Source organism: Aquabacterium sp. A3, from assembly GCF_038069945.1.
Lineage (GTDB): Bacteria > Pseudomonadota > Gammaproteobacteria > Burkholderiales > Burkholderiaceae_C > Aquabacterium.
This window is the reverse complement of record NZ_JBBPEV010000002.1, coordinates 337,369-392,960: the sequence shown is the minus strand read 5'-3', so window position 1 is coordinate 392,960 and position 55,592 is coordinate 337,369. Positions and strand designations below refer to the sequence as shown.

Here is a 55,592-nt window from a genome sequence, read left to right as displayed (position 1 = left end):
CTGGCCACCATCGGCGTGGGCCCCTACGCCAGCCGCTTGGTCAGCGACATGCCGGCCCGCACCCAATGGGGGCTGGAGTGGGGCAAGTCGATGGCGCAAACCACCGCGCGTCTGGGCCTGAAGGTGCTGAGCAAAACCGCCCCCTGGACACCCGACCCGAGCAAGATCCCGCTGGGCGACTATGGACAGCAGTACCTGGTGCGTTACGTGGTGGCCCAGGTGGGCTTCGGCGCCAACCGCAACGACCTGGCGGTCTACCAGAACGCCGTGCAGGACGGACATCGCCTGCCACTGGACGGCACGCACAAGTCCTACACCATCACCTTCCCGGCCGGGCAGCTGCCCCCGGTGGACGCATTCTGGTCCGTGACCGTGTACAACCAGGACGGTTATCTGGTGGCCAACGACCTGGGGCGCCACGCGCTCAACAGCTTCAATGCCTTGCAGCCCAACGCCGATGGCTCGCTGACGCTGCACCTGTCGCACCAGGCGCCGGCGCAGGCGCCCACCGCCAACTGGCTGCCCGTGCCGGCGGGGCCCTTCGAGGTGACGGTGCGCCTGTATGGGCCGCAGCCACAGGTTCTGGATGGTTCGTGGAAAATGCCAGCCATACAAGCTGACTGAAACACCGCCATGAACCTGCTCATCGTCCACGCCCACCACGAGCCTCAGTCCTTTGTCACGTCGATGAAGGACCTCACTGTCCAGCACTTCGAACACGCCGGATGGAGCGTGCAGGTCTCCGACCTGTACGCCATGGGCTTCAACCCCGTGGCCAGCGCCGACGACTTCAGCGCGCGCAAGAACCCCGACTACCTGACCTACGCGCTGGAGCAGCGCCATGGCTGGCAAACCGGCACGCTGGCCCCGGACATCGTGGCCGAGGTCGAGAAGGTGCAGTGGGCCGACCTGATCATCTTCAGCTTCCCCGTGTACTGGTACAGCCTGCCGGCCATCCTCAAGGGCTGGGTGGACCGCGTGTTCATCTCGGGCGTTTGCTATGGCGGCACGCGCATCTATGACCGCGGCGGCCTCAAGGGCAAGCGCGCCATGCTGGCCACTTCGCTGGGCGGGCAGACCCACATGTTCGGCCCGGGGGCCGTGCATGGCGAGCTGGAGACCCTGCTCAAGCCCATCCACCAGGGCATGCTGGGTTACGTGGGGCTGACGGTGCTGCCGCCCTTCGTGGCCTACCACGTGCCCTACCTGCCCCAGCCTGAGCGCGAGGCCATCATGCAGGCCTACCAGGCCCACCTGAACCAGTTGGACCAACTGGAGCCCTTGGTGATGCCGTCGCTGAATGATTACGACGCCACCATGCACCCGCTGGTCAAACCCGACTGAGGCGCCTCAGTCGTGCGCGCCTGCGCGCCGCAGCAACTGCTTGCACCGCTCTGACAAGTGCACCACGCGCAGGTGCTTGCCCGCGCGTTGGTAGCGCTTTCGCAGGGTGTGCAGGGCCTCGATGGCCGAGTAGTCCACAAAGCTCAGATGGCGGCAGTCCAGCGTGACGCGGCCAGGGTCGCCCGCCGCATCGAACAGCTTCAGGAAGTCGGTGGTCGACGCAAAAAACAGGGTGCCGTGCACGCGGTACAGCTTGCTGCCATCGGCCTCGTCGTGCGCATCGGCGTACAGCTCGCGGGCATGCTGCCAGGCAAAGTTCAGCGCGGCGATGATCACGCCGCACAGCACGGCCAGGGCCAGATCGGTCAGCACCGTGATCACCGTGACCAGCACGATGACGATGGCATCGTTGCGCGGCACCTTGTTGAACACCCGCAGCGAGCCCCAGGCGAAGGTTTGCTGGGCCACCACGAACATCACGCCCACCAGGGCCGCCAGCGGAATCTGCTCGATCAGTGGTGACAGCACCAGCACGAACAGCAAGATCATCACCCCGGCCACCACACCCGAGACACGCCCACGGCCACCCGAGTTCAGGTTGATCATGGTCTGCCCGATCATGGCGCAGCCCCCCATGCCACCGGCCAGGCCCGAGCTGACATTGGCCACGCCCAGGGCCAGGCACTCGCGGTTGGTGCGCCCCCGGGTCTGCGTGATCTCATCCGTCAGGTTCAGCGTCAGCAAGGTTTCCAGCAGGCCCACCATGGCCATCAGCACTGCATAGGGCGCGATGATCTGCAAGGTCTCCAGCGTCAGGGGCACCTCAGGCCAGGCCAGCGTGGGCCAGCCCCCGGCGATGTGGGCCATGTCGCCCAGGGTGCGCGTGGGCAACTGCAATCCCCAGGTCAACAGGCCCACCCCCAGGATGGCCACCAGCGCGGGCGGCACGGCTTTGGTGAGGCGTGGCAGCCCATACACCACGACCATGGTCAGGGCCACCAGGCCCGCCATCCACAGCAGCGGCTCACCCTGCAACCAGCCCCCATCGGCCTTGAAGTGCTCCAGCTGCGACATCGCGATCACGATGGCCAGGCCATTCACAAAGCCCAGCATCACCGGGTGCGGCACCATGCGCACCAGCTTGCCCAGGCGCAGCGTGGCAAACAACATCATCAGCAGGCCACTGAGCACCACCGTGGCCAGCAAATACTGGGCACCATGCTGCACCACCAGGGCCACGATGACCACGGCCATCGAACCCGCGGCGCCCGACACCATGCCGGGCCGCCCACCCATCAGGGCCGTGATGGTGCAAATGATGAAGGCCCCATACAGGCCCATCAGCGGGTTGAGTTGCGCCACCAGGGCGAAGGCGATGCACTCGGGCACCAGGGCAAAGGACGTGGTGATGCCGGCCAGAACGTCGGCGCGCAGGGATACAGCTTTCATGCGCCCGGAGTGTCACACATTCCAGGCCGATGCCGACAACAGCACTTGACCCTTGATGCCGGGTGCCTGGCCCGAGCTGGCAAAGTCCACCTTCAGCTCGAACAGGCCCTGGCCCAGCGCGCGGTAGTCGGTGGCCTCGGTGGCCTGCCCCACACCTTTCGAGGCCCAGCCATGGGCCACCGACCACACGCCCCCAGGCTGCGCAGGTGGCACCATCTTCACCACCAACTGGTCGCGAAACAGGTAGGCGCCCTCAAAGTGGCTGTTGGGCCAGAAGCGGCGGTTGACCTCGTAATCAGGCACGCGCACGCCCAGGTCCATGTGGTACGCCAGCGATGGATCCTGGTCATTCACCCGGGCCCGGTTGGCCAGGAACACGGTGGACAGGTACACCAGGCGCGCGCCCTTGGTCTTGGGGTCGGTGAGGTGCCGGTGCGTGCGGCAGGCGGGCGAGTCCTCTTCGGCCATGCGCCGTGTGAGCTGCCATCGCTTGCCACGCGGTGAGGCGGCCAGCTCGAACTGGTAGAGGGCCTCCACGTCTTTGCCTTGCAGGTCTTTGGGCAGGCTCACCTCGTCGATCTTCAGCCAGATGTCCACGCGCACATCACCAAACAGAAAGCGCACCAGGTTCTGGTAGGCCTCTTCGCTGTTGACCAGGCCGAAGACGCCCGAGTGGGCCCGGTAGGTGTAGCCCGTGGCCGCCGATTGGGTCACCTGCAAGCGGTCATCGAGCCCCCACAAGGAGGCGTTCTCGATCTTGACCAGGCCATCGCTGCCATGGCCCACGAAGGTGCGCGACAGCCCGGCGCCTGCGTCGTAATCGTTGCGGTTGGTGCCCACCATGCAGAACACGTTCTGAATGGGCAGGGCCGAGGCGGGCATGAAGTCCACGCGGCCATACTTTTTGTAGATGGCCTTCATGTCGAGGAACTCGGCAATGCGCTCACGATTGAAGGTGTTGATCTCGTTGAGCCCCAGCCAGCTGGGCACGTTGATGCCCGCCACATCGATGCCGTTGTGTGGCGTGCCATACGTGAACAGCTTGGCCACCGCCTGACGGGCCGCCGCCGTGCCCAGCTTGCGGTTCTGCAGCAGGCCACGGCACACCAGGCCACCCATGGAATGGGCCACCAGGTAGCACTTGAAGTCTTCCGGCTTGATGCCCTCTTGCGCCACCACCAGATCGCGCACCCGCAAGATCAGCGCGCTCAGCTCGCGCGAGTAGTCTTCGATCTCTTTGGGCTTGCCATTGCCCAGCAGGCGCGAGCCATCGTCGTAGTAGCGGTGGATGATGACCGAGCGGGCGCTGATGCCCTGCTGGCCTTCGCGCGGCTGCCATTCAGGGGCCAGGATGTCGTAGCCGTTTTCATAGACCTCCTGATAGCCAAAATCGCTGATCAGGCGCAACAGGGGGGACTCGAAGATGAACTTGTGAGGCGGGGCCTTGCGGTCCACGGACGCCCGGTAAACGGTCGAGCCCAGGTTGAAGCCGCAGAACGGGTCGGCCGCCGTGTCGTCTCGCTCGCCCGCCGTCATGGCGTAGCCGCGCACGTAAATGATGGGGTGAAAGGGGGTGGACATGGCAATCTCCCAGTGCGTGGTGGGGCGGCCAGCCGGCCGCACATGAAGTCGGTGATTATTGCGGCTTGATGACGCGCGCGATCACCTGCGCGAACTTGAAACTAGGGGGCTGCGCCCAACTCACGCCGCCACCAGCGCCTGCAGGCGCTGCAGGCACGCGGGCCCGATCCGGTCCAGACGGTGCCGCTGCGCCAGGGCCCTCGCCCGCGCAGAGGCCTGCCGCCACCGGGCTTCATCGTCCAGGTAGGGTGCAATGCCCTGGGCCCAGGTGTCTGTCACCGATGGCGGAACCGCCGCCGGTTGCCTCCAGGACATGCCGCACGGCAGCGGCAACACCCAATCGGCATGCTGCACCGTTTCGGGCAACGCGCCGCGGTTGGACACCAGCGGCACCACGCCATGGCCCATGGCTTCCAGGGCCACGCGGCCGGCCGCCTCGTCCACCAGGGAGGGCATGAGCACCACCTTGCTGGCCGCCCAGATGGCCGACAGGTCATCCTGCACCGGCGCCACAAACACCTGCGGGCAAGACCGTGGCGCCACCCCCGCCCGCGCCAGGGCTGCCTGCCATTGCATGGCGCCCGCACGCCCTTCGACAATCAGAACTGGCTGCCCAGGCCGCTCGGTCTGCCAGCGGGCCACCAGGTGGGCCACCACATCGGCGCCCTTGGCCACCTCGGGGTTGATGAAGGTGACGAATGCACGAGGTGGCGCAGACGGCTCAAACACATCGGCCGCGTCAGGCTCGGGCAGAGCGGAGACCGCCGTGGAGCACACCCACACCGGGCGTGACCACGCCTGTTCATAGCGCCCCGCCAGGTCATGACTGGGGGCCCACACTTCGTCGACCTCATTCGCCCCGGACTCGGCGATGGCGCTCTGGTTGTGCATCACACGCACCACACGGCAGCCACGCTGACGCGCCCATGCCCACCGCCGCATGTCGGCGGCGTCCTGGCCAAAGGTGATCACCACGTCGATGGAGGCTTCTTCCAGCACCGCGAGGTAGCGGGCATCGAATCGGTCGCCCCAGTCATCGCACCAGTGGTGGCGACGCGCAGGAACGGTCACGAGCAGATCGGTGCTGACGCCCCGGTCCGTCCAGTGCAGCCAGGTGCCAGGCGCCGAAGCGTGGTTCAAGGGCTGCCCCGCACGCGCCAACGTGGTCGCGAGGTGGCTCAGTGGATCGGCGTTTTCACACCCCGAGGTGCACAAGGCATGCACCTGTGCCCCCGCCAGCGCAAGGGCCTCGGCCAGTTGGCGCATGCTCTGCGCCGCGCCACTGGATCGGTCGTGAACCGACTGCCCTTGCAGCAGCAGAACGCGCAAACGATTCAATGGCCCTGACGTCGACGGCGCCAAACCATGGCGCCTGCCACACCCAGCCCGGCCAGCGCCATGGCCACCGAACCGGCTTCAGGCACGGCAGTGGGGATGGCATTGATGCCCACGTCGATCGACTGGTTGGGCACCATCACACGCAGATAGTCGCCATTGATGCTGGCCGGCGCCGGGTCACCAGGCCATGTCCATCTGACACCCGCCTCGTCAAAATCCACCGTCAGTTGCGCAAACCAGTGCCAGCCGCCCTCCGGGGTGTAGTCAGGCGTGGGCAACCAGGCCTCGATCTCGCCCGTGATCCACGAGCTGCCAGGCGTGTCCAGGTAACCGCTGGCGCTGCCGGTGTAGCCACCCATGTTGCCGGGCAAAGACTGGTACTGCTCGGGCACATAGGGCGAGCCATCCCAGCTGCCTTCGTTGACGCCGATCACCAGGTTCCAGCTCACCGAGGCATAGTCGTACAGACCATCGGCCACGGGCGTGTGCGTCCAGTCCAGCAAAAACTCGTAGCCGGCCATCAGGCGATCATCCTGACCAAACTCGCCCGTCACTCGACCACCCCACACCATGGCGATGCCCGTGGTGTCGCCACGGCTGTACACCACGCTACCGGCATCGCAGCCTGAGTCGTCACATGAATAATAGGACTTGGTGTAGCGTTGCGCATCTTCAAACCGGTTGTCACCACTGAGCTTGAAGCCCAGACCCAGCGTGCTGACGCTGGTCTTGGTGGTGTCAATCTCGCCAGTGAACCAGCCCGAATTCGAATAGGTGGCCGTGGCCGAATAACCGGCCTCCAGCTCGGCCGTGGAGGGGGCCGCCGGCGTTTCATCGACTTCGACCACGGCCATGGCGCTCATGGGCATGGCTGCGATCAATCCGGCTTGCACCCATTGGCGGGCATGATCCAACAAAGGGCTGTGAGACATGTGTCGGCTCCTGATGCGTCATCAAATTGCAAGCCAATGTAGCAAGGATGCATGCGAGCGTGGGCACCCGACGGCCTCGTCTCCCCCCTGAAGTGCAGGAGGCGTGGAGGCATGCAGGGACGAGCACGCGACAATCTGGCGCCACAGCGACGTGGCAACGTCCTGTAACATTCTGTGCAGACACTGCCTGGTATTGCCTGGAGCCGTGATGGATGCACTCAGAGGCCCTTTGATGGCCGCCCTGGACACCGAAGAAGAGCTGGCCGCTTTCGTGTCGGACGCCCTGATGCGGGGCGACAGCGTCTTGCTGCTGGAGGCGCTGAAAGCCCTCGCGTGGTCCCGCTTCATCGCTCAGATGGTGGCCGCCACCGGGGTCTCGCGTGGGCAGCTTGCACCCATGCTGCAGGGCCAGACGCCCTTGACCCTGGACGTGGCCATGCGGCTGCTCAGCGAGCTCAAGCTGACGGTGTCGGTGAGCCCGAGCGCACGCAAAGACGTGCCCGCCCCACCACTGCCGGCCGAGGGCGGGGCGGTGTATGTGCGGCGCTTCTGAGCCGGCTCAGAAGCTGGAGCCGGGCTCACGCAGAAACGCCAGCTCCTCATCGGATGACGCTCGTCCCAGCACCTGATTGCGGTGCGGGTAGCGTCCAAACCGGTCGATGATGGCCTTGTGCCGCAGCTCGTAATCGTGATTGGTGGCCGGTGCCCACTGCTTGAACAGCGGCTCGGCGTGGCGGTGGATGAGTGCCGACTCGCTGTGCATGTAGGGCATCAGCAAGAAGGTGCGCTCCATGGGTTCGCTCAGCGCGGACAGCGCCCCCCGGGCCACGGCCTCCTGCGCCAGGGCCAGGGCCATCGGGTCTTGCGCAAAGGCGCCTGGCGTGCCGCGGTGGATGTTGCGCGAGAACTGGTCCAGCACGATCACCTCGGCCAGGCGGCCGCGCGGCGTCTCGCGCCAGTCCACCAATTCGCCCCGGGCGGCGCGGGTCAGCAGGCCGCCAAAGCGCGCTGCCAAGGCCTCGTCAAAGCCCGCGTCCACCGTCCACCACTGACTGGGCTGGATCTCGTCAAACCAGAAGGTCAGCACGGCTTCGGGCGCAGCGTTGGTGGTGGTCATTTTTTGGGCTCGGTGGTGGACTGTTCGCGCTGCTGCAGGATCTGGGGCACGAAGCGCTCGGAAAACCCGGCCACGAAGGTCCAGAACAAGAGTTTGGCAAGGTCGGGGCCGGTGGCGGGATAGGTGCTGCGCAGGAAGTTGATCAGGTCATCGGCCGTGGGCAAGGGCTCGCTGAATGGCGGGACGGCAAAGCGCGGAAACAAGGGGCCACTGACGATGTCGCTGAGAAAGCCCACATACAGCACGAGCGAGAAGATGCCGCCGTACACCGGCACCAGCAGGATCTGAAACCACGACTCGGACAAAAGCTCGAGCTCCTCGTCAGGCAGGTTCTTGAGCCGCTGCTGGATGCTGACGAAGCCGCCCAGCAGACCACAGCCGAAACACAGCCAGGACACCATGAGGCGCTGCTGAAAAATGAACGAGGAGGCGAAGATGGCCACCACCACGGCCAGGGCCAGCGAGGTCATGAGGATGAGCCGCTTGGTGATGGTGTGGAGCTTCTGGGTGCGACTGGACATGGCGTGTGGCCTGTTCAATGAGCGAGCGGATCACGCAGCATACCGTCTTGCCCGGCTGCGCCCCCTTGAAGATGCGCAACATGGCGCACCACGGCCTGAAGGGCTGAAGGCGCCAGGATCATGGGAATGTGACCAAGGCCGGGCAATATCTCGACGGGCCAGGCTTGGCCCGCATCGCGCACCATGCCTTGCAGCGCAGCGCTCACGAAGGCCTCATCCTCGGCACCGGCCAACACCGACAGCGGACGCCGCACCCGCTGCATCGTGGCCAGGTAGTTGGCTGGGGGCCTGAAATTGCTGGCCAGGTTGAAGTCATACGTGGACGTCAGGTGACTGCGTGCTTCCGCGTTCAGTGCAAACGCCGTCACCGGCAAATGATTGAACCAGCGAATGCCCACCGCGTTGAGGGCGGTGAGCGCCACGATGCGCGGCACGCCCACATGCACCCACCCGCCGCTGCCTGGGCGTTGGTTGGGAGCATCCTGGCTGATGAATGGAGACACCAGGAGGTAACTGTCAAAATCGCCTTGCTGAAGGCTGCCCGCCACGCGCAACACAAACCCACCCCCTGATGAGAAGCCCAGCAGGGTTGATGGCCTGGGCACCTGAACAGCCTTCACAAAGGCATGCAGATCCGATTCAAGCTGGCCGACGTGGTCGATGTGCCCTTTGGGCCCCGATGCGCCATGGCCTCGCATGTCCAACGCATACACCACGTGGCCGGCCGTCACCAACGCACGGGCCACCGCATGCATGCTCACACTGGTGGCCGACGATCCGTGCACCAGGACCACGCAGCCCTTGGCCGTTCCCGCTGGCACGTACGCACGGTAGGCCAGTGACTGCCCATCTTCAGCTTGAACGTACTGCAGATCGGGCAGCCCCTCGCGACTCAAGGCCTTGAACGGCTCGTTGATGCTGACCATGGGCGCTGGATGACGGGGCCCACCCAGCCACAACGCCATGCACAAGGCCGTGCACAACAGCAGCCACCCGAACACCATCGACCACAGCCACGACGGGACCGATTTCAAAAGCATGGCGACCTCCTCGCTCACGGCCGCACCCTGGTCCGCGACGCCTTGATGTCTCCACGCTGCGACTTCGCCTCGAGGCGGCGCTGTCGGGCTGCCCGCGTAGGCTGGGTGGGGCGACGCACAGGTGCCACGCGTGAGGCTTGCAAGATCAGCGCCTCCAGTCGGGCCAGGGCCTCGGCTTTGTTTTGCTCGCGGCTGCGTGAAGTCTGCGCCTTGATCACGATGACGCCTTCCGTGGTGATGCGCTGATCACGGGACTGCAGCAGGCGCTCTTTCACCGCGTCCGGCAGCGTCGACCGCCTGATGTCAAAACGCAGGTGCACCGCGCTGGAGACCTTGTTGACGTTCTGACCGCCTGGCCCTTGCGCGCGCACGGCGGTGAACTCGACCTCGCGCAAATGGATGACATGGCTCATCAGCAGCCCATCCATTCGTGCCATCGGGCATCGGGCGCCAGCACGGCGCGAAGCCCACGCCCTGAAACCTCGCACGATGCGCCGTTGACCAGCCACAGGCTCATGGTGACATCCCCATCCAGCTCGATGGGCCAGGTCAGTTGCCTCACACGGCGATCAGCCTGCACGAGCTCAGCCTGGGCCACCGTGCCCAGGAGGTCGTCAGCACACCGGACTTGACGAACCTGGGGGCACACGAGGGTCACGCCGGTCAGAAAGCCTGGGGCATGGCCGCCTTCGATGGCCGCCACCGCCAGACGCACCCACCAGGCGCCGTCGGCCTGCCCAACACCAGACACTTCGGACGAGGGCAGCACCAGCCGGGTGCCAGGCGATGGCGTGAACTCAGAGCTCATGATGGGCACTCAGGACTTGATCAACGGGCTGCTCAGCCCTCAATCCTTGCTCTCAAAACCAAACCAACCGAACAGGCGCTTTCGGAGCAGAAACAGCAACAGCGCAAAAACGATCACCAGCGCCTGCTCCCAGAACCCGAGGAAAGCCTTCCAGGCTCGCACCAGCAACTCCAGCAGCGAATCACTGGCCACGCGCTGGCTGTCGACACCCACGCGCACGGTGACGGATTCGGCCGATTTGGGAATGGCCGCCCCCGTGCAATCGGCGCTACTGTACAACTCCACGTCCGCCCCCACTGAAAAATCACCGGTCTTGCTGGGCAGCAGCTTGAACCTCAGCTCGGAGCCGGAAGGATCGATCCGCGCGCAGATGCTTTCGCGGGGCTCGACCTCCAGGCCCAACGCAAAGGGCTTGACACGCGCCGTCTGCCCCGAGGTGCCAAGGGACTTGGCTTGTGTGGCCATGCCGACCGGCGCCTGCGGCATGCGGCTGGTCACCCCGATCCACACGCGCAGCTCGCCTGGGGGCCCAGGGATGCTGAGCCGCTCGGTGGCTGAAGCGCGCACGCTGTAATCCTGCGGCTCAGGCGCCACCTTGTCTGCGCCTGGTGGTTCAGGTGCCGCTTCAACCACCAGTTCCACCACCGGGGCGGCCACGTCCGGCTGATCGACCGCCCCACCCGGCCGATGCATCGGCCCGACAAAGTTGGAGGACCAGGGACGGGCCGTGCCAGCCGCTGCCCCAGCCGCTGCACCGTGGCCCATCAAAGCCTCCAGCGCCGCCATCGCCGCCAGGTGGGCTTGCTCGGCCGCGAGGCGTTCGGCTGCCAGGCGTTGAGCCGCTCGACGCGCCGCCTCTCGACGCTCTGATTCTTCGCGCTCGATCTGCATGGCATCGGGCACCTGAACGTGCACAGGCGCTGGAGGCTCTGGCGGTTGAGGCTCGCTGACGGTGCTGCATGCCGCCAGGCAGACCGCTGACCCGGCGAGCAGCCAGCGCTGCGCGCGACGCACAAGAGCCACCAGCACGTCCGCGCGCCTCACGAAAGGGCCTTGCTCACGATGAACTGGTCGAGGCACCAGCGACGTTCAGCCGCTGGTGAAACAGCCTCGGCATCGCCCGCCGGATGCCACGCAAACACGGCCTCGACCAGGGGCTCCCAGTATGGGGCGGCATGGCGCATCAGCAGTTCATGATCAAGGTCTTCGGATTCCACAATGCCCGCCATCGGATGCAGGAGCAGCCATTCGATGGCACCCATCACGCCACCGACCACCTGCAGACTGGTGGCATTATTGTGCGGCGCCAGCGCTCTGGCGCGCCCAATGGACAATTGCGACCCAAACCACAACGCAGGGTAGCGGTCACTGAGCAAGAGCACCCCCAACTCGTCCATGCCGTCCACGATCTCGTCTTTCAAAACCCTGGCTGCCTGCACGTCGGCGCGGTGACCGGCCTCCAGCAAGGCCAGGCTGTCGGCCGCTTCGTCACATGGGTGGTAGGCGTAATAAACGGTCGGCCGATACACCACACGATCACCGTCGCGCAGCGTCAACCAAGACGCCATCGAGAACGCCTCGTTGTGACTGATCAGCCAGCCGGTCACCTCGCCCGCAGCCGGAGTGCGTGTCTTCACTCGGGTGTGAACCCCCAGTTGTGGCGCGTACACGCCGCAACGATCGCCGATGTCGTGCTGGCACACGCTCGCGTGCCACGGCCCCTGAGTCTCGTGGCTGCCCCACCCCATTTCCACGGGCTGCAGCGCCTCGGCGATGAAGCCATCCACCGACCAGGTGTTCACGAACTCGCCCGGCGCTCGCGGCATGGCGCCCGACTGAGTGTCTCGCTCAGAAACCTGGATGACACGCACACCCAAAGCCTGTGCCAGTTGAGCCCATTCGATGCGCCCCACCGGCGCCACAGGCTGCGGCCGCCAGCGGCGGGCCATGCGCAGTAACGCCTCTTTGGCAAAGATGGACACCATGCCCGGGTTGGCGCCATGGGCGACAACGGCGGTGGGCAAGGGCACCCCCGACCGGCGCTGCGCAGTCTGGCACTCGATGACCGCCTGGCGCATGCGGTAGTTGGTGTTGTCGCCAGAGGCAAGTTCGCCGTCTCGGTAAGCCCACGGATCGATGCAGGTGTCGAGGTACCAAGCACCTTGTGCCTGCGCCCAGCTAATGAGCGTCAGGCTGTCAATCGACGTGGCGAGGTTCAAAAGCAAGGTGCCCTCACCCACTCGCCCTCGCAGCAAGGCCTCGAAGTTGTCGACACACACACAGGCGCGCTGCCACTCAAACCCGAACTCTGCGGCCACAGCCACCTGCTCGGGGGTCATCCTCTCGTCCAGCACCTGTACGACCACATGCCCAAATCGGCGACGCAACAAAGGCGCCAGCGCCTGCCCGATGTTGCCAAAGCCCATGAACACCACGTTGCGGAGAGCAGCCCGCATCACCCATCCTTTCCCAAGGTCATCACCAGCACCGCCGCCAGCGCCAGCGCCACACCCACCCCCTCACGCCACGTGAAAGGCTGTTTGAACACGACCACACCCAGGCCAGCCACCATCAGCAGCGTGGCCACCGAATAAAAGACGGCGATGGTGGCCAGGTTGTGCTGCTGCATCAGGTGGTACCAGGCAATGGCAGGCGAACCGTAACACATGGCCCCAAATGCAAACTGCCACGATGACATACCGGGACCGACCGAAGCCAGCTTGATGAAGTAATCGCCGACCACGGTCAGCAAGGTGGCCAACGCCAGCCAAAGCAGCGCGGTCATCAACATCCCGCGTCCACGTGCATGGGCCTGAGGACGCCATCCAAGCCCACCACGGCCACACACCAACGTCTGTTCATCGCACACCTCCGCCAATTGATTGGGCGCCAATGTAATTTCAAGGCGCTTCAGCGCCCATCCCTAGCTCCCACGATGGGCCCATGCACCACAATGCCGCATGCCCCGCCCCCACCTCTCCGGCACGCCTGCACCCGCATCTCTGGGGTGGCTGGTTCTGCTCACGGCCTGCACCATGGTTGCCTTTGCCGCCAACTCGCTGCTGGCCAGGCTGGCGTTGCAGACCACCCCCATCGATCCCAGCACCTTCACGGCGGTGCGGCTGGGCGCGGGCGCACTCACGCTGGCGGCGCTGATGCGCCACCAAGGCCTGCGCTTGGACACCTCGCGCCGGGGATGGTGGTCAGGGCTGCTGTTGTTCGTGTACGCCGCGGGCTTCTCTCACGCCTACCGCGGGCTGGACACCGGCACTGGCGCACTGGTGTTGTTCGCGTCGGCGCAGTTGCTGATGATGGCCGTGGGCTGGCAGCGCGGCGAACGTCCCCACGGTGTGGGCGCGCTGTTGGCACTGGCCGGGCTCGTGGTGTTTCTGGCGCCCGGCGCCTCACCCACGGCAGCGAGCCACCTGGTGCATGCGGCACTGATGCTGGCCGCTGGCCTGGCCTGGGGCGGCTTCTCGGTGCTGGGCAAATCAGCCGGTCAACAGGCCATGACGCCCCTGGCCGCCACCGGCAGCAGTTTTGTGCTGGCCACCCCACTGGCCCTGGGCCTGCTGGCGTGGGAATCGCTGCAGGGTACCGCCTTGCACGCCCCACCACTGGGCGTGGCGTATGCCGTGCTGTCGGGGTGCGTGACCTCGGCCCTGGGTTACGTGCTGTGGTACTGGGTGCGACAGCGCATGGCCACCCAGGCTGCCGGCACGGTGCAGTTGTCAGTGCCCGTGCTGAGCGCGCTGATGGGCCTGGCCTGGCTGGGCGAAACCATGGGCCTGCGCCAGGTGCTGGCAGGTGGCGTGGTGCTGATGGGCGTGGCGTTGGCCGCACAACATGGTGCACGCCAACGCCGTGGCTAGCGCTGCTCAGCGCTGCGCAGACACTTCTACGATCTTGTAGGTGTTCTTGGAGCCCGTACCGACAGCTTCAGTCATGACAGCGATACCAAACTGCTGGATCACGGCCCATTTGGATCGGTAATGCAATGCGCCGTCCCGGAAGTTTTCACAGTCCAGCTCAAGGACCTTGCCAGGCAGATCCTTGTGGTAATCGGTGGCGGGCACCAACTTGGTGGCCTTGCACTTGCGCTGGTATTCGGTGAAGTTGAGCAACTGAACTTCCGGGCCTGCGCTGTATTCAGACTCGAAGGTCTGGCCCACGGCGGTGGGCACGGGGCTGAGCGACTTCAGCTCCTTGACATCGTAGATGCCGCCAACGTAGCCACCTTGCAAGGGCACGCTCTGCGAGCGCAGGTCCAGCATCCCTGCGTAAGAGACGCTGAAGAACATGTTGAACGGGATGCCGTTGCTGGACTGCTCACGTTTGAAGCGAATCAGGCCGTCGCCAAAGGGCTCCATGATGAACAGATTGACCCAGGCGTCTTTCTTGCCAGTGGGCTCTTCGCTGGTCGCCTCGGTTTTGATCGTCAGCTTGCGAAAGCCCACAGCTGGTTGATTGCGTGGCACCTGGCTCAGCAGCTTGGGGGCCATTTTCTCAAGCGAGAACGCATGGGCGAGGTGCGCATCCGGGTCGCTCACCACCATTTTGACGTCCGTCATCGTGCCGCAGCCGCTCATCAGCGCCACCGCAGCAGCAGCCATCGCACCCAAAGCCAAACGCTTCATCAACATCTTCTTTCTACCTTTCCCTGTTTAAAACAAGATCAAACACTCAACCAACCGTGAACCATAGCCGAGCCCACCGTAAAGCTCAACGCGGCTGTCGCGAACACGCACCTCGGTTGTTGCGCACAGCCCCGGTGCGCTGATCCCGGCTTTGGTGAACTCTGCGCGCCCGCGGCCTGGGCCGCCCCTGCGCGCCGCCCAAAGTACGGCTGGCACGCTTGATGCATTGCCCATCGGTATTACCCGTTGTTCAATCCGTAATAACCGAGGATGGGCTGATCATGTTCTCTGTATCCGAGTTGACCGCAAGCGTGCGCAAGCACCTGGTGAGTGGGGCCAAGGCCCTCGTGGCCGTGTCGGCCCTGGTGGGCGCACAGCTCAGTTGGGCGGCCCAACCCCTGACCGTGGGCTACAGCGACTGGCCGGGCTGGGTGGCCTGGCAGGTGGCCATTGACAAAGGCTGGTTCAAGCAAGCCGGTGTCGATGTGAAGTTCGAGTGGTTTGACTACTCGGCCTCGCTGGAGGCCTTCGCGGCCGGCAAGATCGACGCCGTGACCATGACCAATGGCGACACCCTGGTGACGGGCGCCACCGGCGTCAAGGGCGTGATGGTGATGCTGACCGACTACTCCAACGGCAATGACATGATCATTGGCCGCCCTGGCGTCAAGTCGCTCAAGGACCTCAAGGGCAAGAAGGTGGCGGTGGAGTTCGGCCTGGTCGAACACCTGCTGCTGCTCAATGGCCTGAAGAAGGCGGGCATGAAGGAGTCTGATGTCACCTTGGTGAACGCCAAGACCAACGAAATGCCTCAGGTGCTGGCCTCGGGTGACGTGGCCGCCGTGGGCGCCTGGCAGCCCATCGCGGGTCAGGCCATCCGGGGCTTGCCGGGCTCGCGCCCCATCTACACCTCGGCCGACGAGCCAGGTCTGATCTACGACGTGCTGGCCGTCAACCCCACGAGCCTGGCGGCCCGCAAGGCAGACTGGCAGAAGGTGGTGGGCGTGTGGGACAAGGTGGTCAGCTTCATCAACGACCCCAAGACCCAGCCGGAAGCGTTGAAGATCATGGCCGCGCGCGTGGGCGTCAAGCCCGAGGCCTACGCCACCTTCCTCAAGGGCACCCGACTGCTCTCGCTGAAGGAAGGCAAGGCCATCATGGTCAAGGCCGATGGCTTCAAGTCGCTGTATGGCTCCAGCAAGATCGCCGATGAGTTCAACGTGGCCAACGAGGTGTACAAGACCCCGCAGTCCATCGACAGCTACATCGACGCCTCGTTGACCAACGCTGCGGCCAAGTAAGGCCACCAGGACAGGCCCACCATGAGCACCTCCACCTGGTTTGCCGTGCGCGCGCCGCTGTCGCCTCGCAGCCGGTGGATGCTGGGCCTGGGCTCGTTCTTGCTGCCGCTGTTGTTGTGGGCGGCCGTGAGCTACGTGCCCTGGCTGTGGCACCCCCAGGTGCTGGTGACCGAGGTGGGCGATGTGAGCTACCTGGAGGTGGGCATGCGCATGGAGCGCGCCGCCTTTGCCGACGAGGTGGCCGCCATGCAGGAGGCGGGGCAACAACCGCCCCAGGGCACACCGGCCAACCCCGTGTACCTGCCCGCGCCGCATGAGGTGGGGCGCGCGTTTTACACCGCCTTCACCACCCCGCCCCAGCAAAAAGATGGCTTGTGGCTGCATGAAAGCCTGTGGCAAAGCATGCAGATCATCTTCTGGGGATTTTTGATCTCGTCACTGGTGGGCGTGCCGCTGGGCATTTTGTGCGGTGTGTACACGCCCATCTCGCGGCTGCACGAGCCCTTCATCGAATTCTTCCGCTACCTGCCGGCGCCCGCTTTTGGCGCATTGGCCGTGGCCATCCTGGGCATTCACGCGGGGCCGAAGATCGCCATCATCGTCATCGGCACCTTCTTTCAGCAGGTGCTGGTCATCGCCAACACCACACGCAAGCTGGAGTTCGGCCTGCTCGAAGCCGCCCTCACCCTGGGCACCAAGCGCTGGAAGCTGCTCAGCCGGGTGGTGCTGCCCGGCATCCTGCCGGACCTGTACCGCGATCAGCGCGTGCTGCTGGGCTGGGCCTGGACGTACCTGATCGTGGCCGAGCTGATCGGCGCCAGCTCGGGCATCACCTTCTTCATCACCCAGCAGGCCCGTTACCAGAACTTCGACAACGTGTATGCGGCCATCGCCATGATCGGCATCATCGGCCTGAGCATCGACCTGATGCTGGCCTGGCTGGGGCGCCGGCTCTTCCCCTGGGACACTGCGAAGGGCAGGACATGAGCTACCTGGATCAGTCCGAGGCCGTGAAGGCCAGATTCGATCGCCTCAAGGCGCGTGATGTGGTGCTGGAGGTGAAGGACCTGGGCAAGGTCTACGACTCGCACCAGGGCCCCGTGACGGCACTCAAGGGGGTGGACTTCAAGGTGCACCGTCGCGAGTTTGTGTGCGTGCTGGGCCCGTCGGGCTGCGGCAAATCCACCTTGATCCGCATCCTGGCGGGGCTGGAGTCCTACAGCAGCGGCCAGGTGCTGCTGGACAACCAGCCCGTGGTGGGCCCCGGCAAAGACCGTGGCATGGTCTTCCAGGGCTACACCTTGTTCCCCTGGTTGTCGGTCAAGAAGAACGTGATGTTCGGCCTGGAAGTCAATGGCGCCGGTCAGAACGAGGCCGAAGCCCAGGCCCGGCAGTGGCTGGAGCTGGTGGGCCTGAGCAAGTTTGCCGATGCCTATCCGCACCAGTTGTCGGGCGGCATGAAGCAACGCGTGGCCATTGCGCGGGCGCTGGCCAACCAGCCGCGCATCCTGCTGATGGACGAGCCCTTCGGCGCGCTGGATGCGCAGACGCGCGCCAAGATGCAGGCCCACCTGCTGGAGATCTGGCGCAACATCGACATCACCATCCTGTTCATCACGCACGACCTGGACGAGGCCGTGTACCTGGCCGACCGCATCCTGGTGCTGAAGGCCCACCCCGGCGAAGTGCAAGAGCTGATCGAAGTGCCGGTGCCCCGGCCACGCAGTCCGGGGCAGTTCGATACACCCGAGTTCCGCGCCACCAAGGCGCACATCGAAGCGCTGATTCACCCACCCCATGACGCCAGCGAGGACGACCCCGAGCCCGATGTGGTGCCCCAGGTCATCCGCATGACCGACGTGGGCGACGACGTCGAATAAGGCGGGATGAGGCACCCACAATGTTCTGGTCTCACCTCACCTGGGCCGAGCTGCCTGATGCCTTGAAAGCCGCTGGCCATGCCGCCATCCTGCCCGTGGGCGCCACCGAGCAGCACGGCCCCCACATGGGCTGCGGCATGGACACCGAGATCGCCGACAAGCTGTGCCGCGCGGCGTCGCAGGCCACGGGCGTGCCCATGCTGCCGCCCCTGCCCTACGGTTGCTCCTTGGGGCACAGCCGCCGCTGGCCCGGCACCATCCCCGTGCAGCCCATCACCCTGATCGAGCTGGTCAAGCAGATCGGTGATGGGGCGTACCACAGCGGGGTGCGGCGCCTGTTCATCATCAACACCCACGTGACCAACGCCGCACCCTTGCGCTGCGCACTGGAGATGCTGCGCGCCGAGCACGACGACCTGATGGTGGCCGTCATCAACTCGCCGGACATCAGCCCGCGCGTGCGGGACTTTCACTTTGCCGATGCCACCGACTGGCACGCCAACGACGCCGAAACCTCGTTGATGCTGGCCGTCTCGCCCGAGATGGTGCGACCCGACAAGCTGGCCGACGGCGACGACCCGGATCGCACCACCGGCCAGGTGTTTGCGCACCCGGTGAACCGCACCAGCGCCAACGGCGTGACGGGCTCGCCCAGCCAGGCCACGGCCGAGAAAGGCCGCGAAGCCTTCGGCTGGATGGTCGAGGACCTCTCCGCCCTGATTCGCCGCGGGCTCACGCAAGAGCCCCCTTTGCCGCACTCGTATTTCGATCGTGTCGATCACCCCTGAGCTGGAGTACCGCATGTCTCGCGCAGAACCCACTGAAGATCACGTCCACGCCCTGCAACAGGCCCTGAAGGACAAGGGCGTGAAGTACTGCATCGGCGCTTACGTGGACATCCACGGCGTGCAAAAGGCCAAGGTCGTGCCCATCGACCACCTGCCGCAAATGGCGGCGGGCTCGGAGCGCTACACCGGCTACGCGCTCGATGGCCTGGGCCAGGCGCCCAACGACGACGAGCTGACCTCGGTGCCTGATCTGAACCACGTGGTGCAACTGCCCTGGGAGCCCAAGGTGGCCTGGATGCCGGCCGACAACCACTTTCAAGGCAAGCCCTACCCCTTGAGCACCCGCGTGGCCCTGAAGAACGTGCTGGCGCAAGCGGCCGAGATGGGTTACGGCATGAACCTGGGCATCGAGTGCGAGATCTACCTGCTCAAGCAAGAAGCCGATGGCTCTTTGAGCGTGCCCCACCCCAACGACAAGCTGGTCAAGCCCTGTTACGACGTGCAGGGCTTCATGGACAACTTCAGCTGGCTGGACAAGGTGGCCACCTGCATCAACGACCTGGGCTGGGACCTGTACTCGTTCGACCACGAAGACGCCAACGGGCAGTTCGAGTTCGACTTCAACTACGCCGATGCGCTCACCACCTGCGACCGCCTCACCTTTTTCCGCATGATGGCCAAGCACTATGCTGAAGAAGAAGGCCTGATCGCCACGATGATGCCCAAGCCCTTTGCCAACAAAACCGGCAACGGCGCGCACTTCAACATGTCGCTGTACGACCTGAAGACCGGCAAGAACCTGTTCGCCTGCGACCCGACAGAAGACCCACATGGCATCGGCCTCACACCACTGGGCTACCAGTTCGTGGCCGGCATCCTCAAGCACGGGCGGGCCCTGTGCGCGGCCTTTGCGCCCACGGTCAACAGCTACAAGCGCCTGGTGCGCCGTGGCGCCATGAGCTACTTCTCGTGGGCACCGGTGTTCAACTCGTATGGCTCCAACAACCGGACCAACTCGGTGCGCATCCCGGCCGGTGGTGGCCGCTGCGAATCACGCAACGCCGATGGCGCCGTGAACCCCTACCTGGCCGCCGCCCTGGCCCTGGCCGCCGGTCTGGAAGGCATCCGCGAGGGCCTGGACCCGGGCCTGCCCAACGAAGACAACCTGTATGAGTTGAGCGAAGCCCAGCGCCGCGAGCGCGGCATCGAGTTCTTGCCCCAAACCCTGCAAGAGGCCGTGCAGGCCTTCGCCGCCGACCCGCTGGTGGAGCGCACGCTGGGCAAAGCATTGCGCGATGAGTTCATCACCTACAAGACGCAAGAGTGGGAGGCCTACCACCTGTCGGTCAGCCAGTGGGAGATCGAGCGCTACAGTCACCAGTTCTGAGCGCGATCACCCCCCATGCCCATCGACCCGTCCAGCCCCGACCAACGCAATGCCCCCGTGGCACGCATCAGCGTGTCCATGCCTGAAGACCTGCTGGCCGAGCTGGACGACATGGTGGCCGCACGCGGCTTTGACAGCCGCTCTCAGGCCATCTCCGAGATGATCAACCTGCAACTGCTGGAACACAAACGGCAACTGGGTGACGAGGTGATGGTGGGCACCATCACCTTGCTGTATGACCGCTCGGTGCGCGGCCTGCAGAAAGAGCTGGCCGACCTTCAGTGCGACCACATCGACGAGGTGATCAGCTCACTGCACGTGCACCTGATGGGCCAGCAAATGATGGAGGTGGTGCTGGTGCAAGGCCCCGCCGCCAAACTGCAGGCCATCGCCAACCGCATGATCACCCTGCGGGGTGTGATCACCGGCCGGCTGCAGTTGATGGCTGCCACGATGCCGCCGCTGCACCCGCTGTCGCCGGTGCGGGGGTGAGGTCCTCGTCAACCACGCGATTGCGCTGAACGCCCAGGTCGATGCTGCCATCAGCGCTGCGGATGCGCGCCTCGACCAGGTCGCCGGCTTTCAGGTAACCGGTGCGCTCTTCCTGGATCTTGTTGAAAATCGCCCAGCGTGCTTCTTCAGGCAGCAAGGCGCCCAGGCGCTGCTTCAAGGGCGACGGCACCGACAGGGCACAGCCCGCCGGGGTGCCCGTGGACAGCAGATCCCCTGCATACAGATCTTGCACGCCCGACAGCTCGGTCAGCGTGGCCGCCGGACCATGCACCCAGTTGGCGGTGCTGTCGCGCTGCCTGACCTCCCCGTTGACGGTCAAGGTCAGCTGCATGCGGTACAGCTGCGGCATGTCTTGTCGTGTCAGCAAACACAGGAAGGGCCCCACCGGGCCAAAGGTGCGAAAGCTCTTGCCCTTGTAGAACTGGGATTGAGGGATCTGGATGTCTCGGGCCGAGTAGTCATTGACGATGACCATCCCGGCGATGTAGTCGTGCAAGTTGTCGGTGGTCACGACCGTCTTGGACAGCACATCTCGCTTGAGGATCAGGCCCAGCTCGATCTCGTAATCCAGAAACCGCACACGGGCTGGTTTGATGAGCTCGCTGTGGGCCGGCACGATGCAACTCGTGGCCTTGGTGAAGATCATGTTGTACGACTGAGCATCCGGGTCGAGGCCCGACTCGATCATGTGCTGACGGTAGTTGGCCCCCTGGCAGATGAACTGCTGATCGCGCGTGACGGGCGACAACAAGGCCACATCCGCCCACGGAACGAGGGCGCGATGGCCCGAAGCCAGAGTGGCCAAGCGCTGCTGCAGCTCGTCTGCGTCGTGATGCCGTATGAAATCGCCCGTGCTGGCGAACTCTCCAGGCAAGGGCAGCAGCCCCGACGCCAGAACCAAGCCCCATTGAACGCGCCCCTGGTGTTCAAATCGGGCCACCCGCGTGACCTGACGAGGCTGCGCCGCTGGTGATGAAGGCGACTGGCCATGGCGCGGTCCCGCCGGGGCAGCCACTTGGCCCGACGAGGCCTGCACCCCCATCATCGACAAGGCCCCGAGCATGGCGGCGCCCGTTTTGACCACCGTCCGTCTGGTGCTGTGTTGATCGCTCATGATGAAACCTGCTCGTGGTGAAAACTGAACTGATCCAGGCGAGCGCGAAGACCCGCCACATCACCGAGGGCGCGCCAGCGCAGCACCAGGCCCCGCTTCATATCCTGCACAGCCTCGCCATGGGCATCACGCACGTCAAGGGCGGCGGCCAGCTCGGTGAAAACCGACTCCAGCTCCTGTTGCATCAAGCTCGGTTTGAATATCTTGCCGATCGCGGTGGTGGGCAAGGCGTCCACGATGCGGATTTGCTTGGGATGGGCCGCGCGCTCGGCGATGGTTTGGCGGGCGTGGGCCATCAAGTCATCCACGCTGGCCTGATGACCGGGTCTGAGCTGCAGATACACCACGGGCACCTCGCCCGCGTGCGCATCGGGACGGCCAATCGCGGCCGCCATGGCCACGGCCGGATGCTGGCACATGGGCTCTTCGATCAGCTTGGGATCGATGTTGTGCCCACCACGAATGATGAGCTCTTTTTGTCGACCGGTCAGCCAGAAGTATCCATCGCGGTCCACCCGCCCCAGATCACCGGTGTTGAGCCAGGGTTGCACCGCCCCCTTCGCATCTGGCCGCATCACCCACAGCCCCCGGTTGTGCGCTGGATTGAGGTAGCCCTTGAACAGGTTGGGCCCCTGGATGACGATGGTGCCCACCTCGTCCACCTCGGCGTCACGGAGGTAGTGCCCGTCTGCGCTCAGCAGCACCACGCGCATGCGCTGCCATGGCAGCCGAACACCGATGGAGCCGATCCTGGGGGCCGCATGCAGGGGCGTCAGGCTGGAGACGCACCCTGCCTCGGTCAAGCCGTAGCCCTCCAGCACCTTCAACCCCAGCTCGTTGTGGACACGGTTGAACATTTCAACCGGCATGGGCGCGGCACCGCAAACGCCAAAGCGCAGGCTCGACAGATCTCGCCCCTGTCGCGGCACCTGCAAAAGCGCCGCATACACCGTGGGCACACCCGAGAACGACACCAGGCGATGGTGTTCGACGAGCTCCCAGAAACGCTTGACCACCCCGTCACCTCGATAACCCTGCGGCGTGCCCAGCAGCACATGCCCCCCGCGGGACCACAACGACAAACCCGTGCCAATCTGGGCATTGACGTGAAACAGCGGCAAGCCGCAAAACACCGTGACACCTGGGCCATCCAGCTCAGAGGCCCCCACCGCCGCCAGCTGCAGGGCGTTGGCCACCTCGGTGCGATGGGTGCGAACCGCGATCTTGGGCATCCCCGTGGTGCCGCCGGTACAGAAGTACGAGGCCACATCGTCCAGCGCCGGAGGCTCGAAGGCCAGGGCCTGGGCGTCGTGCTGTTTCAGGGACGCATGAAAATCGCGCACGACCAGCCCACCGAGCCGCCGAGGAGTCTTGAGGCGCTGCGCCATCTGCAGCACCTTCGCCAGCGGGTGGCGCAGGTAGCGCAACGGGCTGATGCACAACACGCCCTCCAGCCCAGGCACCTGAGGGGCCACGGCAGAGACCTTCTCCCAAAGATCTGCACCCGGCGTGGGCGCCAACGTGACGATCCACTTGGGCCGCCCGGCCTTGAGCAACTCCAGCATCATCGCTGGCTCAAGCAAGGGATTGATGGCCAGGACGATGCCGGCCGCTTCGCCTCCCCAGATGGTCCAGTGGGTCTCGGGCAGGTTGGGCAACACAAAGGCGATCACGTCGCCGCGCCCAACCCCCATGTGCCTGAACATGTTGGCCGCACGGGTGATCTGCCCCAGCCATTGGCGATGGGTCCACACGAAGGGCCGCGCATGGTCATCAGTGCGCAAGAAGAAGGACAAAGCCGGGGCGTCTGGCCGCTGGGCGGCGCCCTGACGCAGCAAGGCATAGGTGCTGGTGCGCCCTGCCAGCAGATCGGGCGTTTTGGATTCCAGGGCTTCGATGTCCTGCAGGTTCCTGACAGGCAGTGCGAGGGTGGTGGTCATGGGTTCAAGATCGGTGAAGTCAGTGAAGGGCGCCCGTCAGGGCTGGCGCGCTGGTCAGCCGCAGGTTCGATGGCGACATCAGCGCCAGCACCTGGCGGATCAGCCGGGGCGCCTCGGTGCAGGGGCCGTCGTGGACGACCACCTTGTCAGGGCGAACAATGGCCACCCACCCCACAGGCACCGCGGTGGGCATCAGGCTGCCACCCAGGTCTTCCCACAAAGGCAAGGCCGACGGCTGGGCCGCCTTTCCCCGTGGATTGATCTGCACAAAGCCACCACCGCAGGCGCTCCACGCCTCGGCCAGATCGGCGCTGAGCCCGGCAGAAGGATCCACGCCAAAGCCCACCATCACCAGGCCGGTGCCCAAGGCATCGTCGCTCAGCATCACCTCGGCGGTATAGGGCGACCTGAGCCAAACTTGAGGCATCTGCTCGCCATGACGCAAGCGTGCACATCGCTCAGCCTTGATGAAGAACCCGTGCTTGAACCGGTTGGGCGGCTTGATCTCCAGGTTCTCGAACAAGCGCCGCAACCGCGGCACCCGGGTCAAGGCACTCATCACACCGTGGGTGAGGAAGGCCGCAGCATGGTTGCTGGGCATGACCAGTCGGCCCATCATCTTGGCCAGGTCGATCATCGCCTTGACATGAGGGCGGCGCTCCTGGTCATAGCTGTTCAGCAGTGACTCGCTGGCGCGACCCTGACAGACCCACGACAGCTTCCAGGCCAGGTTGGCCACATCGCGAAGGCCGGCCACCAGGCCCTGCCCAACGAACGGCGGCGTGATGTGCGCGGCGTCCCCCACAAGAAACACCCGCCCCGCACTGAAGCGTTCGGCCACCCGCGCGTGAAAGCGATAAACCGCAACGCGCTCGATCTCGATGTGTTGCCCCTCGGTCCACGGCCGCAACAGGCGCGCCACCGTCTCGGGGCGCTCCATCTCTTCTCGTGTCTCGCCGGGGTTGAGCTTGAACTCCCAGCGCTGGCGCCCCCCCGGTGCCACCATGTGGGGCGTGGGCCGGCGGGGGTCACAAATGAACTCCACGTGGTCAATGGGCCGGGGTACACGTTTGGCGTCGACGACCAGCCAATCCTCGGCAAAGGTCTTGCCCTTGAACTCTTGCCCCAACAGGCGACGCACCAAGGAGTTGGCACCGTCGGCGCCCACCACATAGCGCGCCTTGATCTGGCGGGTCTCGCCCGTGTCGGCCACCAGATCGGCCATCACGCCATCGTCCACCTGCAGCAAAGACACCAGGCTCGTTCCCAGGGCCACCGTCACGCACGGACTGGCCACCAGGCGATCACGCAGCACCCGCTCCAGCTGAGGCTGGAAGAAGGTGACGAGCTTGGGGTGCCCGTCAATGGCGCCTGCCGTCACTGCGCGGCTGTACTGGCCAAACAGCGGCGAATGCATCCGCACCTCGGGGATGGCGATCTTGTCAAACGCATCGTCTTCCAGGCCGCACATCTGCAGCACGCGCAAGGCCTCGTTGTCCAGCGCGATGGCCCGGGGGGCCATGAAGATCTCGGTGGCTTTGTCGATCACCATGGTGGTGGTGCCATGGCGGTTGAGCAGTTGTGCCAGTGCGGCCCCCACCGGCCCCATGCCCACGATCAGGACATCGACGTCTGCTTCACGCTGATTCATCTTGGCACCTCCGCGCCGTCCATGCGGCGATCGTTCACAGGGATGAGCACAGCGCGTCCGGCGCGTCGCTGCGCCACGTGCTCGAACGCCTCGGGAGCGTGCTCCAGGTCGGTTTGCAGGCCCAGCGGCAAATGCAGACCGACGTTGCCGTGCAGCCAGCCGTGCAAAGCATCGAGTGCCTGCATGTCGGGCTGGAAGATCGTCCACACGTACCGGGCCCCGGAACCGGCCTGCGCCCTCAGTTGGCCCCGCATGCCCCGCCACGCCTGAAGTGCGTGCCAGGTGCCACCCAGCCATCCCAGCTCGTCCAGGCTGCCCAGCAGGGGATGAACGGTGGTGGCATGCCCCAGCGCACCGCGCTTGAGGCGGCTGATCAAGAGGCTGTCGTCTGCCCAGTTGGCAAAATTGAAGCTGGCGTCAAAGACAGGCGGCAGGCTGGACAATGAGGCCCGCGTGCGGTCCAGCACCGTGGTTGCCCCCAGCTCGTGACAGGTCTGTACATGGGCGGTGCTGCACACGGCCGTCACCCGCGCCCCCCACAGGGTGAGCACCTGCAAGGCCAGTTGCCCCAGGCCACCCGATGCACCATGAACCAGCACCTGCTTGTGCCGTGCGTGCTGCTTGGACAAGCCCACACCGCGCAGCGCCAGCCACAGCGTGGTGAAGGTGTAGGGCAAGGTCGCCAGCTCTGAGGGGCTGTAGCACGCGGGCGATGCCCTGAGGTGGCGTGCCTTGACCAGCACATGGCTGGCGTGCGCGCCCTGCGGGCCGGTAGGCACCAGCCCGAACACGCGGTCGCCGGCTTTCCAGCCCGACACGCCGCCCCCCGTGGACATCACCACACCGGCCACGTCATTGCCCACGGTGAGCGGAAACCGGCCTGCGCCTTTGAGCTTCAGCAGACGCTGGCCATAACCGCTGGCGCGCTTGACATCGATGGGGTTGACCGAGGTGGCCTCGACCTTGACCAGCACCTCGCCGTGCGACGGCAAGGGCACCTTGAAGTCGATCACCTGACACTGCGGTGGACTGGACGGCGCCACGCACACCAGCTTGCGCCCCGCGCTCATGCGGTCGTCACCTTGTTGCGCTGCTGCCCCAGGTCCAGAGCCCCGTCATCGGTGCGGATGCTCAGGGTCATCACGTCGTTGGGCTGAAGGTAGAGCGGGTTTCGCCGTCCCCCTTTGATGAACAGACGCCATTTGGTCGACTCCGACAAAAAATGGCGGGCCACCCACATCGAGAGTTTGCCGGGCGCCCTGGCAGCACAGCCTGCGGGCGTGCCTGTGGCGATCAGGTCGCCGGCCTGGAGGTTCTGCAAGGCCGAGAACTCGCTGATGGTCTTGTGCGGAGGATGAATCATGTCGCGGCACAGGCTGTCTTGCCGGACCTGGCCATTGACACTCAGGCGCATGTGCAGGTCAGGCCAGCGCGCCCACTCATGGGGCTCCAGCAACAGCAACACCGGACCGGTCGGACCAAAGCTTCGGTAACTCTTGCCCTTGTAGAACTGAACCTGGGGCAACTGAACATCTCGCGCCGACACGTCATTGACGATCGTCACGCCAGCCAGCACCTCGTGCAGCCGATCGGCACGCACATCCACGGCCTCGCTCAGATCACGCCCCATCACCAGGCCCAGCTCGATCTCGTAGTCCAGCAACTGCACATGCGCTGGGCGCACCACGTCATCGAACGGGCCTGCCAGCGACGACGACGCTTTCGTGAAAAACGTGTTGAAGGGAATGCTGGCCGGGTCGATGCCCGACTCGCGGACGTGGCTGCCGTAATTGATGCCCTGACACAGGAACTGCTGGTTGGTGGTGATGGGCGACAGCAGGCTCACCTCGTCCAGGGACACGGTGGCTTGCGCGGCACGCAGGGCGCGGGCCTCGACCTGGCCGTGCCGCACGACATCGGCGGTGGTGGCGTATGCCCCTGACAAGGGGGCGATGCGCCGGTCAAACAAAACGCCCCATTGGGCGGTTGCGTGGTTGCCGGGGGCGGCGTAGCGAACAAGTGGGGTGGCCATGGTGATGAGGCTCCGGGTGGTCGGTGATTGAATGACGAGAGAGGCTCAAAGCCAGGGGCGTGCAGGGGTGTCCACCATGCGCGCCATCATCCGCAGGCGCTTGACGGTGATGCGCCCTGTTCGCAGCAGCTTGAGCACCCGCCACAAGAGGGCTGGCGTTTTGGGGGGAAACATGCTGGCGGGCACGTCATGCCCCCAAGCCCACAAAGCGCTGGTGCTGAATGGGCTGTAGTGCGGCTCGCGGTCTGCCGTGAACAGATCGCCATCGGTGTAGTGCTCGAAGGCCAGCCCATCGGGGTCACGCCAGTAGTCGAACAACTGACTGCCCAGCAGGTGCCGGCCGATGCCCCAGAGGTGCTGGTGTCCGTTCACGCGCAGCACCTGCTGTCCCTGCCCCAGCGCGTCCAGGTCACCCACCTCCCAGGCGCTGTGCTCGTAGCAGGCCTCCAGCCCACCAGCGATCACCACCGTGTGGTGATCGGCCGGCGTGGCGCCCAGGTTCAGGCGAAAGAAGGTCAGAAAAGGCGTTCCGTCCTCCAGGTACTGCACGTCAGAAGGCAACAAGCCCAAGTGGCGCATGTACCAGTCGGCCATGGCATGGAAGTCGGTGGTCTGCAACACCACGTGGCCCAACCGCGCCACGGCCGCGGCTTCGATCGGGGTTCGCACCGTGGCATTGATGCGCATGGTTTGCCCCAGGGCATTGATGTTGGCGTGGGTGGGCTGGCGCAACGGCAGGGGCGCCACCTCTGGCCAGTCGGTGATCAGCCACACCTCGTGGCCGTCCGGGTCGATCAGGCTGACGCCCCGAGCCCCCCCCGGCACGGCCTCGGGCGACAAGGGGCGAGCCCCGCTGTCGCGCTGCAGACGCTCAAAGTCGGTGTCGGCAGGCACCACGAAAGCGGCCCCCACAAATCGAGGGCGTGGCGACTGGCGGGCCATCAACAACGCAGGCTCAGCCCCCGCCCCCCTCATCACCAACTGCTCCGGTGTGCGAGAAACCGTGATCAGCCCAAAGTCTGTCCAGAAACGCTGCGCGGCGTCCAGATCGGCTTTCTCGAAGCGCAAAAACGCCAACTTCGTTGCCTTCTGCAAGGCCGCAGGACGGACCAGCTTCTGCACATGCGCAGGCAAGGCGCTTTCCGGGTGCTCTGATGGGGCCCTCAGGGCCGATGCGTGTGCCATGGTTTGCTACACCGGTGTTGACCGGCATCAAAACGACAATGTAGTCATAATGACATAAAAGTCATTATGATGGAAGTGTCGTTTTCGAGGCCCACGTTCGGATAACCTAATGGCATGAGCACACCTGATTTCCGCACCCGCGTTGCTGCCGAAAAAAGAGAACGCATGCGCATGCGCCTGATCGAGGCGGCCATGGACGTGTTCGCGACGCAGGGGGTTGACGCCACGGTGATTGACGACCTGATCGTCAAGGCACAGGTCTCACGCGGCACCTTCTACAACTACTTCCGAACCACGGAAGAGGTGATGGTGGCCGTGATGCAGATCGTTGGCAACGAGCTGCTGTCGCTGGTGGACGCCGCCATCGCCGATCGAACGGACCCGGCAGAACGCCTGGCCTGCGGTGTGCGCATGGTGTTGCAAACCGCCCGACACTTTCCCCATGTGGGGCGCTTCATGTCTCAGGCCGGCGCCACGCGCAGCCTGGACCAATTGCCCGCGCTGGGCAACCTGCTGCGCGACCTGATCGAAGCGATCCACACCGGGCGCTTCGAGCTGGCAGACCCCATGCTGGGTCTGGACCTGGTGGTGGGCACCACCAGCGCAGCGCTTCACTCACTCAGCATGCGCAATGACCTGGGCGACACCTACCCTCAAGAGGTCACCTTCCACATCCTGCTGGGTTTGGGCATGAGCAAAGGCACCGCACGCAAGCTGGTGAACAAGCCCATCGAGGCCGTGAGCCCGCCACCAGATTCATTGCTGGTGCGCAGCATGCACAAGGCACCGACGCCCGCGTGACGCCGGCATGGGCCACAGGCGCCTCACGACGGATCGAAATCATCGTCCAGCGCAAAGGCGCCGTCTTTGAACGCCTGGAGCACGGCCTGCGCCTCCGTCAACTGTGTCTCAGGCACCCGAATTTTGGCCCCACCCAGTGCGATGGCCCACAGGTCGTTGGCCTGCACCGTGTCGGTGTCGCCGGCCCGGGCCTGGATGCCCGCAGCCACCAGGCACGAGCACAGGATGTGTGCCTCGGTGGGCGTGAGGTTGCCCACCAGCAGCACCATGTCGCCCAGGTAGGGCTGGTCGTCGTTGATCTGCACTCGGTGCCTCCAATCGCGGTTGGCAAGGCCAGGGGGCTTGTCACGTCAACCCGGTGAACATAGGGATTGCCGTTCAAATCATGGCGCCAGAACAATGACAGTTCACCGAAGCCCGTGTCACGGCCCAGCGGCCAAGGCATGGAAGCAACTCACCACCCTAAACCAAACAGGAGCATTCATGCGCACGTTGAACACACAAGAAATCTCTGAAGTCAGTGGCAGCGGAATCTTGTCTGACCTCACGGGTTGGAACGGTCCTTTGAACGACGTGTCCAACTTCTTCGTCACGCTGTACAACTTCGGCGTGTTCCTCAGCGGCAGCGGCAACTACATCAAACTGGGGCCTGACGGCTCGCCATTCTGAGCCAGCGAGGGATCTTGTGCGGCCTGGGTGTCGGCGTCTTCAGGAAGCTGAGTCGCCTGCACCTTTCGCTGCGCCTTCTCGACCTTCTTCAGCTTTTTTTGCTGCTCGCGCTGACGCTTCTCGAACTGGTAATTGGGCTTGGCCATGGGCTTGCTTTCTTGCTGATGGACACCCACCTTAACACCAGCCTGCCGCCCATGGGAATGCTCAGCGCCGCTCGCGCCGCCAGGTCTCGACGTACAGGGCCTCCACCTTCTCTCGTGCCCAGGGGGTGCGCCGCAAAAACTTCAGGCTGGACGACACACTGGGGTCGTGCGTGAAACACCGAATCGGGATGAGGTGTCCCAGCTCGGCCCAGCCGTAGTGCTCGGCCAGGCACTCGACGATGTGCTGCAAGGTGGCCCCATGCAAGGGGTTGTTGGTTTGGTGGTCGCTGCTCATGCCGAAAGCAACTGGGGCCAACTCATGTAGCGTAACAACGCCCCCAACACGACGGCATAGAAGACGGCAGGCAACACCAAAAACCACACAAAGGCCTTGCCCACGTTGGTTTGAAAGACCGTGGTGGCGCCCACAAAGCTCGTCCAACAGGAGAAGAACAACATGGCCAACGCAACGACCGACAACGAAAAACCGGGGGCTTGCCAGGCATCCAGGTAACTGGGGTATTGCACCGTGTAGAGCGCCGCCACCAGCAACGCAGGCAAGGCGTGCACGAGCGACTGCTGCATGTACGTGCGCCGAGCCAGCTGTTTGTCAGGCTCATGAGCGCCTGACCAACGCAATCGAGCCCGGTACCACCCCCCAGCGAAGAACCACAGAAAAATCGCCCATGTCACGCCCACACCCCACACCAGCGCCCAGTAGCCAACCCAGCTTTGAGTGATCATCAGCAGCGATTCGCTGTAATGTCCTTTCACTTCAGCCTGCAAGAGCTTCTTATCGATCTGATCTGCGGCGGAGGCAGCGCCAACGATCCAAGCCCCCAACACGACCCACAAGCGATCAGGCTGGCCTCGCCTCTCTGAGAAGAACGTATGCGGCCGGATGAACAAGTTGATGAGATTCATGATGCTGTTTATTGGACCAGCAAACCCGGGCACTCAGGTCTCGACGTGCACAGTGCCGGCTTGGGTCTCAGGCTGGGAGCAACAGCGTCACCGACGACGCCCGAAGAAGCCGCAAACGGCCAATCCCGCCAGGGCCATCAGGATGGACGCAGGCTCGGGCACGGCCGACACGAGGACGTTGTCCACGGGGGCGGTGTCCATGCGGACGGCGCGCACGACCATGGCGCCGGTGCCCGACGGCGTCACGCCGGTTTCATCACCAATCAACAGCGATGTGGCCGATGAGCTCCATGCGGCGCCGCTGAACACCACGTTGCCGTCCACACGGTAAGACACCACGCCGTTCTTGAGCAAGAACTCGTAGGTGTGGAACTGCGTCATGTCGGCGATGGCGACGTCGTGATACTGCGCCTCGGCCTGCGACGCATCCTTGTACATCACGCGCACCCCCTGGAATGGGGCGGGGCTGGTGTAGCACGCCACAGCGGTCTTGCAACCCGTGTCCAGAAACTCGATGCGGGCGAGGTGGCTGCCATCGGCCACAAACGCCATCCAGTCGCTGGCCCCGCTGGAAAAGGCCACCTCCAGACTCAGCCAGTTGCCCTGGCTGCTGGTGCCCAGGGTCCATGACGGATCAGCATCACTGGCAGCCGGGTGGTTGCCGAACCAGACGCCCCTGTAGTTCGCCGTGGTCATGGTCACCACCCCAGAGCTGGCCACCATGGACGCACCAGGCTGCACCACCTCGTTCCAGTCGGGCGAGCCGACCTTGGGCAGGGTGGTCACCACCGTGGCCATCGTGCCCGCGCTGAACCCCAGCAAGGACGACAAAACACAGGCCTTGGCGATGCGGCGGGCGGTGGATGCAACAAAAGACGTCATGTCCCCTCTGAACCTTTGCAACTGTTTGACTGGCCCCGAGGCTACTGAGGCATCCGGCAGGCGTCTACCCTGGTTTTGCGGGGTTGGCGCTGGCGCCAAAGGGCACCACCGGCCTCACCCCTCTTGAGGAATCACCCCCAGCAGGTCGGTCATGCCCACGTCCACACCGGCCTGAAACAACAGCGTGCTCACTTGACCTCGGTGATGGGTTTGGTGATTGAAGAAGTGCTGAACCAGGTGACCCAAACACCGGGATGACGCCTGGCCGGCCATGTTGCGGTAGGTGAGCGTGCTGGACAGCAGCACCGGCGTCAGCGTGCCCGCCCAGCGCTCAATCACCGCATCCAGCGCCTGGCGGTAGGCGTGCAGGCCCTGCAGCGATGGCGCAAGCTCTTGCCTGAGCGACGTTGGCACCGCAAACGCCGCCATGTCGGCCCGCAGCGCGCTCATTCCTTCATGCTGCGCAAAGCGATGCAACCAGACGGTGTCGCCCACCGCGATGTGGTTGAGGGTCAGGTAGATGGAGCCGAAAAACGCGCCCCGGTCTCGCACGACTTCGGCCTCGGGCAAGGACAGCGCGGCCTCGTACATGCGCTGGTTCATCCAGCGGTTGTAGTGGGACATCAGCGATGCGGATTGGAGCGTCATGCCGCCATTTTGGCAGAGCACTGGAAGCTCATGCCTTGTTCCGTTGACGGGTGGCAGGGGCGAGTCACGGTAGCGGACCCGCACTCGCGGCGTGGCAGCCCGACGTGCGCAGAAATCGCTGGAGCAGTAGATGATTTTCGACTTGTCAGTCGACTGCGTTCAAGATCTTTGCAGCAAGCAGTCAACTTGTCAGACGTGACACCTGTCAAGCAAGTTGTTGTCGGCAAAGTACTTTTCTGCCAATCTTAAAGATATGATCTCAGATCAATTCAAGATCCTGGATGACCATGCCCCAGTTCTTGCACCATGATTTGCAGTTGCTGAACCCTCGGTTCGATTCGCCGCTGCTCGATGTGCTGACCGATCTGGAGCACCTGCGCCGGCTTGAAATTCGCGGCAGCACCCCGCCCCCGGTTTTCCTGCAGCTCAAAGAGGTTTTCCACCTTCTGGAAAGCCTGGCGTCCGCCCGCATCGAGGGTAACCACACCACGCTGGCCGACTACGTTGAGGCCAAGGTCACCCCCGCCCCGGCTGGCACCGAAGCGCTGCGAGAGATTGACAACATCGAATCGGCCATGCGTGAGGTGGAAGCCTCGGTGGCGCCAGGCGCTGCGCTGAGCGAACACCTGCTGCGCGGGCTGCACGCCATCACGGTGGACGGGTTGCAGCGCGAGGGCGATCGCACCCCTGGCAGCTATCGAGCAGGGCCCGTGCGCATTGCCCAGGCCGAGCACCTGCCACCCGACGCCGTGCAGGTGGCTGGCTACATGGCGGAACTGGTGGCCTTCATCAACCAGCCAGACCCGCCCAAATACGACCTGATGAAGGTGGCCTTGGCCCACCATCGCTTTGCCTGGGTTCACCCCTTCAGCAACGGCAACGGGCGTGTGGTGCGTTTGCTCACCTACGCCATGCTGATCAAGTACGGCTTCCAGGTCAGCTCGGCGGGTCGGCTGCTGAACCCTGCCGCCGTCTTCTGTGCCGACCGCAACCGCTACTACGCCATGCTGTCCCAGGCAGATTCAGGCGAACCCGACAAGCTGGAGCAATGGTGCACCTATGTGCTCAGCGGCATCCGGGACGAGCTGGAAAAGGTCAGTCGCCTGGCCGACTATGGCCACTTGCAAAGCACCGTGTTGCTGCCCGCCGTTGCGCACGCCCGTGAGCGTCAGCTCATCACCGCGCAAGAAGAGGCCGTGCTGCAAACCACCATCCGTGCGGGCACCGTGAAGGCGGGTGACCTGGAGGTGGCCATGCCGGGCTTGAACGCTGGCCAGCGCACCTACCAGATCCGCAAACTGGTAGAGGGCGGCATGCTGCAACCCGTCAGAGAGGGCGCCAGACAATACACCCTGGGCTTCACGCACAACATGCTGCTACGTGGCGTGGTGAAAGCCTTGACAGACCAAGGCTTTGTGCCGCCCGCCCTGGCAGGCGTGCCTAAAGGTTAAGCCATCATTTACGCGTAGGCCTCAACGGCCACGACCATGCGCTCGAAGAACACACCTCGCTCGTCCTTGAGCACATCGTTCTTCTGTGGGCTCCAGTTGAATGGCTTCATGCTGCATGCCACATCGATGTGTGCCTTTTGTCACCACATCTCGCACAGCGTACCCCCCCCCCCACCGAATCAGCCCACGATAAGCCGGTGCATCCCCGGACTGGCCAGCAGCACAAAGCCCAGCACACTCAACACCACCGTGCCCCAAAACACCTCGCGGAAAGCTTGCTTGGACGACTTGTGCCTGAGCGTTTGCTGGGCGATCAGCGCCCCCGGCCAGCCACCCAACAGCGACAAGCCGTGCAGCGTTTGCTCTGAGATGCGCCATGTGCCCTTTTGAGCGGCAGACTTGTCCGCGGCATAAGCCAAGAACGTGAGCACGCTGAAGCCCAGATAAGCCCACACCAGCCAGGGCGGTGGCGCACCCAGCCCATACCCCAACAGCAAAACGATGACGAACGCCGGGATGGCGAACAGCGTGGCCGTGCCCCATTGAGTGGCGCTGTGGTGACGCCGCTGCACAGCCGGGCTGGGCCTGGGCCGCACCACCTCAGCGTTGACCGCTCGCTTCTTGCCCTGTGGGCCAAGCTCTACCTGAAAGCTCACGCGCTGCTTGATCTGAGGCCGCTCACGCAGGCCCCTGAAGGCCTTGATGTGCACAAAGATGTCTTGCCCGCCTTGGTCAGGCTCGATGAAGCCAAAGCCTCGGTCGTCGTTCCAGGATTTGATGATTCCGTCAAAACGCATGGTCGTGTTCGTGAGAGCGTGGCTTGCCATGGGCAGAAATCCCAGCCAGGCGTGAAAATCCAGAATACTTCATCAATCACCCTTGGAAAAAATATTGAGCGACCGAGAATAAATTTTCTTATCTATTGAAACACCACCGCCATCGGTAATTCGACAAGAAAACGAGGAGCCCGGCATAAAACCAGTGAAACCGATGTAAATATACCGCCCTTCATTTTGATCTGAAATGATGGCGCTTTCATTGCGACTCGCCCCTGCCTCAATTCCGGCCTCCATGAGGCCTTCTGTCGATTCACCCAACTCGATCGAGTCACAGAACTCTTCTGCCTTGCGCTTCGCATTCAATTCACTGGTTGCGACATACATGGCCAAAGCCAAAATTACAAAAAATAGCTTCTTCATTTGATTTTAATGCTTGCAATGGCTTCTTCTCGGTTGAAGAAGATTTTTGAAAGGTAGCTGGACCGGCTTTCCATGCAATCAATCACTTTCGTAACCTCAGCAACTGCCTCCTGCTCGCTCGACGCCTGCTGAAGTCTTTCTTCTATACCGACAGATTCAGCGCAGTAAAAATAGTCGTTGATGCTTTGATAGCCGGCAGCCCATCTCAGGGCATACCATGCACCTGCAAGAACCACCAAGACCATGACCGATTTGGCTGCTGTACACACAATTTTCCTTCCCAATATTTATAACTACATTTATAACTACAAGGTCACCAGCGCCGGAGCCCGTGAGGGCTGAACGTGCCGCCCCAGCGGCCACTGCACAGTTCAACCCGGCGCGTTCATGCGCGCCATGGCGGCCACCGCGCGGGCTTGCCGCGCTTCAAACAAAGCAAGCTCTTGCGCACGCACATCATCCATCACATCCACCAGGCCGCAGATCTCATCCAGCAGCGCACTGTGGGCGCACACCAGCTCGTCACCCTCCATCCAGAACGCCCCGGGGTTGGCCTCGACCAGATCCAGGGCCTGGGTGACGGCAGCGATCCAACGCTCACGGTGCTCATACAACAAAGCCTGGTCTTGCAGGTTCTGATTGATGCCTTGCGATAAGTGGTGTTCAAGCGCAGCGCGAGACGCCTCAGGCATGCCCTCCATCGCGGCCACCCACTGCGACGTGGCGCTGGTGATCAGTTGGGCATGCACGGCCTTGAACTGCGCCATCAATTCAATCAACTGCCGCACCGCCTCACGAGACTGCGCCAAGCCCTGAGCCGACGTCACACGGTCAACGTCCAGCACGTGCTGCAGGCCCAGCCGGTCTTGCGCCTGACTGAACGCCGTGGCCGCCTGCATGGCCAGCGTGGTCAGGTTGAGGGACAGCTGATTCAAGGTACTCAATCGCATCGCAACTCGCGGTAGCGCTTGCGCAGCTTGAACAACTCCAACTGCCGCGCCTGCAACGCCGACGAGCCCCGCGCCGCCTGCTCGGCCCGCTCTGCCCGAGGCAGCGCGTGATCCAACCGCCGACACGCCACCTGCGCCTCTGCCGACAACTTCATCCGCCGCCCCGCCTGATCCAACTGCTGCGCGTTCATGCCGCGCGTGGGCGTGACATCCACCTTCTGCGCGCCCACACAGGGCGAATCAGCGTAATGCACCTTGCCGCCAACCTCGCACTTGTAGACGGTGCGCGATGGTGGGGGCAGGCTGGTGGCGATGGCGTGGGTTGAGATTTTCGACAACACCAGAATAGAAAAATATTGGCGCACTCATAAATTCAAAGGAGCGAATTATTGCTTACACAATCAGGGTCGATGGATTTCTATTTTTAACAACCCAAACACCAGCGAACCACGCCCGCATTGCACCACCCGCCGGATTTCTTAATAATTTACTTGCTAGCTTTTTGGAATTTTATCTAAGCTTCGCCGATGCTCAATAACTGCGTCTATGCGCTCTCTTTGAACTCGCATTAGGACATTCGGCAATTGAAGCGACAGGATAAAAGAGAAAGTTCCAAAAAACAAGAATAATCGCTCCAACCAAACAGTAGCGTCTGGCATATTTTTACTCACCACCAAGGCGGAAAATATTAGGCCAAGTGTAATAAGATAGGCAATAAACAGCCACTTGTGCCGAACTATCCGGCCATCCAGTTTGTCACGTTCCATTTCTGCCGCACGCCAACTACCAGGGGGAAGAAGCGCAGGGTCACCAATAATTGCAATAATTGCAACAAGAAAACCTGCGAGCACAGAAAATACTGTGACCACGACGTTAATAGCCTGATCATTTGCATGAACCATAGGCTGAGCAAAATATGAGACCAACGCAGACAGAATTACGGAAAGAACCGCAAGCCTGACCTTTGCAAGACTAATAGAAACCTTCACTGCTCCAACGCTCCGGATTCATGCAGGGAGTCTAGGTACTTTTTTAGAGAATCCCAGGCTTTTTCCCTCTCGACGGAGTTGCCGAACACTGACAAGCTCACCGGCTCATTTATTCTGATTGAGTTAGGCGTAAACTTCTTCCCGCCCCCGGTTATTATTTGAAACCCGTCATCTTCATTATCTGATATGACCTTTTCCGCCGTTCTCTCAAGACGCTCTCTTCCGATTTCACCGCCTCTCTTCCTGGAATCGAATGATATCTCCACCCGAACAGACAGATTTTCAAACTCATCCACGTCTTTTAATCTGTCGTCGTCGTCTTTTGCAAACAAAGTCAGAACCTCATTGGCAAGGCCATTGAGCAATGTCATTTTAGTTGTTTTTCTTTCCAAGTAATCAGTGGATGCTTCGTAAAGCGACGCATTCAAAGCGATCTTTTTGACGCCCTCTTGCTGGATGATCTTCATTTTATCAATGCTCACCACGGGCTCCACAGAGAAGTGTGTTATCAGTTTATCCTTCCCCGACCTTCTAAGCGCATGAGTCATGTAAGAGATGGCAACCGACTCTCTAGCTCCGCTTGGGCACAAAACAATATGATTACCCCGGATGACAACAAAGATATCGCCCTCCAAATAGTTATGCTTATCCGGCGGGGATTGGGGAGTGGTGTTTCTTGCGGAGGCCCGGGATGGAAATGGAACCAGCGAAGTAGCCTGATGGGGAACATAAGATGCGATATGCATGCAAAACCCCTGGTCGGAATTCTCGAATGAAAGGCCTTGCATCTCCCCTTCGTTATGAGGAAAAGTTCGCTCTGCTGTTGATGACAAAATTTTATGCGCAACCTTCAATTCCTTCTCCAAGTTCCCGCTTTTCCCGGCTATCCATGCGGCTCGCCGGTAGAACATGGTCCGTTGCTTCTCTGTCTTCATGTGATCCTAGTTTATATAAATCTAATGCCAAGGTTAACAGTTGCCGGATCGCGAAGCGCGCAGGGCACCAACATGAGCCAGTAAATCCAGAAGGCATGATCCATGTTGGCGTACGCGTCGAACCACCATTTAGAAATTTTTGATGATGTGCTCGGCTATTTTATCGTATTCAGCCGACATTCTTTGCATAAGTTGAATTTGATTCCTTGCCCATTGCCCTCTCCCACGTAACGCTGTTGTTGGGCGTTTCTTTGACAGGTAGGCGATGGGAGTGTTTTGGATAATGCTATCAGGCGCCATTACGTTCAAATCTTCAATACCGCCAATCTCCTGCTCCGAAACAAATATTGGCACCGCATCATACGAAGAAATTCCGCTTGAAAGTGGTGGCATGAGCGCCGACTTCACGGCAGCAGTGATTGTTCGATGATGCTCGGCATCGGCTCCGACCTCGTGCGTAACCCCGTTCTTCTTTCTGGTATCAAAGCCGTTAAAAATCCAACCACCAAATTTTGGCTTTCCCTTTGTCGCAATAAGCTTGTCGGTGGGATTAGAAGCAAGATATCTTTGCGTACCTTGCTCCCAGTCTCTAATGAAAAGCGGAAGCATTTCCCCAATAAGACCAACGCAATATGAGGAAAAAAGGTCAGGCGTGCAAGGAACCAAGAAGTAATCGGAACAATAGAGCGCCGACCTAACTAGCGTATTAAATGATGGAGGCAAATCAATTAGCACATAATCGTACTGCGTAGCCGTCTTTTCAGAGGCCTTTTGCGCGACCAATTCTGGCAATATAAATCTATAAAGACCTGCGCCGCTTATTACATCCGTACCAACGTTCAGAACATCCGAGAATGTGTTCAACCAGAAATCACCCGGAACGATATGCAAAGAACCCTTTTTCGGCTTGTTCTTAGGCAGGAAAACGGGTATATCTTTTATTTGATTCTGCTGAATGTAGGGCAAGGCAAATGATTTTATAGTCTGCCCTAATGGGTGTTGCGGTGCGCCCTGCAAAAGGCCAGAAAACTCTTTACCACCCAAACAAGCAATCGAAAGATTGCACTGAGGGTCAAAGTCAATCAGCAAAACAGATTTACCCTTATCTGCGAGAGATGTGGCAAGATTCCATATGATGGTTGTTTTGCCGACACCCCCTTTATTATTAAAGACTGATATTGATTTCGCCATGCTTTTTCGCCTGTTTAATGCGGTGGATTTAAATTTCTAACGCGATATAAATTAAATAACCTGGGAGATACCGGCCAGAACGACACATAACCTGCCAGCCCAACTCGGCCGCAAGTACTTGATGCACCAGCCAAAAACAGCAATCAACTGCATGCCCCTCCCAGGATATGTGGCGTGTCGTGGCGCTGGATGAGGTCTATGCCCCTTATCGCGCCAATGTCATGCCTCAAACATAACCCACCCCGGGCGCAAACTCAATCACCGTGTCGCGCACCCGCACCTGGCCTGCACCAGGCGCGGGTCGCCCTGCGTGCGAGCCCCATGAGGGGGCATCGCCGAGCAGCGTAGGCCCAAGGTGGGCGCGCGCCAGCGCGCATCAACCCACAAACTGGCCGGGGATGTTTGAGCGCAGCGCCACGGGCGCAGCCTGGGGCGCGTAGCGAGTTCCCCGGCCCCACCTTGGGCCGCAGCAGCGCAGGGCAGCACCGCCGTCAGGCGGGGCCGATGCCCCAGGGGCTCGCGCGCAGGGCGGCCCGGGCCTGGTGCCCGCGCCAACCCAAAAGAATCACTCGACCGTGACCGACTTGGCCAGGTTACGCGGCTTGTCCACATCGGTGCCCCGCGCGCAGGCCGTGTGATACGCCAGCAACTGCAGCGGCACCACGTGCAAGATCGGCGACAAGGCGCCAAAGTGCTCAGGCATGCGGATGACGTGGATGCCCGGCTCCGCCTGGATGTGCGTGTCGCCATCGGCGCACACATACAGCTCGCCCCCGCGCGCCCTCACCTCTTGCATATTGCTCTTGAGCTTTTCCAGCAAGGCATCGTGCGGCGCCACCGTCACCACCGGCATCTCGGCCGTCACCAGGGCCAGCGGCCCGTGCTTCAGCTCGCCGGCCGGATAAGCCTCGGCGTGGATGTAGCTGATCTCTTTCAGCTTCAGCGCGCCTTCCAGCGCAATCGGGTAATGCCGCCCACGGCCCAGGAACAAAGCGTTGTCCTTGCGGGCAAAGGCCTCGGCCCAGGCCATCACTTGCGGCTCCAGCGCCAGCACGGCCTGCAAGGCCGCCGGCAGGTGGCGCAGCTCTTTCAGGTAGCCCGCCTCGGCCGGGGCATCCAGGTGCCCGCGCAGCTTGGCCAGCGTCAGCGTCAGCAAAAACAGGCCCGCCAACTGCGTCGTGAAGGCCTTGGTCGATGCCACGCCAATCTCCACACCCGCACGCGTCACATACGCCAGCTTGCACTCGCGCACCATGGCGCTGGTGGCCACGTTGCAAATCGTCAGCGTGTGCGGCATGCCCAGGCTGCGCGCGTGCTTCAGCGCGGCCAGCGTGTCGGCCGTCTCGCCCGACTGGCTGATGGTGACCACCAGCGTGCGCGGGTTGGGCACGCTGTCGCGGTAGCGGTACTCGCTGGCAATCTCCACCGCGCAGGGAATCTTGGCAATCGACTCCAGCCAGTACTTGGCCGTGCTGCCCGAGTAATAGCTGGTGCCGCAGGCCAGGATCAGCACCTGATCGATCTGGCCAAACACGTGCTCGGCGTCGGCGCCAAACAACGTGGGCGTGATCGCCTCGACGCCTTCCAGCGTGTCGGCGATGGCGCGCGGCTGCTCGAAGATTTCCTTTTGCATGTAGTGGCGATACGGGCCCAGCTCCACGGCGCCGCTGTGGGCCACCACCGTGCGCACGGGGCGCTGTGTGGCGTCCAGCGCCACATGGCCGCCCTGGGCCTCGTCCAGGTGCAGGATCTGGTGCTGGCCGGGCCGCAGGTCGATCACATCGCCTTCTTCCAGGTACACAAACTGGTCGGTCACGCCGGCCAGGGCCATGGCGTCGGACGCCAGGAAGCGCTCGCTGTCGTCGGCCCCGCCCACGCCCAGCACCAGGGGCGAGCCCTGGCGGGCGCCCACCAGGCGGCGGGGCTCGTCGCGATGGATGACACCAATGGCGTAGGCGCCCGTCAGGCGGCGCACGGCGGCCTTGACGGCCTCCAGCAAATTGCCCTGGTAGAGGTGGTCGATCAGGTGGGCGATGACCTCGGTGTCGGTCTGGCTGTGGAACACATAGCCCTTGGCCTGCAGCTCGCGGCGCAGCTCTTCGTGGTTCTCGATGATGCCGTTGTGCACCAGGGCCACGCGACCGGTGTCGGCCTGGCCGGCCTCGGCGGCGTTCAGCCCCGGGCCGTGCGAGAAGTGCGGGTGGGCGTTGTGCACGGCGGGCGCGCCATGGGTGGCCCAGCGGGTGTGGGCGATGCCCAGGGGCGCGGCCACGCCTTCGGCGTCGGCCTGAGTTTGCAGCTCGGCCACGCGCTGGGTGCTGCGCGAGCGGCGCAGGTGGCCGTCTTGCAGCACGGCCACGCCGCAGCTGTCGTAGCCCCGGTACTCCAGCCGCTTGAGGCCTTCAACCAGAACGGGAACGATGTCTCGCGCACCAATGGCGCCTACGATGCCACACATGAGGGGGGTCTCGCGTCAGGGGTCAAAAGGGGATGCCGGGGGCGTTCACTGGGCAAGGGGGTCGACCAGTTGGCGCTCCGGGCGCAAGGACAACGGCGCTCCGCCGTCCAGGGGATGGGGCTGATTCGTGGCGGGTGCGGCCGCCACCGGCATGGCCGGCACCACCGGTGCACGCAAGCCCGCGGCCGCTGCGGCCGTGGTGTCGTCCAGCGTGGGCAGCACCTGCAGCAGTTCTTCATCGCTCATGCGCGACAGCTCTTCCACCGTGGGGCGGCGGGGCGCGGCGGCCACCACGGCGGGGTTGACGCCCGCCACCGCCAGCGCGGCCGGGCTGTTGGGCACGGGCGGGCGGGTGGCCATGGGCTCGGGCGCCACGGGCGTGGGGTTGCTGGCGTACTGGCGCGACAAGGCGCGTTCGGTTTGGTGCTGGCCCCACATCTGCCACATCCAGGCCACCATGGCCACCGCCAGCAAGGTGGCGGCACCACCACCGATCAGCGCGGTGCGCCGGGTGGGGGGCCACAGGGCGGTGCTGCCGGCCGAGCGGGGGGTCAGCCAGTCCATGTCGATGCGGGTGTTGGGGCCCTGCCGGCTGTCGTCGTCGGCAAAGCGGCTGGTCTGGGCCGCCGTGTGGCGAAACGATGAGGCCGCCCAGGTGCTGTCGGGGCCGGCAGACGCGTGGGCATGCGGTCTGGCCGTGTCGGCCAGGCGCAGGGCCTCGTCGTAGGCCAGGCGCGCCTTGGCGTTCATCAGGGTTTCGTAGGCCGTGTTCAGCGCGGCCATCTGGGCGTGCTGGGCGTCGTCAGGGCCGGTCTGGCCGCCACCGGCCCGGTCAGGGTGCAGCTTGTTGGCCAGCGCCCGGTAAGCGGCGCGGATGACCTCGGGCGGCGCATCGCGCGACACTTTCAGGCGTTCGTAGTGGTTCACGGCAGGCCAGGGGTGCGAAGACGTTGAGAAAGGTTCAGTCGCGAATCTTACCGTTTCGCATCATGCCGTCCAGCGGGATCACACCCGGTGTCGGACCTCATTTGGGGGTCTTGCGGGGCCGCTGCCACCCGCTGAGCGACACCTGTTTGGCCCGCGCCACGGTGAGCTGGCCCGCCGGCGCGTCTTTGCCGATGGTGCTGCCGCCGCCGATGGTGGCCCCTTCACCCAGGGTGACGGGGGCGATCAGCACGCAGTTGCTGCCCACGTGCACATCGGCCTCGATCACGGTGCGGTGCTTGTTGGCGCCATCGTAGTTGGCGGTGATGGCACCGGCGCCGTAGTTGACGCGCTCGCCCACGGTGGCGTCACCCAGGTAGGCCAGGTGGTTGGCCTTGGCGCCTCGGGCCAGGGTGCTGTTCTTGACCTCGACGAAGTTGCCGATGTGCACCTCGGGGCCCAGTTGCGCACCCGGACGCAGGCGGGCAAAGGGCCCGATCAGCGCGCCCTCGCCCACGGTGGCGCCGTCTTTGTCGCCATCGATGTGGGTGAAGGGGTGGATGACGGCGCCCGCGCGGATGACGGCGTTGCGGATGACGCAGTTGGCGCCGATGCGCACCTCGTCGCCCAGTTGCACGCAGCCTTCGAACACGCAGTTGACGTCGATCTCGACATCGCGGCCCGCCTCCAGCGTGCCGCGCAGGTCAAAGCGGGCGGGGTCGGCCAGGCGCACGCCCTGCTCCATCAGGCGCTCGGCCTGGGCGCGCTGGTGGCGGCGTTCCAGGTCGGCCAGTTGCGCGGGGCTGTTGACGCCCAGCACCTCCACCTCGCTTTGCGGCTGGGCGGCCACCACGGACACGCCATCGGCCTGGGCCATGGCCACCACGTCGGTCAGGTAGTACTCGCCCTGGGCGTTGTCGTTGGTGAGGCGGGCCAGCCAGCGCTTGAGCAGCGCCGTGGGCGCGGCCATCATGCCGGTGTAGACCTCGCGGATGGCGCGTTGCTCAGGCGAGGCGTCTTTGTGCTCGACGATGGCCAGCACGTTCTGGCCGGAGGCATCGCGCACGATGCGGCCATAGCCGGTGGCGTCGTCCAGCGTGATGGTGAGCAGGGCCAGGCGCTGGCCGCCGCAGGCGTCCACCAGGGCCTGCGCGGTGCGGGCCTGGATGAGCGGGGTGTCGCCATTGAGGATGAGGGTGGTGCCCTCATCGGGCAGCACGGGCACGGCCTGCTGCACGGCGTGGCCGGTGCCCAGCTGGGGCTCTTGGCGCACGAACTGCAGCGGGGCCTGGGCAAAGGCGGCGCGCATGGCCGATTCGACCTGCTCGGCGCCATGGCCGGTGATGACGATTTGCTGCGCGGCCTGCAGGGTGGCGGTGGTGCCGATGACGTGGCCCAGCATGGGCTGGCCGGCCAGGGTGTGCAGCACCTTGGGGCGCGCCGACTTCATGCGGGTGCCTTTGCCCGCGGCCATGATGACGATGGAGAGGGTCATTTTTGTGGGGTGAGGGTGACCGTGCGCGGGCTGACGGCCACGAGTGGGAAATCTTTCAGGGCGGCTTCGAACAGCAGCGGGTACAGCCGCTCGTCCACCGCGCCCAGGCGGTCGTGGCGGGCGCGGGTTTCATACAGCACGGTGTGGCTGGCGCGATCGCGCATCAGCACGCTGACTTCCATCTGCACATAAGGCGGCTCCAGCCGCAGGCCCAGCGCCACGCCACCGCGACCCGGCCCCCAGAAGCCGCCCCAGCCCCAGGCGCCATAGGGGTACCAGAAGTTGTCCATGGGCGGACGGGCCTCCACCTGCACCTGCGAGGCCAGTTGCACCACCACGGCGGCCAGGGCGGGCTCGGCCGCTTCACTGAAGCCAGCGGCCTGCAGGGCCGGCCGGGCGGCGTCTTCCAGCGCGGCCTGTTGCTGGGTGAGCTCAGGCGTGGCGGTTTGCGAGGGCAGGCGCTCGAACACGTAGGCGCCAGGCTGGCGGTCCGCCGGCCAGGTGCCGTGGCTGCTGACCTGGCTGCTGAAGGTGTTCAGGCTGGCACAGCCCGACAAGAACCCCAGCGACAGGACGAAGGTCAGCAGCAGTGCGCGCATGTCAGGCCTCTTTCTTGGGTTTGAGGGTGCTCAGCGAGATGGTGGCCTGCCCCGGCAGGCTGGCGGCGCCCGTGTCACCACAGCCCTCGTCTTCGTCAAAGGCGATGTCACCGCCGACCACAGGCTGGCCGGTGGCTTCGATGGTGGTGAAGGGGAAGAGCTTGCGGTCCATCAGGTGCGAGGGCACCACATTGGCCAGGGCCGTGAACATGTTGTCAACGCGACCAGGGAATTTGCGGTCCCATCCCTGGATCATCTCTTTCATGGCCTGGCGCTGCAGGCCGTCCTGGCTGCCACACAGGTTGCAGGGGATGATGGGGAACTCGCGGTAGGTGGCAAAACGCTCGATGTCCTGCTCACGGCAGTAGGCCATGGGCCGGATCACCGTGTGCTCGCCGTTGTCCGTGACCATCTTGGCCGGCATGCCCTTGAGGCGCGAGTTGAAGAACATGTTCATCAACAAGGTCTCCAGGATGTCGTCGCGGTGGTGGCCCAGGGCGATCTTGGTGCAGCCCAGCTCCTTGGCCACGCGGTACAGGATGCCGCGGCGCAGGCGCGAGCAGAGCGAGCAGGTGGTTTTGCCCTCGGGCACGACGCGCTTGACGACGCTGTAGGTGTCTTGCTCTTCGATGCGGTAGGGCACACCGATTTTCTGAAAATACTCGGGCAGCACGTGCTCGGGGAAGCCGGGCTGCTTCTGGTCGAGGTTGACGGCCACGAGCTCGAAGCTGATGGGCGCCCGCTTTTGCAGGTTCATCAGGATGTCGAGCATGGCGTAGCTGTCTTTGCCGCCAGACATGCAGACCATGACCTTGTCGCCGTCTTCGATCATGTTGAAGTCGGCAATGGCCTGTCCCACCTCGCGGTGCAGGCGCTTGCTGAGCTTGTTCATCTCGAAGGCGTGCTTTTTGGCCTTGGCCTCGTCGTCGGGCGCGGAGAGGATCTGGGGGGCTACGGCGTCGTTCATCCCGAGATTTTCGCCGATCTGGGGGCGGAGTGCCGGGTTGGACCCCTTGGATGGGGTTTTGGGGTGTGTTTAAACCGGTGCAGGGAGCTGGGGTGTACGACTCCGCTCATGTCCTCCGCCCAGGCTTCGCCTGGTCTCCCCCTTTACTTCGCTGCGCCGTACACCCCACCTCCCTGCCCCTCACACCGCGCGGTGGGGCGAGGGCTGCCAGAGCGCTGCAAAACGTTTGGCGTGGGTGGCCAACAGAGCGAAGTAAAGGAGGAGCCCCGGCCACGCCGGGGCGGGGGACATGAGCGTCGTTGGCCACCCGCGCCAAACGTCCCGCACACAGCACATCACCACTGCCCCGTCTCCATCCGAATCGCCACCTCGCAGTCATCAAAGATCTCCAGCTTGGCGATCTTCACCCGCACCCCCAGCACCCCCGGCAGCTCCATCAGCCGCTTGCACAGCTTGCCGATCAGGGTTTCGAGCAGGTTCACGTGCTCGGCCGTGCACTCTTCGATGATGATGGCGCGCACCTTGCGGTAGTCGAGCACGTTCAGGATCTCGTCATCGTGCGGCAGCAGGGGCTGGCTGCCCATGTTCAGCTCGGCGTCGACCATGATGGGTTGCGGCACGCCGATCTCGTGGTCGAGCACGCCCAGGCTGGCGTTGAAGCGCAGGCCGGTCAGGGTCAGGGTCTGGTTGCCTTTGGTCAGGGACATGGATCGGTCTCTCGCAGGTCGTCACATCATCGAAAAATCGCGCTCGAAGCGCTGCAGGTGCTGACCGCCATCGACCAGCACGGTGGTGCCCGTCATCGAGCGGTTGGCCAGCACAAAAGCCACGGTGGCGGCCACGTCATGCGGCGACGACGAGCGGCCCAGGGGCGAGAGCTTGTGCAGTTGCTCGAACTTCTCGCCCTGCAGCCAGTCGCTGGTCAGCGTCAGGCCCGGGGCCACGCCCACCACGCGCACGCGCGGCGCCAGGGCCAGGGCCAGCAACTGCGTGGCGGCCTCCAGCGCGGCCTTGGACAGCGTGTAGCTGAAGAAATCGGGGTTGGGGTTCCACAGCTTCTGGTCCAGCAGGTTGACCACGGCGCCTTCGCACGCCGGGCCATGGCCGCCCTGCCCCGCTTCACGCGATTGCAGGTGCTCGGCCAGGGCCTGGGCCAGCACGATGGCCGGCGCGGTGTTGGCGTGCAGGTGCTTGTCGAGCTGGGCGTAGCTGAAGGTGGCGGCCGAGTCGTATTCAAAGGTAGAGGCGCTGTTGACCACGGCATCCACCCGGCCCAGGGCCTGCGCGGCGGCGGGCAGCAAGGCGCGGGTGGCGGCTTCATCCGACAGGTCGGCCGCCAGCACTTCGGCACGGCGGCCCAGGGCACGGATGTCGGCGGCGGTGGATTCGGCCTCATCGCGCGAGGCGCGGCAGTGCACGGCCACATCCCAGCCCTGGCGGGCCAGGGTGAGCGCGATCTCGCGGCCCAGGCGCTTGGCAGCACCCGTGACCAGGGCGACAGGGGCAGTGTGGGACGGCATGGGGTGCCTTTTCAGAAAGCGCCGGCCAACGGCGCATGCGGGAAGCTTTTTACAATGGGGCATGCAACGCCCCAACGACAAGGGCCACAGTGTAGTGGCCGCCCCGGTGACGGGCCACCCCCTGGCCGAGATGATGGCGCACGAGATCCGCGAGCGTGGAGGCTGGATGCGCTTTGAGCGCTTCATGGAGCTGGCGCTGTACGCGCCCGGCCTGGGCTACTACAGCGGCGGGCGCCGCGTGCTGGGCCGCATGCCCCAAGACGGCAGCGACTTCGTGACCGCGCCGGAGCTGACCCCGCTGTTTGGCGAGGTGCTGGCCCGCCAGGTGGCGCAGGCCCTGGAGGCCACCGGCACCGCCGAGGTGTGGGAGTTTGGCGCCGGCACGGGCGCCCTGGCCGAGCAGCTGCTGGACGCGCTGGGCGAGCGGCTGACGCGCTACACCATCGTCGACCTGTCAGGCACGCTGCGCGACCGCCAGCACCAGCGGCTGATAAAAAGCCACCCCGAGCTGGTGCACAAGGTGGTGTGGGCCGACAGCCTGCCCGACGCCATCGAAGGCGTGATCGTGGGCAACGAGGTGCTGGACGCCATGCCCGTGCACCTGATGGCCTGGGATGGCCAGGCCTGGAGCGAGCGCGGTGTGGCGCTGGACGAGACGGGCCCTGCCCCGCGCTTTGTGTGGGCCGACCGCCCCGCCCCCGAGGGCGTGCGCCCGCCCACCGAACACGCCGACGAGGTGTTTGCCCCCGGCACCGTGACCGAAACCCACGGCCAGGCCGAAGCCTTTGTGACCACGCTGGCGCAACTGATGACGCGGGGCGCGGCCTTCTTTGTGGACTACGGCTTCCCGGAGGCCGAGTACTACCTGCCCCAGCGCACGGGCGGCACGCTGATGTGCCACCACGCCCACCGCAGCGACCCCGACCCGCTGAGCCAGGTGGGCGAGAAGGACATCACCGCGCACGTGAACTTCACGGGCATCGCCCTGGCCGGCCAGGAAGGCGGCTGGGAGGTGCTGGGCTACACCAGCCAGGGCCGATTCTTGATGAACTGCGGCCTGGGCGAGGCGCTGGCCGCCACGGGCGAGGCCAGCAATGCCGAGCAACTCAAGGCCCGGCACGCCCTGCAGATGCTGGTGGCCGAGCACGAAATGGGCGAGCTGTTCAAGGTGATCGGCTTTGTGAAAGGGCCGTGGTTCGACGCCATCGGCTTTGCCCACGGCGACCGCACGCACACCTTGTGAGGGCCCGAGGCCATAGCCTCAGGCGGCGCGCCCAGCGGGTTCAGGCGGCGGCCAGCGCTGCCGCTTTTTGACGGCGGCGAGCCGCCCAGCCTGCCACGCCCAAACCGGCCAGCGCCAGCGCATAGGTTTGGGGTTCAGGCACCGGCGTGGTCACACCGACGACGGCGGCGTAAGGAATGCGGGTGGCATGTCGACTGTATTTAATATCTATGGAGAGCGTATCGCTTGCAGACACCCCATTGTCAAACCTGTAAATCAGTTGGGTTAGGCCAGGTACCCCTGTGTATACAACTGTGGGGTCCAGAATCAACACGAAAGGCCCTTCCACAGCCTGACGGAACGTCAATTCATAAGACGCCTTGAACTCGGTACTGGTTGGCGTGACAGCGGCGAAGCTGATCACCGTTTCGCCCGGTTCATTCGTGAACGCCAAAGTGTCCATGTAGAGGCTTCCCGTCACACCCCAACCGCTGGGCACCGCCGCCAGCAACGTGGCCTCTTGGTTGTTGAGCAGTCGAGTCGTTTGACAGGCGGAATAAGCCGTACCTAACACCACATCGGCGCAGGTGAAAGGTTGATACCGCTGCGCCATCGACGACGCCGCAGCGGTGGCGGCCAGCAGGCCCAGACCCAACTTCATCAGGGTGTTCATGGTGCGATCTCTTGAAAACAACTCAACAGTGGCGGTGGGTGAATGCCCCGAACTGTAGGGAGTGGGCCGCGCGCCGTGTCTGTTCAATTCTGAGCAAATCGGTGCAAATCTGTGCGCAGCACCCGTTCACGGGGGGGCGGGGTGTGAGCTCTGCCACACCCGGGCGTCGTCAGGGCAGGCGCACCATCACCTGCAGGCCGCCGGGGTTGCGGTTGTGGGCGCTCAGTTGCCCACCATGGGCCTCGACAATCTGTCGGCAAAAGAAGTAACCCAGCCCGGTGCCCTGGTGGCCTGCCGCGCCACTGCCCCGGTGGTAGGGCTGGCCCAGGCGCGCCAGTTCGTCTGGGCTGGCGCCGGGGCCTTCGTCTTGCACGCTCAGGCAGGTGCCACCATCGGGCAGGCGTTCAGCCCGCAAGGTCACCGGCGCACCGTCTGGTGAATAGCGCAGGGCGTTGTCCAGCAGGTTGTTCAATGCCAGGCGCATCAACGAGGGGTCCATGTGGCCGCTCAGGTCCGGGGGGCTCACGTCAATGGCCACACGCTCGGCCATGTCGGCGCCCAGGCCAGAGCGCAGGCTGTGCAGCCATTCGGCCAAGGGCACCTCGGTGCATTGGGGCTGGGTGGGCAGGTGCTCACCATGGCCCACGGTCAAAAAGCTGTCCACCAGGGTGCCCAGGCGGCGCACCTGTTGGCGGATGTTTTGCGTGCGCGACTGCACCTGATCGGGCGCGGGATCACGCACGGCCTGCAGCAGGTTGGCACTGCGATCGATGGCCGCCAGTGGGTTGCGAAACTCATGCGTCAGCATGGCCACAAAGCGCTGGTTGGCCCGGGCGCGCTCGGCCGTGAGCACATGGTCGTCCCGGATGCGGCCGATGCGCATGGCCAGGGCCATGGCCATGACCACGGTGTGGAACAGGGTGGACGCGGGGTAGGCCATGTCCACCAGGGGGCCGAAGGGGATCCAGCCCAGCAGCGTGGCCACCAGCACCAGGCCACCCACCTGGTAGGTCAAAAAAGCCACCAGGTAGGTCAGGCGCAGGCGGTCATGAAAGCGCCGCCAGGCCACCCAGGCGCAATACAGGATCAGGGGCGAACTGAACAGCCCCATCAAGAAGCTGACGTTGACCACATGGCGGTACAGCGGCGTGAAGGCCAGGGGCAACACCATGGCATAGGCCAGGGCCAGCAGACGGTACGTGCGGGCGATGCGGGGCTGGTGGGTGTCCATGTCCAGCGCCATCACCCACAGCAGGGCGCCGGCGTACCAGGGCCCCGTGGTGCCAAAGCCGGCAAACAGGTCATTGAGCCACCAGGGGGGCTGCGGCACCAACTGGATCAACAAACCCGTCTGGCCCGAGTACAACATCACCAGCGTGGCCACGAACAGGGCGTAGGCGCCCAGCATCAGGTCGCGCAGCCACAGGGCAATGAACACATAGCTCAGGCTGCCCAAAGCCAGCACACCAATGAAAGCGCCCAGCCATGCGCTGGTGCCCACCTCTTCATTGAAGTAGTCGGCAGGCACATCCAGCTTGAGCGTGAACTTCATGGTGCCGTCGGTGCGCACGCGCACCCACATCAACACGGGCTCATCGGGCGTCAGGTTCATGCCCACGGTGTGGTGGCGGGCATTGATGGCCCGGCCCTCTGACAAGAAGTGGTCGCCCAGTTGAAAGCGCTCGATGCGCCCGTCGCCGCGCTCCAGCCACACCTGCACATCGTCCAGGTAGGGCATGCCCACGGCGGCAATCCAGCGGCCTTGCACCACATCCTGGCGCTGCAGGGGCACGGCGTACCAAAAGGCACTGGCTTGGCCACCGGCGCCATGCGGCACGGGGCGTGGCTTGAAGTCGCCCGCCACCAGGCGGCTGCGCACCTCGGCCCAGGTGGCACGGCCACCGGGGTCTGACCAGTGGGCCACCGTGAGCGAATGCAGGCGGGCGCGCTGGTCAGCGCGCAGCGCCACCACGGGCACCACACCTTGTGCGGCGGCCCAGGCCTCGGCCCGGGTCACCTCACCCGGCAAGGCCGCAGCGGGCGACAGCCGACGCTCGGCGGGGGTCTCGGGCGCACGCACCAGCGTGGCAAAGATCAGCGCCCAGCTCAGTGCGATGAGGCCCAGCGCCAGCGCCCATGGCGTCAGCCACGGCCAGCGGGGCAAGTGGGGCCAGGGCTGACGTGATGAGGGCATGGGCTGGCCTTCAGCCCACCTGGCAAGGGCCAGTGGACACATAGCCCTGGCCGTAATGCGAGCGCACGGGCATGGTCTGGGCCAGTTCCTGATCGACCTTGCGACGCAGGCGGGCCACGCAGCCATCCAGGTTGCGCAGGTTGTTCAGGGTGTCGGCCTTGCCCATGTGGGCCAGGAGCTCGGTGCGGCTGACCACACCGCCGGGCGTTTGCATCAGGCGTTGCAAGAAGCTCACCTCGGTCAAGGTCAGGCCCACCAGGCCACGGCCCAGTCGCAGCTCACCACGTTCGACATTCAAATGCCATGGATCGCTGGATTCAGGCGGCAACGCCGCAGGGGCCTGCGCAGCCTGCGGCACCCCGGCCTGCAGGTTCAGGCGGCGCATGACGCTTCGGCAGGTGGCCTCGATCACTTCCAGCGACACGCCCTTGACCAGGTAGGCATCGGCCCCGCCCTCCAGGCCGTCAACCCGCGTGCTGTCATCGCCAAACGACGTCAGCATCACGATGCCCACCTGAGGGTGACGCTGCCGAAGTTGGCGCGCCACCGCCAGCCCCGACGCATCGGGCAGGCCGATGTCCATCAGCACCAACTGCGGCGGCTGGCTTGCCGTCAATGTCCAGAACCCCTGTGCCGTGGCCACGCCACTGGCTGGCAGATGTTTGAGGTTGAGGTAGTCCACCAGATCGCAGCGCAGATCTGGATCGTCTTCGACAACGATGATGGGGTGGACTTGGGACATGGTCGGCCTGCACTGTAAATCGACTCTGGCCGCACCAGCTGTAGCTTGATCGCCCTCAATTCTTTGCAAATCTGCGCAAAGGTGCCCAAGCCGGCCGCCGCTCACGTGGCCAAACACCCTGCAAACCCGCGAAATCACAGGATTCGACAGATTTGCACCGAATTGAATGGAATGTGTTTTCTCGGACATGGGCACACTCGCCGGCACTCAAAAAATTTGCCTGCTTGTTGGAGCTTTGCCATGAATCACTCGTCCCTGAACCACACCTACCGGCTCGTCTGGAGCGATGCGCTTTGCACCTGGGTGGCGGTGGCCGAGCATGTGAAAGGCCGTGGCAAAAGCCAGGCAGGCCGTGCAGCGGCGCGGCTCACCTCGCGCGTGGTGGCCAGCGCTGCTGCCTTGCTCACGGGGGCGGCATTGAGCGGCATGGCGGGCCTGGCCGTGGCCGGCCCCACGGGCGGCGTGGTCACCAGCGGCCAGGGCAGCATCAGCACCCAAGGTGCCCCCAACCAAACCGTCACCACCATCACGCAAACCAGCCAGCAGCTCAATGTGAACTGGCAAGGCTTCAACGTGGGCGCGGGCGAGGTGGTCAACTTCGTGCAGCCCAGCGCCACGGCCTTGGCCGTGAACCAAATTCTGGACACCAATGGCAGCCGCATCCTGGGCCAGCTCAATGCCAATGGCCAGGTGTGGCTCATCAACCCCAATGGCGTGATGTTTGGCCAAGGCGCACAAGTGAACGTGGGCGGCTTGGTGGCCTCCACGCTCAACCCGCTCAGCCAGCGGGGTGACAGCACCCAAGTGTTTGGCAATGGCGGCACCGGCAGCATCGTCAACCAGGGCAGCATCACGGCCACCAACGGCCATGTGGCCTTCATTGGCAACACGGTGTCCAATGCGGGCGACATCCAAGCCCATGGTGGCACGGTGGCCCTGGGCGCAGGCAGCCAAGTCAGCCTCAGGTTTGCCGACAATCAACTGCTGGGCCTCACGGTAGAGCAAAGCACCTTGAACAACCTGGCCGAGAACAAAGGCTTGATTCAAGCCAATGGGGGTGCTGTTTTTCTCAGTGCTGGCGCACGTGATAGCTTGCTGGCCAGTGTGGTGAATAACGAAGGCGTGATTGAAGCCAAAACCGTTAACCACCAAGAAGGCAAAATCATCCTCATGGGTGGCATGGTGGCGGGCACCACCAAAGTGGCAGGCACCTTGGACGCCAGCGCCGAGACAGGCAACGGTGGCTTTATTGAAACCAGTGCGGCGAAAGTGGATTTATCAAAACCCTACAAAGTCACCACCAAAGCGCACAACACCGATGGTGGCACTGGCAAAACAGGCACATGGTTAATCGACCCTAACGACTACACCATTGCCGCCAGTGGCGGCAACACCACTGGCACACAATTAGGCACTGACCTCGCCAGCAACAACGTCACCATCAGCACCGCCACACAAGGCACGGCAGGGGGCAATGGCGATATTTTTGTGAAAGACAACGTCACTTGGAGCAGTGGCAACACTTTAACGCTCAACGCAGAGCGCAATATCAATGTGCTGGCCACCTTGGATGCCTCGCAGGGCAGTGGTGGCAAAGTGGCGCTTAACTACGGTCAAGGTGCTGTTGCCTCAGGCAACACCGCCAACTATAACTTTGGCCTGACTGACACAGGCTTCACAGGCAAAATCAACCTGCAAGCAGGTGATAACTTCTCAACCAAATTGGGCAGTGATGGCACAGTTACCGAATACAAAGTGATCACAGCTTTGGGCGCGCAAGGCAGCACCACTGGTACTGATTTACAAGGCATCAACGGCAACTTGAGTGGCAACTACGTACTTGGTGCAGATATCGACGCCACCGCCAGCTCTTCATGGAATATTGACGGCGCTCTATACCTAGGCTTCCAAGCTATAGGTAATGCGCAAACAGGTTTCACCGGCATGTTTTCAGGTCTTGGGCACAGCATTACAAACCTGACCATCAACAGGCCGTCTGAAAACGAATTAGGCCTGTTTGGAACCGTGTATTCTGGCACGATACGTGACGTGGGCGTGGTGAATGCCGACGTGCGGGGCAATAACTCTGTTGGTGCGCTCGCAGGTTCTGTGCAACCTGGCAACGTATATCAGGTATATAGCAGTGGCAGGGTAAAGGCGCTCGCTCAGTTTGGCGGTAGTGCTGGCGGTCTGATCGGTAATTTCACCTCTGGCAAAATAGAACAAGCGTTTAGCCGTGCCGTGGTCGATGGTAACTACGGTGCAGGTGGTTTGATAGGGTCCACTACAATGGCTACGCTGAGCCAAGTGTACGCCACAGGCGCGGTTACGGGTATTGGGTCTCTTGGTGGCTTAGTGGGCGTACTTGAAAGCTCTAATTTAGATAATGCCTATGCCACGGGCACCGTCACTGGCACAAGCTTTAATGTTGGTGGATTGACTGGTGAGGCCAATGCCAGAATAGGAGGCACTTATAGCATCAGCAATGCCTACGCCAATGGTTCGGTGAACGGCGGCACAAGCAATACCGGGGGGCTGATTGGCAGTTACCGTGTAGAGACGTTGTACGGCAGCCAACTTAACATCACCAATAGTTTTTGGGATACGCAATCCGCTGGTCAAACCCAAGGCGTAGGTTCTGGCTACACTGGCACAGGCGTTGTGGGCAAAACCACCGCCGAGCTGCAAACGGTGGCCACTTACACGGGCTGGAACATGGCAGGCTCTGGTGGTGCTTACCCCACCCTGAATTTCAGCGGTACGGGTAGCACATGGGTCAGTGGCTCCTTGTCCACGCCCATTACTTACACCCTCAACGCCCTCACAGGCACTTACACCTACAAAGCGTCAGCATTTAACCTCAGCGATTTATGGTCATCAAGCAGTATTTTTGGTGCGGATTACAGCAGTTGGGTTGCAGGCACGGATTACACCTTTAGCCAAGATGGCAACACCGTCACGGGTTTTACCAACGCAGGCACCTACAGCGGCCTGGGCGTCAGCATCCTCAAAAGCGGTTTCTCGGTGGCCAGCAGTGGCAACACCACGGGCTCACTCACCATTGACGCGGCCAAGCTCAGCGCCGTGACCGGCATCGCCGCCGCCAACAAGACCTACGACGGCACCACCGCCGCCACACTGAACACCAGCGCAGCCCAGTTCACCGGATTGCTGGCCGCCGACGTGGGCAAGGTGAACGTGGCCAGCGCCACCGGCGCCTTTGCCGACAAGAACGCCGGTACCACCAAAACCGTCAACATCAGCGGCATCACCCTGGGCGGCACCAGTGCGGGCAACTATGCGCTGGACAACAGCGGAACCACCACCACGGCTGACATTGCCAAGAAGGCTGTGACAGTGAGCGGCATCACCGCCACAGGCAAGGCTTACGACGGCACCACCAGCGCCACCGTGAGCACCGCCAATGCGGTCTACGCAGGCTTGGTTGAAGGCGA

Annotated in this window: 58 protein-coding genes (1 of these 58 running past the window's edge); 15 read left to right on the top strand and 43 right to left on the bottom strand. The window is 63.7% G+C overall.

Annotated features, from left to right (window positions below; genetic code table 11):
* Both WNB94_RS10970 and WNB94_RS10965 read left to right on the top strand, forming a co-directional pair.
* Window positions 1-624: the final stretch of a DUF1254 domain-containing protein gene (locus tag WNB94_RS10970; protein ID WP_341390432.1), read on the top strand. It extends 780 nt beyond the left edge of the window; the window shows 624 of its 1,404 coding nt (coding positions 781-1,404); the start codon falls outside the window, past its left edge; it ends in the stop codon at window positions 622-624.
* 9 nt (window positions 625-633) lie between these two features.
* On the top strand, window positions 634-1,344 hold the full coding sequence (locus WNB94_RS10965) for an NAD(P)H-dependent oxidoreductase (RefSeq protein ID WP_341390431.1): 711 nt from the start codon (window positions 634-636) through the stop codon (window positions 1,342-1,344).
* 6 nt (window positions 1,345-1,350) lie between these two features.
* Here WNB94_RS10965 and WNB94_RS10960 read toward each other — a convergent pair whose 3' ends face one another.
* The 4 genes from WNB94_RS10960 to WNB94_RS10945 form a co-directional block, all read right to left on the bottom strand.
* Window positions 1,351-2,793, bottom strand: a complete 1,443-nt coding sequence (locus WNB94_RS10960; protein WP_341390430.1) for a SulP family inorganic anion transporter — start codon at window positions 2,791-2,793, stop codon at window positions 1,351-1,353.
* Between the two features lie 12 nt (window positions 2,794-2,805).
* A complete protein-coding gene (locus WNB94_RS10955) occupies window positions 2,806-4,374 on the bottom strand; it encodes an esterase/lipase family protein (protein WP_341390429.1) in 1,569 nt (522 codons plus the stop codon).
* A 120-nt stretch (window positions 4,375-4,494) separates the two neighbouring features.
* Complete coding sequence (locus WNB94_RS10950; protein ID WP_341390428.1) at window positions 4,495-5,703, bottom strand: glycosyltransferase; 1,209 nt, start codon at window positions 5,701-5,703, stop codon at window positions 4,495-4,497.
* Between the two features lie 5 nt (window positions 5,704-5,708).
* Entirely contained in the window at window positions 5,709-6,644 is a 936-nt protein-coding gene (locus WNB94_RS10945; protein ID WP_341390427.1) for a PEP-CTERM sorting domain-containing protein, read from the bottom strand.
* Window positions 6,645-6,852: 208 nt separating this feature from the next.
* Here WNB94_RS10945 and WNB94_RS10940 point away from each other — a divergent pair, with 208 nt between their 5' ends.
* Window positions 6,853-7,197: a helix-turn-helix domain-containing protein gene (locus WNB94_RS10940; RefSeq protein ID WP_341390426.1), complete on the top strand. Its 345-nt coding sequence runs from the start codon at window positions 6,853-6,855 to the stop codon at window positions 7,195-7,197.
* Between the two features lie 6 nt (window positions 7,198-7,203).
* Here WNB94_RS10940 and WNB94_RS10935 read toward each other — a convergent pair whose 3' ends face one another.
* The 8 genes from WNB94_RS10935 to WNB94_RS10900 are packed head-to-tail and all read right to left on the bottom strand — an operon-like array spanning window position 7,204 to window position 12,915.
* Window positions 7,204-7,761 (bottom strand): DUF924 family protein, encoded by a 558-nt coding sequence (locus tag WNB94_RS10935; protein ID WP_341390425.1) that lies wholly within the window; start codon window positions 7,759-7,761, stop codon window positions 7,204-7,206.
* A complete protein-coding gene (locus WNB94_RS10930) occupies window positions 7,758-8,282 on the bottom strand; it encodes a hypothetical protein (RefSeq protein ID WP_341390424.1) in 525 nt (174 codons plus the stop codon). The genes WNB94_RS10935 and WNB94_RS10930 overlap by 4 nt, the downstream gene beginning before the upstream one ends.
* 14 nt (window positions 8,283-8,296) lie before the next feature.
* Window positions 8,297-9,322: an alpha/beta hydrolase gene (locus WNB94_RS10925; RefSeq protein WP_341390423.1), complete on the bottom strand. Its 1,026-nt coding sequence runs from the start codon at window positions 9,320-9,322 to the stop codon at window positions 8,297-8,299.
* Between the two features lie 14 nt (window positions 9,323-9,336).
* Window positions 9,337-9,735 carry an alternative ribosome rescue aminoacyl-tRNA hydrolase ArfB gene (gene arfB, locus WNB94_RS10920; RefSeq protein ID WP_341390422.1) on the bottom strand — a complete coding sequence of 133 codons (399 nt, stop codon included), beginning with the start codon at window positions 9,733-9,735 and terminating at the stop codon, window positions 9,337-9,339.
* Window positions 9,735-10,130, bottom strand: coding sequence for a hypothetical protein (locus WNB94_RS10915; RefSeq protein WP_341390421.1), 396 nt, complete (start codon window positions 10,128-10,130; stop codon window positions 9,735-9,737). The genes arfB and WNB94_RS10915 overlap by 1 nt, the downstream gene beginning before the upstream one ends.
* Before the next feature lie 39 nt (window positions 10,131-10,169).
* A complete protein-coding gene (locus WNB94_RS10910; RefSeq protein ID WP_341390420.1) occupies window positions 10,170-11,159 on the bottom strand; it encodes a hypothetical protein in 990 nt (329 codons plus the stop codon).
* Window positions 11,160-11,170: 11 nt separating this feature from the next.
* Complete coding sequence (locus WNB94_RS10905) at window positions 11,171-12,586, bottom strand: saccharopine dehydrogenase NADP-binding domain-containing protein (protein WP_341390419.1); 1,416 nt, start codon at window positions 12,584-12,586, stop codon at window positions 11,171-11,173.
* On the bottom strand, window positions 12,586-12,915 hold the full coding sequence (locus tag WNB94_RS10900) for a hypothetical protein (protein WP_341390418.1): 330 nt from the start codon (window positions 12,913-12,915) through the stop codon (window positions 12,586-12,588). The genes WNB94_RS10905 and WNB94_RS10900 overlap by 1 nt, the downstream gene beginning before the upstream one ends.
* A gap of 175 nt (window positions 12,916-13,090) precedes the next feature.
* Here WNB94_RS10900 and WNB94_RS10895 point away from each other — a divergent pair, with 175 nt between their 5' ends.
* On the top strand, window positions 13,091-14,002 hold the full coding sequence (locus WNB94_RS10895) for a DMT family transporter (RefSeq protein WP_341390417.1): 912 nt from the start codon (window positions 13,091-13,093) through the stop codon (window positions 14,000-14,002).
* Window positions 14,003-14,008: 6 nt separating this feature from the next.
* Here the strand turns inward: WNB94_RS10895 and WNB94_RS10890 are convergent, their stop codons facing one another.
* Entirely contained in the window at window positions 14,009-14,767 is a 759-nt protein-coding gene (locus tag WNB94_RS10890; protein WP_341390416.1) for a hypothetical protein, read from the bottom strand.
* 281 nt (window positions 14,768-15,048) lie between these two features.
* Here WNB94_RS10890 and WNB94_RS10885 point away from each other — a divergent pair, with 281 nt between their 5' ends.
* Genes WNB94_RS10885 through nikR form a run of 6 tightly spaced genes read left to right on the top strand, consistent with a single transcriptional unit; the run spans window position 15,049 to window position 20,615 of the window.
* Entirely contained in the window at window positions 15,049-16,068 is a 1,020-nt protein-coding gene (locus tag WNB94_RS10885; RefSeq protein ID WP_341390415.1) for an ABC transporter substrate-binding protein, read from the top strand.
* A 21-nt stretch (window positions 16,069-16,089) separates the two neighbouring features.
* Window positions 16,090-17,055 (top strand): ABC transporter permease, encoded by a 966-nt coding sequence (locus WNB94_RS10880; protein WP_341390414.1) that lies wholly within the window; start codon window positions 16,090-16,092, stop codon window positions 17,053-17,055.
* Complete coding sequence (locus WNB94_RS10875) at window positions 17,052-17,948, top strand: ABC transporter ATP-binding protein (protein WP_341390413.1); 897 nt, start codon at window positions 17,052-17,054, stop codon at window positions 17,946-17,948. The genes WNB94_RS10880 and WNB94_RS10875 overlap by 4 nt, the downstream gene beginning before the upstream one ends.
* 20 nt (window positions 17,949-17,968) lie before the next feature.
* Window positions 17,969-18,736, top strand: coding sequence for a creatininase family protein (locus tag WNB94_RS10870; protein ID WP_341390412.1), 768 nt, complete (start codon window positions 17,969-17,971; stop codon window positions 18,734-18,736).
* A gap of 13 nt (window positions 18,737-18,749) precedes the next feature.
* Window positions 18,750-20,123, top strand: a complete 1,374-nt coding sequence (gene glnT, locus WNB94_RS10865) for a type III glutamate--ammonia ligase (RefSeq protein ID WP_341390411.1) — start codon at window positions 18,750-18,752, stop codon at window positions 20,121-20,123.
* Window positions 20,124-20,138: 15 nt separating this feature from the next.
* Window positions 20,139-20,615: a nickel-responsive transcriptional regulator NikR gene (gene nikR, locus WNB94_RS10860; RefSeq protein WP_341390410.1), complete on the top strand. Its 477-nt coding sequence runs from the start codon at window positions 20,139-20,141 to the stop codon at window positions 20,613-20,615.
* Here nikR and WNB94_RS10855 read toward each other — a convergent pair.
* Genes WNB94_RS10855 through WNB94_RS10830 form a run of 6 tightly spaced genes read right to left on the bottom strand, consistent with a single transcriptional unit; the run spans window position 20,545 to window position 28,558 of the window.
* Window positions 20,545-21,750: a fumarylacetoacetate hydrolase family protein gene (locus WNB94_RS10855; protein ID WP_341390409.1), complete on the bottom strand. Its 1,206-nt coding sequence runs from the start codon at window positions 21,748-21,750 to the stop codon at window positions 20,545-20,547. The genes nikR and WNB94_RS10855 overlap by 71 nt on opposite strands.
* On the bottom strand, window positions 21,747-23,690 hold the full coding sequence (locus tag WNB94_RS10850; protein WP_341390408.1) for an acyl-CoA synthetase: 1,944 nt from the start codon (window positions 23,688-23,690) through the stop codon (window positions 21,747-21,749). Before WNB94_RS10850 ends, WNB94_RS10855 begins: the two co-directional genes overlap by 4 nt.
* Window positions 23,691-23,709: 19 nt before the next feature.
* On the bottom strand, window positions 23,710-25,341 hold the full coding sequence (locus tag WNB94_RS10845) for a bifunctional 3-(3-hydroxy-phenyl)propionate/3-hydroxycinnamic acid hydroxylase (protein WP_341390407.1): 1,632 nt from the start codon (window positions 25,339-25,341) through the stop codon (window positions 23,710-23,712).
* Window positions 25,338-26,411: an alcohol dehydrogenase catalytic domain-containing protein gene (locus WNB94_RS10840; protein WP_341390406.1), complete on the bottom strand. Its 1,074-nt coding sequence runs from the start codon at window positions 26,409-26,411 to the stop codon at window positions 25,338-25,340. Before WNB94_RS10840 ends, WNB94_RS10845 begins: the two co-directional genes overlap by 4 nt.
* Complete coding sequence (locus WNB94_RS10835; protein WP_341390405.1) at window positions 26,408-27,373, bottom strand: fumarylacetoacetate hydrolase family protein; 966 nt, start codon at window positions 27,371-27,373, stop codon at window positions 26,408-26,410. The genes WNB94_RS10840 and WNB94_RS10835 overlap by 4 nt, the downstream gene beginning before the upstream one ends.
* A gap of 45 nt (window positions 27,374-27,418) precedes the next feature.
* A complete protein-coding gene (locus WNB94_RS10830; protein WP_341390404.1) occupies window positions 27,419-28,558 on the bottom strand; it encodes a VOC family protein in 1,140 nt (379 codons plus the stop codon).
* A 114-nt stretch (window positions 28,559-28,672) separates the two neighbouring features.
* On the opposite strand from WNB94_RS10830, the gene WNB94_RS10825 reads away from it, so the two are divergent.
* Window positions 28,673-29,359 carry a TetR/AcrR family transcriptional regulator gene (locus WNB94_RS10825; RefSeq protein WP_341390403.1) on the top strand — a complete coding sequence of 229 codons (687 nt, stop codon included), beginning with the start codon at window positions 28,673-28,675 and terminating at the stop codon, window positions 29,357-29,359.
* Window positions 29,360-29,382: 23 nt separating this feature from the next.
* On the opposite strand, the gene WNB94_RS10820 is transcribed toward WNB94_RS10825, so the two are convergent.
* Entirely contained in the window at window positions 29,383-29,664 is a 282-nt protein-coding gene (locus WNB94_RS10820; protein WP_341390402.1) for a hypothetical protein, read from the bottom strand.
* 178 nt (window positions 29,665-29,842) lie between these two features.
* Here WNB94_RS10820 and WNB94_RS10815 point away from each other — a divergent pair, with 178 nt between their 5' ends.
* Complete coding sequence (locus WNB94_RS10815; RefSeq protein ID WP_341390401.1) at window positions 29,843-30,028, top strand: hypothetical protein; 186 nt, start codon at window positions 29,843-29,845, stop codon at window positions 30,026-30,028.
* Here the strand turns inward: WNB94_RS10815 and WNB94_RS10810 are convergent.
* The 5 genes from WNB94_RS10810 to WNB94_RS10790 all read right to left on the bottom strand — a co-directional run bounded on the left by WNB94_RS10810 (window position 29,992) and on the right by WNB94_RS10790 (window position 32,628).
* Window positions 29,992-30,174 carry a hypothetical protein gene (locus WNB94_RS10810; protein WP_341390400.1) on the bottom strand — a complete coding sequence of 61 codons (183 nt, stop codon included), beginning with the start codon at window positions 30,172-30,174 and terminating at the stop codon, window positions 29,992-29,994. The genes WNB94_RS10815 and WNB94_RS10810 overlap by 37 nt on opposite strands.
* Before the next feature lie 61 nt (window positions 30,175-30,235).
* Window positions 30,236-30,469, bottom strand: a complete 234-nt coding sequence (locus tag WNB94_RS10805; protein ID WP_341390399.1) for a VF530 family protein — start codon at window positions 30,467-30,469, stop codon at window positions 30,236-30,238.
* On the bottom strand, window positions 30,466-31,131 hold the full coding sequence (locus WNB94_RS10800) for a hypothetical protein (protein WP_341390398.1): 666 nt from the start codon (window positions 31,129-31,131) through the stop codon (window positions 30,466-30,468). Before WNB94_RS10800 ends, WNB94_RS10805 begins: the two co-directional genes overlap by 4 nt.
* A 54-nt stretch (window positions 31,132-31,185) precedes the next feature.
* A complete protein-coding gene (locus tag WNB94_RS10795) occupies window positions 31,186-31,980 on the bottom strand; it encodes a PEP-CTERM sorting domain-containing protein (protein ID WP_341390397.1) in 795 nt (264 codons plus the stop codon).
* A 114-nt stretch (window positions 31,981-32,094) separates the two neighbouring features.
* Window positions 32,095-32,628, bottom strand: a complete 534-nt coding sequence (locus WNB94_RS10790) for a DinB family protein (protein WP_341390396.1) — start codon at window positions 32,626-32,628, stop codon at window positions 32,095-32,097.
* 287 nt (window positions 32,629-32,915) lie between these two features.
* Here WNB94_RS10790 and WNB94_RS10785 point away from each other — a divergent pair, with 287 nt between their 5' ends.
* Complete coding sequence (locus tag WNB94_RS10785; RefSeq protein WP_341390395.1) at window positions 32,916-34,079, top strand: Fic family protein; 1,164 nt, start codon at window positions 32,916-32,918, stop codon at window positions 34,077-34,079.
* Between the two features lie 179 nt (window positions 34,080-34,258).
* Here WNB94_RS10785 and WNB94_RS10780 read toward each other — a convergent pair whose 3' ends face one another.
* The 15 genes from WNB94_RS10780 to WNB94_RS10710 form a co-directional block, all read right to left on the bottom strand.
* Window positions 34,259-34,876: a DUF1294 domain-containing protein gene (locus WNB94_RS10780; protein ID WP_341390394.1), complete on the bottom strand. Its 618-nt coding sequence runs from the start codon at window positions 34,874-34,876 to the stop codon at window positions 34,259-34,261.
* 72 nt (window positions 34,877-34,948) lie between these two features.
* On the bottom strand, window positions 34,949-35,278 hold the full coding sequence (locus tag WNB94_RS10775) for a hypothetical protein (protein WP_341390393.1): 330 nt from the start codon (window positions 35,276-35,278) through the stop codon (window positions 34,949-34,951).
* A complete protein-coding gene (locus tag WNB94_RS10770) occupies window positions 35,275-35,523 on the bottom strand; it encodes a hypothetical protein (protein ID WP_341390392.1) in 249 nt (82 codons plus the stop codon). Before WNB94_RS10770 ends, WNB94_RS10775 begins: the two co-directional genes overlap by 4 nt.
* A 126-nt stretch (window positions 35,524-35,649) precedes the next feature.
* A complete protein-coding gene (locus WNB94_RS10765) occupies window positions 35,650-36,213 on the bottom strand; it encodes a hypothetical protein (RefSeq protein WP_341390391.1) in 564 nt (187 codons plus the stop codon).
* Between the two features lie 5 nt (window positions 36,214-36,218).
* Complete coding sequence (locus WNB94_RS10760; protein WP_341390390.1) at window positions 36,219-36,566, bottom strand: hypothetical protein; 348 nt, start codon at window positions 36,564-36,566, stop codon at window positions 36,219-36,221.
* 156 nt (window positions 36,567-36,722) lie between these two features.
* Window positions 36,723-37,217 (bottom strand): hypothetical protein, encoded by a 495-nt coding sequence (locus WNB94_RS10755; RefSeq protein ID WP_341390389.1) that lies wholly within the window; start codon window positions 37,215-37,217, stop codon window positions 36,723-36,725.
* Window positions 37,214-38,152: a hypothetical protein gene (locus tag WNB94_RS10750; RefSeq protein ID WP_341390388.1), complete on the bottom strand. Its 939-nt coding sequence runs from the start codon at window positions 38,150-38,152 to the stop codon at window positions 37,214-37,216. Before WNB94_RS10750 ends, WNB94_RS10755 begins: the two co-directional genes overlap by 4 nt.
* Window positions 38,153-38,281: 129 nt before the next feature.
* Window positions 38,282-39,343, bottom strand: a complete 1,062-nt coding sequence (locus tag WNB94_RS10745; protein ID WP_341390387.1) for a ParA family protein — start codon at window positions 39,341-39,343, stop codon at window positions 38,282-38,284.
* A 565-nt stretch (window positions 39,344-39,908) separates the two neighbouring features.
* Window positions 39,909-41,801, bottom strand: coding sequence for a glutamine--fructose-6-phosphate transaminase (isomerizing) (glmS, locus tag WNB94_RS10740; RefSeq protein WP_341390386.1), 1,893 nt, complete (start codon window positions 41,799-41,801; stop codon window positions 39,909-39,911).
* Window positions 41,802-41,846: 45 nt separating this feature from the next.
* On the bottom strand, window positions 41,847-42,728 hold the full coding sequence (locus WNB94_RS10735) for a J domain-containing protein (protein ID WP_341390385.1): 882 nt from the start codon (window positions 42,726-42,728) through the stop codon (window positions 41,847-41,849).
* 97 nt (window positions 42,729-42,825) lie between these two features.
* Window positions 42,826-44,220, bottom strand: a complete 1,395-nt coding sequence (gene glmU / locus WNB94_RS10730) for a bifunctional UDP-N-acetylglucosamine diphosphorylase/glucosamine-1-phosphate N-acetyltransferase GlmU (RefSeq protein ID WP_341390384.1) — start codon at window positions 44,218-44,220, stop codon at window positions 42,826-42,828.
* On the bottom strand, window positions 44,217-44,819 hold the full coding sequence (locus WNB94_RS10725) for a DUF4136 domain-containing protein (protein ID WP_341390383.1): 603 nt from the start codon (window positions 44,817-44,819) through the stop codon (window positions 44,217-44,219). Before WNB94_RS10725 ends, glmU begins: the two co-directional genes overlap by 4 nt.
* Before the next feature lies 1 nt (window position 44,820).
* Complete coding sequence (gene ttcA, locus WNB94_RS10720) at window positions 44,821-45,786, bottom strand: tRNA 2-thiocytidine(32) synthetase TtcA (RefSeq protein WP_341390382.1); 966 nt, start codon at window positions 45,784-45,786, stop codon at window positions 44,821-44,823.
* A gap of 335 nt (window positions 45,787-46,121) precedes the next feature.
* Window positions 46,122-46,493 (bottom strand): dihydroneopterin aldolase, encoded by a 372-nt coding sequence (locus WNB94_RS10715; RefSeq protein ID WP_341390381.1) that lies wholly within the window; start codon window positions 46,491-46,493, stop codon window positions 46,122-46,124.
* Window positions 46,494-46,514: 21 nt separating this feature from the next.
* The gene (locus WNB94_RS10710; RefSeq protein ID WP_341390380.1) at window positions 46,515-47,306 is read right to left on the bottom strand and encodes an SDR family oxidoreductase; all 792 of its coding nucleotides are present in this window, start codon (window positions 47,304-47,306) and stop codon (window positions 46,515-46,517) included.
* A 61-nt stretch (window positions 47,307-47,367) separates the two neighbouring features.
* Between WNB94_RS10710 and WNB94_RS10705 the strand changes: the two genes are divergently transcribed.
* Complete coding sequence (locus tag WNB94_RS10705) at window positions 47,368-48,549, top strand: class I SAM-dependent methyltransferase (RefSeq protein WP_445819056.1); 1,182 nt, start codon at window positions 47,368-47,370, stop codon at window positions 48,547-48,549.
* A 40-nt stretch (window positions 48,550-48,589) separates the two neighbouring features.
* Here WNB94_RS10705 and WNB94_RS10700 read toward each other — a convergent pair whose 3' ends face one another.
* The 3 genes from WNB94_RS10700 to WNB94_RS10690 all read right to left on the bottom strand — a co-directional run bounded on the left by WNB94_RS10700 (window position 48,590) and on the right by WNB94_RS10690 (window position 52,137).
* Window positions 48,590-49,201 carry a PEP-CTERM sorting domain-containing protein gene (locus tag WNB94_RS10700; RefSeq protein ID WP_341390379.1) on the bottom strand — a complete coding sequence of 204 codons (612 nt, stop codon included), beginning with the start codon at window positions 49,199-49,201 and terminating at the stop codon, window positions 48,590-48,592.
* A gap of 169 nt (window positions 49,202-49,370) precedes the next feature.
* Entirely contained in the window at window positions 49,371-51,395 is a 2,025-nt protein-coding gene (locus WNB94_RS10695; protein ID WP_341390378.1) for a sensor histidine kinase, read from the bottom strand.
* Window positions 51,396-51,405: 10 nt separating this feature from the next.
* Window positions 51,406-52,137, bottom strand: a complete 732-nt coding sequence (locus tag WNB94_RS10690; protein WP_341390377.1) for a response regulator transcription factor — start codon at window positions 52,135-52,137, stop codon at window positions 51,406-51,408.
* 240 nt (window positions 52,138-52,377) lie between these two features.
* Between WNB94_RS10690 and WNB94_RS10685 the strand changes: the two genes are divergently transcribed.
* Window positions 52,378-55,592 (top strand): two-partner secretion domain-containing protein (locus WNB94_RS10685; protein WP_341390376.1); only part of this gene is annotated, 3,215 nt, incomplete at its 3' end.

What these genes read in the sequence shown, in the direction of transcription:
- WNB94_RS10965 (WP_341390431.1), top strand. Translation starts at nt 634, where the DNA reads ATGAACCTGCTCATCGTCCACGCCCACCACGAGCCTCAGTCCTTTGTC.
- WNB94_RS10960 (WP_341390430.1), bottom strand. Translation starts at nt 2,793, where the DNA reads ATGAAAGCTGTATCCCTGCGCGCCGACGTTCTGGCCGGCATCACCACG.
- WNB94_RS10955 (WP_341390429.1), bottom strand. Translation starts at nt 4,374, where the DNA reads ATGTCCACCCCCTTTCACCCCATCATTTACGTGCGCGGCTACGCCATG.
- WNB94_RS10945 (WP_341390427.1), bottom strand. Translation starts at nt 6,644, where the DNA reads ATGTCTCACAGCCCTTTGTTGGATCATGCCCGCCAATGGGTGCAAGCC.
- WNB94_RS10940 (WP_341390426.1), top strand. Translation starts at nt 6,853, where the DNA reads ATGGATGCACTCAGAGGCCCTTTGATGGCCGCCCTGGACACCGAAGAA.
- WNB94_RS10935 (WP_341390425.1), bottom strand. Translation starts at nt 7,761, where the DNA reads ATGACCACCACCAACGCTGCGCCCGAAGCCGTGCTGACCTTCTGGTTT.
- WNB94_RS10930 (WP_341390424.1), bottom strand. Translation starts at nt 8,282, where the DNA reads ATGTCCAGTCGCACCCAGAAGCTCCACACCATCACCAAGCGGCTCATC.
- WNB94_RS10925 (WP_341390423.1), bottom strand. Translation starts at nt 9,322, where the DNA reads ATGCTTTTGAAATCGGTCCCGTCGTGGCTGTGGTCGATGGTGTTCGGG.
- arfB (WP_341390422.1), bottom strand. Translation starts at nt 9,735, where the DNA reads ATGAGCCATGTCATCCATTTGCGCGAGGTCGAGTTCACCGCCGTGCGC.
- WNB94_RS10915 (WP_341390421.1), bottom strand. Translation starts at nt 10,130, where the DNA reads ATGAGCTCTGAGTTCACGCCATCGCCTGGCACCCGGCTGGTGCTGCCC.
- WNB94_RS10905 (WP_341390419.1), bottom strand. Translation starts at nt 12,586, where the DNA reads ATGCGGGCTGCTCTCCGCAACGTGGTGTTCATGGGCTTTGGCAACATC.
- WNB94_RS10900 (WP_341390418.1), bottom strand. Translation starts at nt 12,915, where the DNA reads ATGACCGCGCTGCTTTGGCTGGCGTTGGCCACCTTGCTGACCGTGGTC.
- WNB94_RS10895 (WP_341390417.1), top strand. Translation starts at nt 13,091, where the DNA reads ATGCCCCGCCCCCACCTCTCCGGCACGCCTGCACCCGCATCTCTGGGG.
- WNB94_RS10890 (WP_341390416.1), bottom strand. Translation starts at nt 14,767, where the DNA reads ATGAAGCGTTTGGCTTTGGGTGCGATGGCTGCTGCTGCGGTGGCGCTG.
- WNB94_RS10885 (WP_341390415.1), top strand. Translation starts at nt 15,049, where the DNA reads ATGTTCTCTGTATCCGAGTTGACCGCAAGCGTGCGCAAGCACCTGGTG.
- WNB94_RS10880 (WP_341390414.1), top strand. Translation starts at nt 16,090, where the DNA reads ATGAGCACCTCCACCTGGTTTGCCGTGCGCGCGCCGCTGTCGCCTCGC.
- WNB94_RS10875 (WP_341390413.1), top strand. Translation starts at nt 17,052, where the DNA reads ATGAGCTACCTGGATCAGTCCGAGGCCGTGAAGGCCAGATTCGATCGC.
- WNB94_RS10870 (WP_341390412.1), top strand. Translation starts at nt 17,969, where the DNA reads ATGTTCTGGTCTCACCTCACCTGGGCCGAGCTGCCTGATGCCTTGAAA.
- glnT (WP_341390411.1), top strand. Translation starts at nt 18,750, where the DNA reads ATGTCTCGCGCAGAACCCACTGAAGATCACGTCCACGCCCTGCAACAG.
- nikR (WP_341390410.1), top strand. Translation starts at nt 20,139, where the DNA reads ATGCCCATCGACCCGTCCAGCCCCGACCAACGCAATGCCCCCGTGGCA.
- WNB94_RS10855 (WP_341390409.1), bottom strand. Translation starts at nt 21,750, where the DNA reads ATGAGCGATCAACACAGCACCAGACGGACGGTGGTCAAAACGGGCGCC.
- WNB94_RS10850 (WP_341390408.1), bottom strand. Translation starts at nt 23,690, where the DNA reads ATGACCACCACCCTCGCACTGCCTGTCAGGAACCTGCAGGACATCGAA.
- WNB94_RS10845 (WP_341390407.1), bottom strand. Translation starts at nt 25,341, where the DNA reads ATGAATCAGCGTGAAGCAGACGTCGATGTCCTGATCGTGGGCATGGGG.
- WNB94_RS10840 (WP_341390406.1), bottom strand. Translation starts at nt 26,411, where the DNA reads ATGAGCGCGGGGCGCAAGCTGGTGTGCGTGGCGCCGTCCAGTCCACCG.
- WNB94_RS10835 (WP_341390405.1), bottom strand. Translation starts at nt 27,373, where the DNA reads ATGGCCACCCCACTTGTTCGCTACGCCGCCCCCGGCAACCACGCAACC.
- WNB94_RS10830 (WP_341390404.1), bottom strand. Translation starts at nt 28,558, where the DNA reads ATGGCACACGCATCGGCCCTGAGGGCCCCATCAGAGCACCCGGAAAGC.
- WNB94_RS10825 (WP_341390403.1), top strand. Translation starts at nt 28,673, where the DNA reads ATGAGCACACCTGATTTCCGCACCCGCGTTGCTGCCGAAAAAAGAGAA.
- WNB94_RS10815 (WP_341390401.1), top strand. Translation starts at nt 29,843, where the DNA reads ATGCGCACGTTGAACACACAAGAAATCTCTGAAGTCAGTGGCAGCGGA.
- WNB94_RS10810 (WP_341390400.1), bottom strand. Translation starts at nt 30,174, where the DNA reads ATGGCCAAGCCCAATTACCAGTTCGAGAAGCGTCAGCGCGAGCAGCAA.
- WNB94_RS10805 (WP_341390399.1), bottom strand. Translation starts at nt 30,469, where the DNA reads ATGAGCAGCGACCACCAAACCAACAACCCCTTGCATGGGGCCACCTTG.
- WNB94_RS10795 (WP_341390397.1), bottom strand. Translation starts at nt 31,980, where the DNA reads ATGACGTCTTTTGTTGCATCCACCGCCCGCCGCATCGCCAAGGCCTGT.
- WNB94_RS10790 (WP_341390396.1), bottom strand. Translation starts at nt 32,628, where the DNA reads ATGACGCTCCAATCCGCATCGCTGATGTCCCACTACAACCGCTGGATG.
- WNB94_RS10785 (WP_341390395.1), top strand. Translation starts at nt 32,916, where the DNA reads ATGCCCCAGTTCTTGCACCATGATTTGCAGTTGCTGAACCCTCGGTTC.
- WNB94_RS10780 (WP_341390394.1), bottom strand. Translation starts at nt 34,876, where the DNA reads ATGCGTTTTGACGGAATCATCAAATCCTGGAACGACGACCGAGGCTTT.
- WNB94_RS10775 (WP_341390393.1), bottom strand. Translation starts at nt 35,278, where the DNA reads ATGAAGAAGCTATTTTTTGTAATTTTGGCTTTGGCCATGTATGTCGCA.
- WNB94_RS10770 (WP_341390392.1), bottom strand. Translation starts at nt 35,523, where the DNA reads ATGGTCTTGGTGGTTCTTGCAGGTGCATGGTATGCCCTGAGATGGGCT.
- WNB94_RS10750 (WP_341390388.1), bottom strand. Translation starts at nt 38,152, where the DNA reads ATGAAGACAGAGAAGCAACGGACCATGTTCTACCGGCGAGCCGCATGG.
- WNB94_RS10745 (WP_341390387.1), bottom strand. Translation starts at nt 39,343, where the DNA reads ATGGCGAAATCAATATCAGTCTTTAATAATAAAGGGGGTGTCGGCAAA.
- glmS (WP_341390386.1), bottom strand. Translation starts at nt 41,801, where the DNA reads ATGTGTGGCATCGTAGGCGCCATTGGTGCGCGAGACATCGTTCCCGTT.
- glmU (WP_341390384.1), bottom strand. Translation starts at nt 44,220, where the DNA reads ATGACCCTCTCCATCGTCATCATGGCCGCGGGCAAAGGCACCCGCATG.
- WNB94_RS10725 (WP_341390383.1), bottom strand. Translation starts at nt 44,819, where the DNA reads ATGCGCGCACTGCTGCTGACCTTCGTCCTGTCGCTGGGGTTCTTGTCG.
- ttcA (WP_341390382.1), bottom strand. Translation starts at nt 45,786, where the DNA reads ATGAACGACGCCGTAGCCCCCCAGATCCTCTCCGCGCCCGACGACGAG.
- WNB94_RS10715 (WP_341390381.1), bottom strand. Translation starts at nt 46,493, where the DNA reads ATGTCCCTGACCAAAGGCAACCAGACCCTGACCCTGACCGGCCTGCGC.
- WNB94_RS10710 (WP_341390380.1), bottom strand. Translation starts at nt 47,306, where the DNA reads ATGCCGTCCCACACTGCCCCTGTCGCCCTGGTCACGGGTGCTGCCAAG.
- WNB94_RS10705 (WP_445819056.1), top strand. Translation starts at nt 47,368, where the DNA reads ATGCAACGCCCCAACGACAAGGGCCACAGTGTAGTGGCCGCCCCGGTG.
- WNB94_RS10700 (WP_341390379.1), bottom strand. Translation starts at nt 49,201, where the DNA reads ATGAACACCCTGATGAAGTTGGGTCTGGGCCTGCTGGCCGCCACCGCT.
- WNB94_RS10695 (WP_341390378.1), bottom strand. Translation starts at nt 51,395, where the DNA reads ATGCCCTCATCACGTCAGCCCTGGCCCCACTTGCCCCGCTGGCCGTGG.
- WNB94_RS10690 (WP_341390377.1), bottom strand. Translation starts at nt 52,137, where the DNA reads ATGTCCCAAGTCCACCCCATCATCGTTGTCGAAGACGATCCAGATCTG.